General features: G+C 70.4%; 51 protein-coding genes and 1 tRNA gene. 9 read left to right on the forward strand and 43 right to left on the reverse strand.

Annotation, left to right across the window (positions count from 1 at the left end):
- Window positions 1-64 precede the first annotated feature (64 nt).
- Window positions 65-790, forward strand: coding sequence for a sulfite exporter TauE/SafE family protein (locus CSC64_RS08215; RefSeq protein WP_162434839.1), 726 nt, complete (start codon window positions 65-67; stop codon window positions 788-790).
- Window positions 791-829: 39 nt separating this feature from the next.
- Here CSC64_RS08215 and CSC64_RS08220 read toward each other — a convergent pair whose 3' ends face one another.
- The 5 genes from CSC64_RS08220 to rplM all read right to left on the reverse strand — a co-directional run bounded on the left by CSC64_RS08220 (window position 830) and on the right by rplM (window position 3042).
- Entirely contained in the window at window positions 830-1252 is a 423-nt protein-coding gene (locus tag CSC64_RS08220) for a GGDEF domain-containing protein (RefSeq protein ID WP_238389850.1), read from the reverse strand.
- Window positions 1198-1869: an MASE2 domain-containing protein gene (locus tag CSC64_RS13950; RefSeq protein WP_238389852.1), complete on the reverse strand. Its 672-nt coding sequence runs from the start codon at window positions 1867-1869 to the stop codon at window positions 1198-1200. The genes CSC64_RS08220 and CSC64_RS13950 overlap by 55 nt, the downstream gene beginning before the upstream one ends.
- A 127-nt stretch (window positions 1870-1996) precedes the next feature.
- Window positions 1997-2071, reverse strand: a tRNA-Gln gene (locus CSC64_RS08230).
- Between the two features lie 140 nt (window positions 2072-2211).
- Window positions 2212-2604 (reverse strand): 30S ribosomal protein S9, encoded by a 393-nt coding sequence (gene rpsI / locus CSC64_RS08235; protein WP_162434841.1) that lies wholly within the window; start codon window positions 2602-2604, stop codon window positions 2212-2214.
- A 9-nt stretch (window positions 2605-2613) separates the two neighbouring features.
- Entirely contained in the window at window positions 2614-3042 is a 429-nt protein-coding gene (gene rplM / locus CSC64_RS08240) for a 50S ribosomal protein L13 (RefSeq protein WP_162434842.1), read from the reverse strand.
- Window positions 3043-3423: 381 nt separating this feature from the next.
- Between rplM and coq7 the strand changes: the two genes are divergently transcribed.
- The gene (gene coq7, locus CSC64_RS08245) at window positions 3424-4068 is read left to right on the forward strand and encodes a 2-polyprenyl-3-methyl-6-methoxy-1,4-benzoquinone monooxygenase (RefSeq protein WP_162434843.1); all 645 of its coding nucleotides are present in this window, start codon (window positions 3424-3426) and stop codon (window positions 4066-4068) included.
- A gap of 19 nt (window positions 4069-4087) precedes the next feature.
- On the opposite strand, the gene sugE is transcribed toward coq7, so the two are convergent.
- Window positions 4088-4408, reverse strand: coding sequence for a quaternary ammonium compound efflux SMR transporter SugE (gene sugE / locus CSC64_RS08250; RefSeq protein ID WP_162434844.1), 321 nt, complete (start codon window positions 4406-4408; stop codon window positions 4088-4090).
- Window positions 4409-4605: 197 nt separating this feature from the next.
- Window positions 4606-5400, reverse strand: coding sequence for an adenosylmethionine decarboxylase (gene speD / locus CSC64_RS08255; RefSeq protein ID WP_162434884.1), 795 nt, complete (start codon window positions 5398-5400; stop codon window positions 4606-4608).
- 159 nt (window positions 5401-5559) lie between these two features.
- On the opposite strand from speD, the gene crp reads away from it, so the two are divergent.
- On the forward strand, window positions 5560-6216 hold the full coding sequence (gene crp / locus CSC64_RS08260; protein ID WP_425501696.1) for a cAMP-activated global transcriptional regulator CRP: 657 nt from the start codon (window positions 5560-5562) through the stop codon (window positions 6214-6216).
- Window positions 6217-6242: 26 nt separating this feature from the next.
- Here the strand turns inward: crp and CSC64_RS08265 are convergent, their stop codons facing one another.
- The 16 genes from CSC64_RS08265 to CSC64_RS08340 all read right to left on the reverse strand — a co-directional run bounded on the left by CSC64_RS08265 (window position 6243) and on the right by CSC64_RS08340 (window position 21965).
- Entirely contained in the window at window positions 6243-6992 is a 750-nt protein-coding gene (locus tag CSC64_RS08265; RefSeq protein ID WP_162434846.1) for a haloacid dehalogenase-like hydrolase, read from the reverse strand.
- A complete protein-coding gene (trpC, locus tag CSC64_RS08270; protein ID WP_162434847.1) occupies window positions 6989-7783 on the reverse strand; it encodes an indole-3-glycerol phosphate synthase TrpC in 795 nt (264 codons plus the stop codon). The genes CSC64_RS08265 and trpC overlap by 4 nt, the downstream gene beginning before the upstream one ends.
- 68 nt (window positions 7784-7851) lie before the next feature.
- A complete protein-coding gene (gene trpD / locus CSC64_RS08275) occupies window positions 7852-8892 on the reverse strand; it encodes an anthranilate phosphoribosyltransferase (RefSeq protein WP_162434848.1) in 1041 nt (346 codons plus the stop codon).
- Between the two features lie 113 nt (window positions 8893-9005).
- Entirely contained in the window at window positions 9006-9431 is a 426-nt protein-coding gene (locus CSC64_RS08280) for a F0F1 ATP synthase subunit epsilon (RefSeq protein ID WP_162434849.1), read from the reverse strand.
- Window positions 9432-9546: 115 nt separating this feature from the next.
- Window positions 9547-10944 (reverse strand): F0F1 ATP synthase subunit beta, encoded by a 1398-nt coding sequence (atpD, locus tag CSC64_RS08285; protein ID WP_162434850.1) that lies wholly within the window; start codon window positions 10942-10944, stop codon window positions 9547-9549.
- Between the two features lie 102 nt (window positions 10945-11046).
- Window positions 11047-11910, reverse strand: a complete 864-nt coding sequence (atpG, locus tag CSC64_RS08290; protein ID WP_162434851.1) for a F0F1 ATP synthase subunit gamma — start codon at window positions 11908-11910, stop codon at window positions 11047-11049.
- 13 nt (window positions 11911-11923) lie between these two features.
- Window positions 11924-13471: a F0F1 ATP synthase subunit alpha gene (gene atpA / locus CSC64_RS08295; RefSeq protein WP_162434852.1), complete on the reverse strand. Its 1548-nt coding sequence runs from the start codon at window positions 13469-13471 to the stop codon at window positions 11924-11926.
- 72 nt (window positions 13472-13543) lie between these two features.
- Window positions 13544-14071: a F0F1 ATP synthase subunit delta gene (locus CSC64_RS08300; protein ID WP_162434853.1), complete on the reverse strand. Its 528-nt coding sequence runs from the start codon at window positions 14069-14071 to the stop codon at window positions 13544-13546.
- A 13-nt stretch (window positions 14072-14084) separates the two neighbouring features.
- Window positions 14085-14555 (reverse strand): F0F1 ATP synthase subunit B, encoded by a 471-nt coding sequence (locus CSC64_RS08305; RefSeq protein WP_162434854.1) that lies wholly within the window; start codon window positions 14553-14555, stop codon window positions 14085-14087.
- A 121-nt stretch (window positions 14556-14676) separates the two neighbouring features.
- Window positions 14677-14958, reverse strand: a complete 282-nt coding sequence (gene atpE / locus CSC64_RS08310; protein WP_013534007.1) for a F0F1 ATP synthase subunit C — start codon at window positions 14956-14958, stop codon at window positions 14677-14679.
- Between the two features lie 76 nt (window positions 14959-15034).
- Complete coding sequence (gene atpB / locus CSC64_RS08315) at window positions 15035-15832, reverse strand: F0F1 ATP synthase subunit A (RefSeq protein WP_162434855.1); 798 nt, start codon at window positions 15830-15832, stop codon at window positions 15035-15037.
- 57 nt (window positions 15833-15889) lie between these two features.
- The gene (locus CSC64_RS08320) at window positions 15890-16195 is read right to left on the reverse strand and encodes a hypothetical protein (RefSeq protein WP_238389853.1); all 306 of its coding nucleotides are present in this window, start codon (window positions 16193-16195) and stop codon (window positions 15890-15892) included.
- A 437-nt stretch (window positions 16196-16632) separates the two neighbouring features.
- Window positions 16633-18456, reverse strand: a complete 1824-nt coding sequence (lpdA, locus tag CSC64_RS08325; RefSeq protein WP_162434857.1) for a dihydrolipoyl dehydrogenase — start codon at window positions 18454-18456, stop codon at window positions 16633-16635.
- A gap of 13 nt (window positions 18457-18469) precedes the next feature.
- Window positions 18470-20017 carry a dihydrolipoyllysine-residue acetyltransferase gene (aceF, locus tag CSC64_RS08330; protein WP_425501697.1) on the reverse strand — a complete coding sequence of 516 codons (1548 nt, stop codon included), beginning with the start codon at window positions 20015-20017 and terminating at the stop codon, window positions 18470-18472.
- A gap of 96 nt (window positions 20018-20113) precedes the next feature.
- The gene (locus CSC64_RS08335) at window positions 20114-20860 is read right to left on the reverse strand and encodes a YiiX/YebB-like N1pC/P60 family cysteine hydrolase (RefSeq protein WP_162434859.1); all 747 of its coding nucleotides are present in this window, start codon (window positions 20858-20860) and stop codon (window positions 20114-20116) included.
- 205 nt (window positions 20861-21065) lie between these two features.
- On the reverse strand, window positions 21066-21965 hold the full coding sequence (locus CSC64_RS08340; protein WP_162434860.1) for a DMT family transporter: 900 nt from the start codon (window positions 21963-21965) through the stop codon (window positions 21066-21068).
- 137 nt (window positions 21966-22102) lie between these two features.
- On the opposite strand from CSC64_RS08340, the gene CSC64_RS08345 reads away from it, so the two are divergent.
- Together CSC64_RS08345 and CSC64_RS08350 are read left to right on the forward strand one after the other, a co-directional pair.
- Window positions 22103-22585 (forward strand): YajQ family cyclic di-GMP-binding protein, encoded by a 483-nt coding sequence (locus CSC64_RS08345; protein WP_162434861.1) that lies wholly within the window; start codon window positions 22103-22105, stop codon window positions 22583-22585.
- 10 nt (window positions 22586-22595) lie between these two features.
- A complete protein-coding gene (locus CSC64_RS08350; protein WP_162434862.1) occupies window positions 22596-23159 on the forward strand; it encodes a DUF1415 domain-containing protein in 564 nt (187 codons plus the stop codon).
- Between the two features lie 158 nt (window positions 23160-23317).
- On the opposite strand, the gene CSC64_RS08355 is transcribed toward CSC64_RS08350, so the two are convergent.
- Genes CSC64_RS08355 through CSC64_RS08365 form a run of 3 tightly spaced genes read right to left on the reverse strand, consistent with a single transcriptional unit; the run spans window position 23318 to window position 25781 of the window.
- Window positions 23318-24016 carry an HAD family hydrolase gene (locus CSC64_RS08355; protein WP_162434863.1) on the reverse strand — a complete coding sequence of 233 codons (699 nt, stop codon included), beginning with the start codon at window positions 24014-24016 and terminating at the stop codon, window positions 23318-23320.
- Window positions 24013-24723 (reverse strand): pseudouridine synthase, encoded by a 711-nt coding sequence (locus CSC64_RS08360; RefSeq protein WP_162434885.1) that lies wholly within the window; start codon window positions 24721-24723, stop codon window positions 24013-24015. The genes CSC64_RS08355 and CSC64_RS08360 overlap by 4 nt, the downstream gene beginning before the upstream one ends.
- Window positions 24724-24737: 14 nt before the next feature.
- Window positions 24738-25781, reverse strand: coding sequence for a class I SAM-dependent methyltransferase (locus tag CSC64_RS08365; RefSeq protein ID WP_238389861.1), 1044 nt, complete (start codon window positions 25779-25781; stop codon window positions 24738-24740).
- 171 nt (window positions 25782-25952) lie between these two features.
- Between CSC64_RS08365 and CSC64_RS08370 the strand changes: the two genes are divergently transcribed.
- Window positions 25953-26180: a DUF6522 family protein gene (locus CSC64_RS08370; protein ID WP_162434865.1), complete on the forward strand. Its 228-nt coding sequence runs from the start codon at window positions 25953-25955 to the stop codon at window positions 26178-26180.
- 58 nt (window positions 26181-26238) lie between these two features.
- Window positions 26239-27018, forward strand: coding sequence for a molybdate ABC transporter substrate-binding protein (modA, locus tag CSC64_RS08375; RefSeq protein ID WP_162434866.1), 780 nt, complete (start codon window positions 26239-26241; stop codon window positions 27016-27018).
- Window positions 27019-27069: 51 nt separating this feature from the next.
- Here modA and alr read toward each other — a convergent pair whose 3' ends face one another.
- Together alr and CSC64_RS08385 are read right to left on the reverse strand one after the other, a co-directional pair.
- Window positions 27070-28158: an alanine racemase gene (gene alr / locus CSC64_RS08380; protein ID WP_162434867.1), complete on the reverse strand. Its 1089-nt coding sequence runs from the start codon at window positions 28156-28158 to the stop codon at window positions 27070-27072.
- 84 nt (window positions 28159-28242) lie between these two features.
- Window positions 28243-29553 carry a D-amino acid dehydrogenase gene (locus CSC64_RS08385; protein ID WP_162434868.1) on the reverse strand — a complete coding sequence of 437 codons (1311 nt, stop codon included), beginning with the start codon at window positions 29551-29553 and terminating at the stop codon, window positions 28243-28245.
- 156 nt (window positions 29554-29709) lie between these two features.
- Between CSC64_RS08385 and CSC64_RS08390 the strand changes: the two genes are divergently transcribed.
- The gene (locus CSC64_RS08390) at window positions 29710-30213 is read left to right on the forward strand and encodes a winged helix-turn-helix transcriptional regulator (protein WP_162434869.1); all 504 of its coding nucleotides are present in this window, start codon (window positions 29710-29712) and stop codon (window positions 30211-30213) included.
- 72 nt (window positions 30214-30285) lie between these two features.
- On the opposite strand, the gene CSC64_RS08395 is transcribed toward CSC64_RS08390, so the two are convergent.
- The 12 genes from CSC64_RS08395 to CSC64_RS08450 all read right to left on the reverse strand — a co-directional run bounded on the left by CSC64_RS08395 (window position 30286) and on the right by CSC64_RS08450 (window position 45062).
- The gene (locus tag CSC64_RS08395) at window positions 30286-32472 is read right to left on the reverse strand and encodes a carboxy terminal-processing peptidase (protein WP_162434870.1); all 2187 of its coding nucleotides are present in this window, start codon (window positions 32470-32472) and stop codon (window positions 30286-30288) included.
- A gap of 171 nt (window positions 32473-32643) precedes the next feature.
- Window positions 32644-33657, reverse strand: a complete 1014-nt coding sequence (lipA, locus tag CSC64_RS08400) for a lipoyl synthase (RefSeq protein ID WP_162434871.1) — start codon at window positions 33655-33657, stop codon at window positions 32644-32646.
- Between the two features lie 237 nt (window positions 33658-33894).
- On the reverse strand, window positions 33895-34596 hold the full coding sequence (gene lipB, locus CSC64_RS08405) for a lipoyl(octanoyl) transferase LipB (protein ID WP_202922337.1): 702 nt from the start codon (window positions 34594-34596) through the stop codon (window positions 33895-33897).
- Window positions 34593-34871, reverse strand: coding sequence for a DUF493 family protein (locus CSC64_RS08410; protein WP_162434873.1), 279 nt, complete (start codon window positions 34869-34871; stop codon window positions 34593-34595). The genes lipB and CSC64_RS08410 overlap by 4 nt, the downstream gene beginning before the upstream one ends.
- A 6-nt stretch (window positions 34872-34877) precedes the next feature.
- Window positions 34878-36077, reverse strand: a complete 1200-nt coding sequence (locus tag CSC64_RS08415) for a D-alanyl-D-alanine carboxypeptidase family protein (protein WP_162434874.1) — start codon at window positions 36075-36077, stop codon at window positions 34878-34880.
- Between the two features lie 127 nt (window positions 36078-36204).
- Window positions 36205-37521 carry a septal ring lytic transglycosylase RlpA family protein gene (locus CSC64_RS08420; protein WP_162434875.1) on the reverse strand — a complete coding sequence of 439 codons (1317 nt, stop codon included), beginning with the start codon at window positions 37519-37521 and terminating at the stop codon, window positions 36205-36207.
- Window positions 37518-38648: a lytic murein transglycosylase B gene (gene mltB / locus CSC64_RS08425; RefSeq protein WP_162434876.1), complete on the reverse strand. Its 1131-nt coding sequence runs from the start codon at window positions 38646-38648 to the stop codon at window positions 37518-37520. The genes CSC64_RS08420 and mltB overlap by 4 nt, the downstream gene beginning before the upstream one ends.
- A gap of 449 nt (window positions 38649-39097) precedes the next feature.
- Window positions 39098-40219: a rod shape-determining protein RodA gene (gene rodA / locus CSC64_RS08430; RefSeq protein WP_162434877.1), complete on the reverse strand. Its 1122-nt coding sequence runs from the start codon at window positions 40217-40219 to the stop codon at window positions 39098-39100.
- Complete coding sequence (mrdA, locus tag CSC64_RS08435) at window positions 40216-42504, reverse strand: penicillin-binding protein 2 (protein WP_162434878.1); 2289 nt, start codon at window positions 42502-42504, stop codon at window positions 40216-40218. The genes rodA and mrdA overlap by 4 nt, the downstream gene beginning before the upstream one ends.
- Before the next feature lie 12 nt (window positions 42505-42516).
- Window positions 42517-43002: a rod shape-determining protein MreD gene (mreD, locus tag CSC64_RS08440; protein ID WP_162434879.1), complete on the reverse strand. Its 486-nt coding sequence runs from the start codon at window positions 43000-43002 to the stop codon at window positions 42517-42519.
- Complete coding sequence (gene mreC / locus CSC64_RS08445; protein ID WP_162434880.1) at window positions 42999-43919, reverse strand: rod shape-determining protein MreC; 921 nt, start codon at window positions 43917-43919, stop codon at window positions 42999-43001. The genes mreD and mreC overlap by 4 nt, the downstream gene beginning before the upstream one ends.
- 96 nt (window positions 43920-44015) lie before the next feature.
- The gene (locus tag CSC64_RS08450) at window positions 44016-45062 is read right to left on the reverse strand and encodes a rod shape-determining protein (protein ID WP_162434881.1); all 1047 of its coding nucleotides are present in this window, start codon (window positions 45060-45062) and stop codon (window positions 44016-44018) included.
- 321 nt (window positions 45063-45383) lie between these two features.
- Between CSC64_RS08450 and CSC64_RS08455 the strand changes: the two genes are divergently transcribed.
- Complete coding sequence (locus CSC64_RS08455; RefSeq protein ID WP_162434882.1) at window positions 45384-46319, forward strand: carbohydrate kinase family protein; 936 nt, start codon at window positions 45384-45386, stop codon at window positions 46317-46319.
- A gap of 18 nt (window positions 46320-46337) precedes the next feature.
- On the opposite strand, the gene CSC64_RS08460 is transcribed toward CSC64_RS08455, so the two are convergent.
- The 3 genes from CSC64_RS08460 to CSC64_RS08470 all read right to left on the reverse strand — a co-directional run bounded on the left by CSC64_RS08460 (window position 46338) and on the right by CSC64_RS08470 (window position 49447).
- A complete protein-coding gene (locus CSC64_RS08460; protein WP_202922338.1) occupies window positions 46338-46577 on the reverse strand; it encodes a hypothetical protein in 240 nt (79 codons plus the stop codon).
- 22 nt (window positions 46578-46599) lie between these two features.
- Window positions 46600-47331 carry a hypothetical protein gene (locus tag CSC64_RS08465; RefSeq protein WP_162434887.1) on the reverse strand — a complete coding sequence of 244 codons (732 nt, stop codon included), beginning with the start codon at window positions 47329-47331 and terminating at the stop codon, window positions 46600-46602.
- Window positions 47332-47443: 112 nt separating this feature from the next.
- The gene (locus tag CSC64_RS08470) at window positions 47444-49447 is read right to left on the reverse strand and encodes a M1 family metallopeptidase (protein ID WP_162434883.1); all 2004 of its coding nucleotides are present in this window, start codon (window positions 49445-49447) and stop codon (window positions 47444-47446) included.
- Between the last annotated feature and the right edge of the window lie 62 nt (window positions 49448-49509).

Raw genomic sequence — 49509 nt, forward strand, 5'->3', positions numbered from 1 at the left:
GCCCCGCCCCGCGCACCCTCGGCACCGCCGACCACCCGCGGCCCGCACCCGCCGGACGCCTGAGATGCCGGTCGACCTGCCCACCCTGTTCGCCGCCGCCCTCGCCGGCCTGCTCGGCGGCGTGCATTGCGCGGTGATGTGCGGCGGCATCGCCGCCAGCTTCCCGGCGATGGCGCCGGGCCGCCCGCTGCGGGTGGCCTGGCAGGCCAACCTCGGCCGGATCGGCGGCTACGTGCTCGCCGGCGCGGGGGCCGGCGGGGTCGGTGGCGGCCTGCTGCGGCTGCTGCGGGTGGATGCGTTCGCGATCGGCCTGCGCATGGCCGCCGGCCTTGCCCTGGTCCTGGTCGCGCTGCGCCTGCTCGACCGCGGCGGCCGCTTCGACGCGCTGGCCCGCCCCGGCGTGCGCGCCTGGCGCTGGCTGCAGCCGCTGCACCGGCACCTGCTGCCGGCGACCAGCGCCTGGCGGCGGATCGCGCTGGGTGCACTGTGGGGCTGGATGCCCTGCGGCCTGAGCCTGGGCCTGCTCACCGTGGCCTGGCTGCAGGCCAGCGCCGCCGCCGGCGCGCTGGTGATGGCCGCGTTCGGCCTGGGCACGCTGCCGGTGATGCTGCCGCTGACCTGGTCGGGCGCGCGCATGCATGGCTGGCTGCAGCGGCCGGCATTGCGCAATGCGCTGGGCGGCGTGGTCCTCGGTGCCGGCCTGCTGACCCTGGCCGCACCCTGGCTGATGCAGGTGCCTGCGCTGCACGGCGCACTCGCGGCGATGGGCTGCCGCAGCCTCGCCGGCTGAGCACTCTTCTGTCGCGCGTGCACGCAGCGAACGTTCGCGTCAGAAACTGACGCGATTGCGCCCGGCGGCCTTGGCCCGGTACAGCGCCTCGTCGGCGGCAGCGGTCCAGTCCTCGGGGGTGAACATCCCGTCCTCGATCTCGGCCACGCCGATGCTTACCGTGACCGGGATCCCCGCGGCGGCGACCTGCGCGGCCACGCGCTGGCGCAGCCGCTCGGCCACTTCCTGCGCGGCCTGGCGCTCGGTGCCGGGCAGCAGCACGCCGAATTCGTCGCCGCCATAGCGGCCGGCGGCATCGGCGCTGCGCAAGCCCGCCAGCAGCTGCGCCGAGACCTCGCGGATCACCTGGTCGCCGGCGACATGGCCCTGGCTGTCGTTGACCCGCTTGAACCCGTCGATGTCGATCATCAGCAGCGAAGACGCCGCGCCATAGCGCTCGAAACGGCGCATCTGCCCGGCCACCAGCGCCAGCCACTGCTGGCGGGTGGCCAGGCCGGTCTCCGCGTCGATCGCACCACCTTCTCCAGTACCCGCTTCTGCGCGCGGATCTTGTCGGAGAACGTCCGCGCCGACACGCCGATCGCCAGCAGGTACAGCACCAGGAACGGCATGCACCAGAGCATGGTGGTGAATTCGGTGTGCGGCTCGAAGGCGAAGCCGTTCAGCGCCGCCACGACCAGGCACACCGCCGCCATCACTCCCATCGAACGGCGTGCCAGCGGCCAGCCGCCGGCCACGGTGCGGTCCATCGCCATCACCGAGGCCAGCAGCACCGAAGGCAGCAGGTCGAAGCGCATGATGGCGATCCAGAACCCGGCCACGCCGGCGTCGATCACCAGGTTGCGGAATTCGGCAGTCACCGGCGCGATGCTGTGGCGGGAAATGCGCCAGGCCAGCCACGGCCAGCCCAGCCCGGTGAATACCAGCAGCGGCCACCACCAGTGCGACGCGCCATGCGCATGCAGCGAAGCGCCCACGCCCATCGTGCTGGTGGCAGTGCCCAGCAGGCGCATGACGCAGGTATAGCGGACGAAGCGGGACCCGCCGGAGTCGGCAGGCTGCTGGAGGTACGGCGGCATCGGGGGTACGGCGTGAAGAAGATGCCGGAAAGTCGCAAGAGCCATGCCATGCCCGTACGTACGGTTGTGATGGTGCGCACGGAAACGAAAAAGCCCGGCCTTGCGGCCGGGCTTTTCTTTTCGAAGATGGCAGCCCCGGAAGGATTCGAACCTCCGAATGCCTGAGTCAGAGTCAGGTGCCTTACCGCTTGGCGACGGGGCTGTAGGCAGACCGGGATTATAGACCCGGCGGCCGGTGCTTGCATCCCGGAAGGACGCGGCGCCGGCACGGCCGGACCAGGCCAGCCAGGCCTGGTCCGCTCTGGCCACCTCCCGCGAACGGAAGGCGGCCGTCCAGGCGCATCAGCGCTTGGAGAACTGCGAAGCGCGGCGAGCCTTGTGCAGGCCGACCTTCTTGCGCTCGACCTCGCGCGCGTCGCGGGTCATGAACCCGGCCTTGCGCAGGTCGCTCTTCAGCGACTCGTCGTACTCGACCAGCGCGCGGGCGATGCCCAGGCGGATCGCACCGGCCTGGCCGGTGGTGCCGCCGCCGATGGCGGTGACGACGACGTCGAACTTCTCGGTGCTCTGGGTCAGTTCCAGCGGCTGGCGCACGATCATGCGCGCGGTCTCGCGGCCGAAGAACTCGTCCAGCGGACGGCCGTTGACGGTGATGTTGCCGCTGCCCTTGCGCAGGAACACGCGGGCGGTGGAGGACTTGCGACGGCCGGTGCCGTAATTCTGAGTGGTAGCCATCGTTGTGCCTTAGATGTCCAGCGGCTGCGGCTGCTGCGCCGCGTGCGGGTGTTCGGAACCGGAGTAGACCTTGAGCTTGCGGTACATCGCGCGGCCCAGCGGACCCTTCGGCAGCATGCCCTTGACCGCGATCTCGAGGACGCGCTCGGGGTGGCGCTCCAGCGCCTGGCCCAGGGTCTCGCTCTTGAGGTTGCCGATGTAGCCGGTGAAGCGGTGGTACATCTTGTCCTGCAGCTTCTTGCCGGTCACCGCGATCTTCTCGGCGTTGACCACGACGAGGTAGTCGCCGGTATCGACGTGCGGGGTGTAGACGGGCTTGTGCTTGCCGCGGAGGCGGTGGGCAAGTTCGGCGGCCAGGCGGCCGAGGGTCTTGCCGGAGGCGTCGACGAGGTACCAGTCGCGCTGGACGGTCTCGGACTTGGCGATGAAAGTCTTCATGGGAACTCGGGTCGTTGGTCGGGCTGGTTCCGGTCCGGGTTGCCCGGGTGGAACTTCGCCGCGCGTTGTGAAGGGTGCCGCAAAGAAGCGGAATGATAGCCCGGGGGAGGAGTCCGGCGCAACCACCCCCCTTCCGGCGACTCCACCAGAGCCTACCGGGGGGGGGCGGTGACAGGGCGTCGCGGCGCCCCGGCGCGATGCCTGCTGCCGCTCATGTCCCCCGGCATCGGCCGGTGGCCGATGCCTCCTCCTTGACTTCCCGTCAGCAGGCATCGCACCAGGTCGCTCCTGGCGTAGCTGGCCCGCCCTGGCGGAAGCGTCTGGCAAATCACGACCCGGCGGCCGACAATCCTGGCACCCCGCCCACCACGGTCCACCTGAATGTCCACCGTCGCCCGCCGCCTGTCCCCGCTCGACCGGGTCCTGGTCGAGGCCCAGCGTGCGCTGGAGACGACCCTGGGCGACCCGCCGGCATCCCGGCCCTATCCGGCCACGGCGGCCGATCCGCTGCTGCCGAAGCCGGCGCGCCGGCATGCGGCGGGGCTGATGCGGATCAACCATGTCGGCGAGGTCTGCGCGCAGGGGCTGTACTTCGGCCAGGCGGCGGTGGCCCGCGACCCGGCGACCCGCGAACACCTGCTCGAGGCGGCGCAGGAGGAGACCGACCACCTGGCCTGGTGCGCGCGGCGCCTGCGCGAGCTGGACAGCCGCCCGAGCCTGTTCAACCCGCTCTGGTACGCCGGCAGCTACGCCATCGGCACCCTGGCCGGGCTGCGCGGCGACGGCTGGAACCTGGGCTTCGTGGTCGAGACCGAACGCCAGGTCGAGGCGCACCTGGACGAACACCTGGAGTCGCTGCCAGCCGCCGACGCGCGCAGCCGCGAGATCATCCGGGTGATGAAGGACGACGAGGCCCGCCACGCCGACCACGCCGAGGAGGCCGGCGCGCGCGTGCTGCCGCCGCCGATCCCGCAGGCGATGGCCGCCGCGTCGAAGCTGATGAAGCTGGTCGCCTACCGGATCTGACCGCGCCGCGTGCCACGCCCTACGCCGGCGAGACCAGCTTCAGGCCGACCACCCCGGCCACGATCAGGCCAATGCAGGCCAGCCGTGCCGGCGAGGCGCTCTCGCCCAGCAGCAACACGCCCAACAGGGCGACGCCGACCGCACCGATCCCGGTCCATACCGCATAGGCGGTGCCGACCGGGATGCTGCGCAGGGCCAGGGTCAGCAGATACAGGCTGGCCGCCGCGGCCGCCGCGGTACCGAGGCTGGGCCACAGCCGGGTGAAGCCGTCGGTGTGCTTCAGGCCCAGGGCGAAGCCGATCTCGAACAGGCCGGCCAGCAGCAGGTAGGTCCACGCCATCGTCTTGCTCCTTCGTGCAGTCCACGCCGCGCGGCAGCAGGCGCGCGGCAAAAAAAAAACGGCCCGGAGCTTCTGGCTCCGGACCGCCGTCGGTCTTCGTCCGCGGCTTCCGCCGCGCGCGGGCCGTCCCGCGCATTTCGCCCCGCATCCTGCCCTTGCGCGACTGGATCGCCGCGCACCCGCAGGACGCCGGAGGGTCACTCCACCAGGTTGCGCCCGTGGAACAGCTCCTCGATCTCGCGCTTGAGCAGCGCCTCGATGCGCATGCGCTCCTTGAACGAGAGGTTGCGCGCCTTCTCCTCGAACAGGTAGGTGTCCAGGTCGAATTCCTTCAGGTGCATCTTCGTGTGGAAGATGTTTTCCTGGTAGACGTTGACGTCGATCATCTCGTAGCGCGAACGGATGTTCTTGGCCAGGTAGTCCTGGATCGAATTGATCTTGTGGTCGATGTAGTGCTTCTTGCCCTTGATGTCGCGGGTGAAGCCGCGCACGCGGTAATCCATCACCACGATGTCGGACTCGAAGCTCTCGATCAGGTAGTTCAGCGCCTTCAGCGGCGAGATCACCCCGCAGGTGGCCACGTCGATGTCCGCGCGGAAGGTGGCGATGCCGTTCTGCGGGTGCGTCTCCGGGTAGGTATGGACGGTGATGTGGCTCTTGTCCATGTGCGCGACCACCGCCTCGGAGATGACCTCCTTGCCGGCCTGCTTCTTGTCGATCACCGGTTCCTCGGAGATGAGGATGGTCACCGAGGCACCCTGCGGGTCGTAGTCCTGGCGGGCCACGTTCAGGATGTTGGCGCCGATGATCTGGGCCACGTCGGTCAGGATCTGGGTCAGGCGGTCGGCGTTGTACGCCTCATCGATGTACTCGATGTAGCGCTGGCGCTCGTCCTCGGAGACCGCGTAGCAGACGTCGTAGATGTTGAAGCTCAGCGCCTTGGTCAGGTTGTTGAAGCCTTGCAGCCTCAGGCGCGGCAGGGGTTTGACCACGGCGGTCATGCCTCTGGGGGTGGGAAAGCGCGGCATTATGGGGCAAAGCCGGTGACCGCGGTATGTACGGATGCCGCCGGGGTTTGCCGGGTGCCGCCGCTCGGGCTATCTTCGGACGCCGCTTCCCCCAATAGACCCAGGATCCCCGCCGTGACTCCCCTGCGTTTCACCAGCAGTCCGCTTACGCTGGACCAGGCCGCCGTCGAGCGTTTCCTGTCCCACTGCCAGCGCCGCCGCTACCCCAACCGCACCGACGTGTTCCGCCCGGGCGACCCCGCCGGAACGCTCTACTACGTGGTCAGCGGCTCGGTCAGCATCATCGCCGAGGAGGAGGACGGCAGGGAGCTGGTCCTGGGCTACTACGGTGCCGGCGAGTTCGTCGGCGAGATGGGCCTGTTCATCGAGTCGGACAGCCGCGAGGTCATCCTGCGCACCCGCGCGCCCTGCGAACTGGCCGAGATCAGCTACGACCGCCTGCAGCAGCTGATGCTGGGGCCGCTGGCCGGGGACGCCCCGCGCCTGCTCTATTCCATCGGCGTGCAGCTCTCGCGCCGCCTCCTGACCACCAGCCGCAAGGCCAGCCGCCTGGCCTTCCTCGACGTCACCGACCGGATCGTGCGCACCCTGCACGACCTGGCCAGGGAGCCGGAGTCGATGAGCCACCCGCAGGGCACCCAGATGCGGGTCTCGCGCCAGGAACTGGCGCGCCTGGTCGGCTGTTCGCGGGAGATGGCCGGCCGGGTGCTGAAGAAGCTGCAGGCCGACGGCCAGCTGCACGCGCGCGGCAAGACCGTGGTCCTCTACGGCACCCGCTGAGGGCTGCGGACGGGGCAAGCCCCGCCCTACGGGGCGTGGCGCGCCTGTGCCATGGCGTCGACGGGATCGCCGGCGCGGTCGCCGCAGCCCCAGTTGAGGATCGGCGTGCCCGGCGGCAGCACCCGGCGGAACATCTCCACCCGGCCCGGCTTGGGGTTGACCACCACCGGCCGGCGCGCGGCGAGCAGCAGCGGCAGGTCGGCCGAGGAATCCGAGTAGGCCACCTCGATGTCGCCGTAGCCGCGCTCGCGCAGCATCCGCATCTTTTCTTCGTTGTGGCAGTGGCGGGTGGCCACCACCGCACCCAGTCGCGGCCCCACCGCGGTGCCGACCACGGGCAGGTCGTCGTGGCCGACGAAGCCCAGGATCGCCCGTGCCAGTTCCGGCGGCGCACCGGTGGCCACGACCACCCGGTCGCCGCGCGCCCGGTGTCCGGCGAACACCTCCAGCGCCACCGGCAGCAGCCGCTCGGCGATCCCCTCGCGGTGGCTGGCCACGTAGCGGTCGATCACCCGGTCGAACTCGCGTACCCGGTGCACGCCGAAGCTGCCGATCCAGACGTAGCCGGAAATGCCCCAGCGCCGGGTCGGCAGGAACGCCACCATCGGCCCCAGCAGCGGCGTGGCCAGCAGCGCGGCCAGCACGCGCAGGGGATTGCGCCGGATCATCCAGGCGAACAGGTGGCTGCCGGAGTCGCCGTCGTAGAGGGTGTGGTCGAAATCGAACACGACCAGCGGCGCGTCCTCGCGCGGCGGCGGATACGGTCCGCCGTTCATGGCTCGAAGAACAGCCGCCGCAGTGCCTCGCCCGGTTCCTCGGCGCGCATGAAAGCCTCGCCGACCAGGAAGGCGTGCACGCCGGCGGCGCGCATCTTCGCCACGTCCTCGTGGACGAGGATCCCGCTTTCGGTCACCAGCACGCGGTCGCGCGGCACCGCATCCTTCATCGACAGGGTCACGTCCAGCGAGACCTCGAAGGTGCGCAGGTTGCGGTTGTTGATCCCGACCAGCGGCACCGGCACCTGGATCGCACGCTCGAGCTCGTCGATGTCGTGGACCTCGACCAGCACGTCCATGCCCAGCTCCAGCGCCAGCCCGGACAGTTCGGCCAGCTGGCCGTCGTCGAGCGCGGAAACGATCAGCAGGATGCAGTCGGCGCCGAGCATGCGCGCCTCGTGCACCTGCCAGGGGTCGATGGTGAAGTCCTTGCGCAGCACCGGCAGGGTGCAGGCGGCGCGCGCCTGCTGCAGGAACGCGTCGCTGCCCTGGAAGAAGTCGACGTCGGTGAGCACCGACAGGCAGGCCGCGCCCCCGAATTCGTAGCTCACTGCGATCTCGGCCGGGTGGAAGTCCGGGCGGATCACGCCCCTGGACGGGCTGGCCCTCTTCACCTCGGCGATCACCGCCGGGTCGCCATGGGCGATCGCTGTTTGCAGCGCGGCGGCGAAGCCGCGCACGGGTCCGGCATCGCGGGCGCGGGCGGCGACTTCGGCCAGCGGCAGGCGGGCGCTGCGCTCGGCGATCTCTTCGGCCTTGCGGGCGAGGATGGTCTGGAGGACGTCGTTCATCGGGTGTCGCGGACCGGTACGCGGCGGATGCTGCATTGTCGCATGGGGTAGGTGCGCGGCAGGCACGCTCACGGGCCGGACGCGGCCAGGGCCTGTGTCGTTTCGACGAAGCGCGACAGGGCCTGGCGCGCGGCGCCGCTGTCGATCGCCTGGCGGGCGCGGACGAGGCCGTCGTCGATGTCCGTGGCCACGCCGGCCACGTACAGCGCGGCGGCGGCGTTGAGGGCGACGATCTCGCGCGCGGGACCGGTGGCGCCTTCGAGCACGCCCAGCAGCATGGCGCGCGATTCGGCCGGGTCGGCCACCTTGAGGTTGCGGCTGGCGGACATGGGGATGCCGAAGTCCTCGGGATGGACTTCGTACTCGCGGACTTCGCCGTCGCGCAGTTCGCCGACCATGGTGGCGGCGCCGAGCGAGAGTTCGTCCATGCCATCGCGACCCCAGACCACCAGCGCGCGCTCGGCGCCCAGCTCCTGCAGCACGCGCGCCTGGATGCCGACCAGGTCGGGGTGGAAAACGCCCATCAGGATGTTCGGTGCGCCGGCCGGGTTGGTCAGCGGGCCGAGGATGTTGAAGATGGTGCGCACGCCCATTTCGCGGCGCACCGGCGCGACCACCTTCATCGCGGGGTGGTGAATCGGGGAGAACATGAAGCCCATGCCGCAGCGGTCGATCGACTCGGCGACCTGCTCCGGCTGCAGTTCGATGCTGGCGCCCAGCGCCTCGAGCGCGTCGGCGCTGCCGGACTTCGACGACACGCTGCGGTTGCCGTGCTTGGCCACCCGCGCGCCGGCGGCGGCGACCACGAACATCGAGCAGGTGGAGATGTTGAAGGTGTGCGAACCATCGCCGCCGGTGCCGACGATGTCGACCAGGTGGGTACGGTCGGCCACTTCCACGGTGCGCGAAAACTCGCGCATGACCTCGGCGGCGCCGGCGATCTCGCCGACGGTTTCCTTCTTCACCCGCAGGCCGGTGAGGATCGCCGCGGTCATCACCGGGGAGACGTCGCCACGCATGATCTGGCGCATAAGGCCGACCATCTCGTCGTGGAAGATTTCGCGGTGTTCGATGGTGCGCTGGAGCGCTTCCTGGGGGGTGATGGTCATGCTGGCGCCGATGAACAGGGGAACCCCGCGAGTCTAGGCTTTTTTGAACGCGAAACGCCGGCCATGGGGCCGGCGTTCGTGGAGCTGGCGCGCGGCCCGGGGCCGGCGCAGGCTCAGTGCTTGAGGTTGCGGCGCAGGCGTTCGAGCGCCTGCAGCTGGGCGGAGACTTCGGCCAGGCGCTTCTGCGCCTCGGCCACTTCCAGCGCTTCGCCGCGGTTGGCCAGCACGCGCTCGGCTTCTTCCTTGGCCTTGCGCACCGCGGCCTCGTCGATGTCCTGGGCGCGGATCGCGGTGTCGGCCAGCACGGTCACCACCTGCGGCTGCACTTCGAGGATGCCGCCGGAGATGGCGAAGTCCAGCTGGGTGCCGTCGGGCAGGGTCACCACGACCTTGCCGGGCTTGAGCCGGGTGATCAGCGGCGCGTGGCGCGGCGCGATACCCAGCTCGCCCAGTTCGCCGGTGGCCACGACCAGGGTGGCTTCGCCGTGGAAGATCTCCTGCTCGGCGCTGACGATGTCGCAACGGATGGTGGTGGTCATGCTCTGCTTCTCTTCCGTGTCGCCTGCGGCCGCTCGGGCCGGGGCTGGGGATGCGAAGCGGGCGCCCTGGCCCGCTTCGTGGCGCCTCCCCGCGGGCGGGGAGGCGCGGCGGCCATCAGGCGATCTTCTTCGCCTTCTCGACCGCTTCCTCGATGGTGCCAACCATGTAGAACGCCTGCTCCGGCAGGTGGTCGTACTCGCCATCCACAATACCCTTGAAGCCGCGGATGGTGTCCTTCAGCGACACGTACTTGCCCGGCGAGCCGGTGAACACCTCGGCCACGTGGAACGGCTGGCTGAAGAAGCGCTCGATCTTGCGCGCGCGCGACACGGCCAGCTTGTCTTCTTCCGACAGCTCGTCCATGCCCAGGATCGCGATGATGTCCTTCAGTTCCTTGTACTTCTGCAGCGTGGACTGGACGCGGCGGGCGGTGTCGTAGTGCTCGTGGCCGATCACGTTCGGGTCGAGCTGGCGGCTGGTCGAGTCCAGCGGATCGACCGCCGGGTAGATGCCCAGCGCGGCGATGTTTCGCGACAGCACGACGGTGGCGTCGAGGTGGGCGAAGGTGGTCGCCGGCGACGGGTCGGTCAGGTCGTCCGCGGGCACGTACACGGCCTGGATCGAGGTGATCGAACCGGTCTTGGTCGAGGTGATGCGCTCCTGCAGCACGCCCATTTCCTCGGCCAGGGTCGGCTGGTAGCCCACCGCCGACGGCATGCGGCCCAGCAGCGCCGACACTTCGGTGCCGGCCAGGGTGTAGCGGTAGATGTTGTCGACGAACAGCAGCACGTCCTTGCCCTTGCCCGACGCATCCTTCTCGTCGCGGAAGTACTCGGCCATGGTCAGGCCGGTCAGCGCGACGCGCAGGCGGTTGCCCGGCGGCTCGTTCATCTGGCCGTAGACCATCGCCACCTTGTCGAGGACGTTGGAGTCCTTCATCTCGTGGTAGAAGTCGTTGCCCTCGCGGGTACGCTCGCCCACGCCGGCGAACACGGACAGGCCCGAGTGCGCCTTGGCGATGTTGTTGATCAGTTCCATCATGTTGACGGTCTTGCCGACGCCGGCGCCGCCGAACAGGCCGACCTTGCCACCCTTGGCGAACGGGCACATCAGGTCGATGACCTTGATGCCGGTCTCGAGCAGCTCGTTGGCCGAGGACTGGTCCTCGTAGGACGGCGCGGCGCGGTGGATTTCCCAATGGTCGGAGGCCTGCACGTCGCCGGCCTCGTCGATCGGGCGGCCGAGCACGTCCATGATCCGGCCCAGGGTGCCGGCGCCGACCGGCACCGAGATCGCCTTGCCGGTATTGGTCGCGACCAGGTTGCGCTTGAGGCCATCGGTGGAACCCAGCGCGATGGTGCGCACGATGCCGTCGCCCAGCTGCTGCTGGACCTCGAGGGTGATGGCGGTGTTGTCGACCTTCAGCGCGTCGTACACCTTCGGCACTTCGGCGCGCGGGAACTCGACGTCGACGACGGCGCCGATGATCTGAACGATCTTGCCCTGACTCATGGTTCTTTCCTCAGACTCTTGAAATTTCTGCGCGACCGGGTCGCCGATGGTTTTCTTGGACAGTCCGCACGGGGGTGTGCGGGCTTTTGCGAGGGACTCGCATCAAACCGCCGCAGCACCGCCGACGATTTCCGAAATTTCCTGCGTGATCGCCGCCTGGCGGGCCTTGTTGTAGACCAGGTTCAGCGTGCCGATCAGCTTGGTCGCGTTGTCGCTGGCGGACTTCATCGCCACCATGCGCGCGGCGTGCTCGGAGGCCACGTTTTCCAGCAGCGCCTGGTACACCAGCGACTCCAGGTAGCGGATCAGCACGTGGTCCAGCACGGTCGGCGCGTCCGGCTCGTAGATGTAGTCCCAGTCGTGGCTCGGTACCCCGGCCTTCACCGGCGGCAGCGGCAGCAGCTGGTCGAAGGTGGCCTTCTGGCTCATCGTGTTGACGAAGTGGTTGTAGACCAGGAACACCCGGTCCACCTCGCCGTCGATGTACGACTGCAGCAGGATCTTGACCACGCCGCGCAGGTCGTCCAGGCGCGGCACGTCGCCCAGGTGGGAGACGGATCCGACCATGTTCACCTTGATCCGGCGGAAGAAGGCCTGCGCCTTCTGCCCAACGGTGACCATGTCCACTTCCACGCCCTGTTCGTTGAGCTGGCGGATCTCGCCCAGCAGCTTGCGGAACAGGTTGTTGTTCAGGCCGCCGGCCAGGCCGCGGTCCGACGACACCACGATGTAGCCGACCCGCTTGACCTGCTCGCGCTCGACCAGGAACGGGTGCTGGTAATCGGTGTTGGCCTGGGCCAGGTGGCCGATCACCTGCCGCATCGCGCTGGTGTAGGGGCGCGAGGTGCGCATCCGCTCCTGTGCCTTGCGGATCTTGGAGGCCGAGACCATCTCCAGCGCGCGGGTCACCTTGCGGGTGTTCTGCACGCTCTTGATCTTGGTTTTGATTTCGCGTCCGCCAGCCATGATCGTCCTGCCCTTACCAGGTGCCGGTCTGCTTGAACTCGGCGATGCCGTTCTTGAACGCCGCCTCGATCTCGTCGTTCCAGCCGCCGGTGTTGTTGATCTGCTCGACCAGCGCGCCCTGGGTGTTGGCGAAGTGGGCGTGCAGGCCTTCCTCGAAGGCGCCGATCTTGGCCACCGGCACGTCGTCCAGGTAGCCCTCGTTGACCGCGTAGATCGACAGCGCCTGGAAGGCGATCGACATCGGCTGGTACTGCTTCTGCTTCATCAGCTCGGTGACGCGCTGGCCGCGCTCGAGCTGCTTGCGGGTGGCTTCGTCCAGGTCCGAGGCGAACTGTGCGAACGCGGCCAGCTCGCGGTACTGCGCCAGGGCGATGCGGATGCCACCGGAGAGCTTCTTGATGATCTTGGTCTGGGCGGCGCCACCGACGCGCGACACCGAGATGCCGGCGTTCACGGCCGGGCGGATGCCGGCGTTGAACAGGTCGGTTTCCAGGAAGATCTGGCCGTCGGTGATCGAGATCACGTTGGTCGGCACGAACGCGGACACGTCGCCGGCCTGGGTCTCGATGATCGGCAGCGCGGTCAGCGAACCGGTCTTGCCGGTCACCTTGCCCTCGGTGAACTTCTCGACGTACTCCTCGGACACGCGCGCGGCGCGCTCGAGCAGGCGCGAATGCAGGTAGAACACGTCGCCCGGGTAGGCTTCGCGGCCCGGCGGGCGGCGCAGCAGCAGCGAGATCTGGCGATAGGCCACGGCCTGCTTGGACAGGTCGTCGTAGACGATCAGCGCGTCTTCGCCGCGGTCCATGAAGTACTCGCCCATGGTGCAGCCGGAGTAGGCGCTGATGTACTGCATCGCGGCCGATTCGGAGGCGGTGGCGGCCACGACGATCGTGTGGGCCAGCGCGCCGTTCTCTTCCAGCTTGCGCACGATGTTGGCGACGGTCGAGGCCTTCTGGCCGATCGCCACGTACACGCACTTGATGCCGGTGTTCTTCTGGTTGATCACCGCGTCGATGGCCAGCGCGGTCTTGCCGGTCTGGCGGTCGCCGATGACCAGCTCGCGCTGGCCGCGGCCGATCGGGATCATCGCGTCGACGGTCTTGTAGCCGGTCTGCACCGGCTGGTCGACCGACTTGCGCCAGATCACGCCCGGGGCCACGCGCTCGACCGGAGCGGTCAGCTCGGCGGCGATCGGGCCCTTGCCGTCGATCGGCTCGCCCAGCGCGTTGACCACGCGGCCGAGCAGCTGCGGGCCGACCGGCACTTCGAGGATGCGGCCGGTGGTCTTGGCCACGTCGCCCTCGCGCAGGTGCTCGTAGTCGCCCAGGACCACGGCGCCGACCGAGTCGCGCTCCAGGTTCAGCGCCAGCGCGAACGTATTGTTCGGCAGCTCGATCATTTCGCCCTGCATCACGTCGGCCAGGCCGAAGATGCGCACGATGCCGTCGGACACCGAGGTCACGGTGCCTTCGTTGCGGGCTTCAGCGGAGAGCTTGACCTGCTCGATGCGGGTCTTGATCAGGTCGCTGATTTCGGAGGGGTTGAGCGTGGTAGCCATTCTGGTTTCCTTGGAGTCGCTGGCCCGGGTGAAAGATCCGGTGTTCGCGACCTGAAAAGTGAACTGTGTGGATCAGCCCGCCAGCGCCGTCTGCAGGCGCGCGAGCTTGCCCTTGAGCGAACCGTCGATCACCACGTCGCCGGCGTCGATCACCGCGCCGCCGATCAGGCTGGCGTCCACGGCGGTCTCCAGCTCGACCTCGCGGCCGAAACGGCGCTTCAGCGCGCCGCGCAGCTTCTCGACCTCATCGGCCGACAGCGCGGTGGCGGAGGTGACCGTGGCGCGGACCAGCTGCTGCCCCTCGGCGCGCAGTTGCTCGAACAGCCCGGCGACCTCGGCCAGCAACTGCAGGCGCCCGGCATCGGCGAGCAGGCCGAGGAAGCGGCTGAACGACGCCTCCGCGTCCTGCGGCGCCAGCAGCGCGATCGCCTGTTCGCGGGTCAGCTCCGGGTTGAGCAGCAGGCCGGCCACGCGCGGGTCGGAGGCGACCTGGGCGGCGAAGCCCAGCGCCTGCGACCATGCGTCGAGGCGGCCTTCGTCGCGCGCGGCGGCGAACGCGGCACGGGCGTAGGGACGGGCGAGAGTAAGGGCCTGGCTCATTCAGATCGCTCCGTCAAAGCTGCGCGGCCAGCTCGTCCAGCAACGCCTTGTGCGCGTTGGCGTCGATCTCGCGATGCAGGAGCTTCTCGGCGCCGCCCACGGCCAGCGCGGACACCTGCTTGCGCAGGTCCTCGCGGGCGCGGTTGGCGGAGGCGTCGATCTCGGCCTGCGCGATCGTCTTCTGGCGGCCGGCCTCGGCGAGGGCCTCCTCGCGGGCAGCGTCGACGATCTGGTTGGCGCGCGTGTGGGCCTGGTCGATGATCTCGTTGGCCTTGCCGCGGGCTTCCTTCAGCAGGTCGTTGACCTTGTCCTGGGCCTGCGCGAGGTCCTTCTGGCTGCGGTCGGCCGCGGCCAGGCCCTCGGCGATCTTCTGCTGGCGCTCCTCGATGGCCTTGAGCAGCGGCGGCCAGATGAAGGCGGCGATCAGCCAGATCAGTGCGGCAAAAGCCAGCGCCTGGGCGATAAGGGTCAGATTGATGCTCATGGGTGCGCTCTGCCTGTGCTCGGGGCACCTGCGGCCATATGGCCGGCAGGTTGCCCGCTGGCTGCCGCCGTCCGCTCAGCGGATCGACGGCAGGTCCGAATGTCGGTCCGGGGACCGGCGATTACGGGGCCAGGCCGCCGACCAGGAACGGGCTGGCGAAGGCGAACAGCAGGCCGACGGCGACGCTGATGATGAACGCGGCGTCGATCAGGCCGGCGGTGATGAACATGCGGACCTGCAGCACCGGGATCAGTTCCGGCTGGCGGGCGGCCGATTCCAGGAACTTGCCGGCCATGATGGCCAGGCCCAGGCCGGCGCCCAGCGCGGCCAGGCCGATCATGATGCCGATGGCCAGAACGGTCGAAGCCTGGACGGAAGCGAGGGCGGTCAGTGCGGTTTCCATGGTTTTCTCCGGAGCGATTGCTTTGAGGTTGGAGCGAAGGGTGAAGGGGTGGAGCTGAAACGGAAAGCGGAACGTATCAGTGGCTGTCTTCGGACAGGCTCAGGTACACGATCGACAGCATCATGAAGATGAATGCCTGCAGCGGGACCACCAGCAGGTGGAAGATCATCCAGCCGAAGCCGAAGGCCGCGCCGGCGAACATGCCGGCGATGCCGGCGCCGCCGAGCACCCAGATCAGCAGGAACACGATCTCGCCGCCGAACATGTTGCCGAACAGTCGCATCGCCAGCGAGATCGGCTTGCTCACCCACTCGACGACGTTGAGGATCAGGTTGAACGGCAGCATCCACTTGCCGAACGGCTGGGTCAGGAACTCCAGGGTGAAGTGGCCCAGGCCCTTGGCCCGCAGGCCGAAGAACAGCATCAGGAAGAACACGCTGATCGACATGCCCAGGGTGGCGTTCACGTCGGCGGTCGGCACCGGCTTCCAGTAGTGGATGCCGACCCACTCCAGCGGCTTGGCGATGAAATCGGCCGGGATCATCTTGATGAGGTTCATCATCAGGATCCAGAAGAACAGGGTGATCGCGATCGGCGTCACCAGCTTGCTGGTCCCGTGGTAGGTATCGCGCGCCTGGCGGTCGACGAACTCCAGGCAGATCTCGACGAACGCCTGCCACTTGCCCGGCACGCCGGAGGTGGCCTTGCGCGTGGCCATCCAGAACATGAAGACCATCAGGAAACCCATCAGCAGCGCGGTCACGAAGGTGTCCACGTTCAGCGTCCAGAAGCTGCCCTCGCCCACCTGGGTGGTGAGGTTCTTCAGGTGGTGCTGGATGTAGCTGGTTGGGGTCAGTTCCGCCTCAGCCGCCATGGTTCCGGGTTTCCTGTTGTAACGACTTGTTGATCTGAATCAGTTGTCCAGCACGATCTACTTGCCCAGCGCCAGCGCGACCAGCTGCGCCAGCAGGACCGTCACCGCCGCGACCAGCATCGGCAGGGGCGGCAACCCGAAGGCCAGCACGCCCGCCACCAGCACCGCGGCCAGCACCAGCCACTTGGCCACTACCGCCGCCACCAGCCGGGCCAGCGCCGGGAGCGCGGCATCGATGCCGCCACCCAGCGCGATCCGCGCCGACAGCCACCCCGCCAGGACCACCGCACCGCCGCCGACCAGCGCCGCTGCCGCTGCGCGCGGCCCCTGCCAGAGGCAGGCCAGCGCGACCAGCAACGTCACTGCTACCTGCCAGGCAATCGCGCGACCGGCCTGTCGCCGGCCTGCGGCAACGGAGTTCAGCACGTGAGGTTTACCTGCGGGAGTCAGCGGAGGTGGGCAAAAACTCGCCCTGCCGAGCCGCAGAAGTATAGCAGCGGGGCATTTTCGGGGACAACCGCCGGAGGTCCCCCCTCCGGCCTTTGGAACTTCCCCGGCGGGGCCCGGTCCGATCCTGTGCCGGGACGGAGAACCTCGTCGGTCCAGTCCGGGCGCCAGGGCCCCGGCATGCCGGGGCCTTTTTTGTGCGAAGTGGGGCGTTGGGCGACGTTTGCGGGGGAATCGGCGGGGTTTCAGGGATTCCGCGAGTGGGCGATATCCCGGGGCGCGGATGAACGTCGGGTTTCGGGCGTGGTCGGGTCGCCCACTGAAGTGGGCTCCTACAGGGGGGCGGCGGCGGGCTACTTCTTTTTGGGGATGTAGAGGTCGGTGATGGTGCCTTCGTAGACCTCGGCGGCCATGGCCACGGTCTCGCCCAGGGTGGGATGGGGGTGCACGGTGTGGCCGATGTCGGCGGCCTCGGCGCCCATCTCGATCGCCAGCGCCAGTTCGGAGATCAGGTCGCCGGCGTGCACGCCGACGATGCCCGCGCCGATGATGCGGTGGGTGGCTTCGTCGAAGATCAGTTTGGTCGAACCCTCGGTGCGGCCGATGCCGATGGCGCGGCCGCTGGCCGCCCACGGGAACTTGCCGACGCCGACCTTCAGGCCCTTGGCCTTGGCCTCGGTTTCGGTGACGCCGACCCAGGCGATTTCCGGGCTGGTGTAGGCCACCGACGGGATCACCCGTGCGATCCATTCCTTCTTTTCGCCGGCGGCCACTTCGGCGGCCAGCTTGCCTTCGTGCGTGGCCTTGTGCGCCAGCATCGGGTTACCGACGATGTCGCCGATGGCGAAGATGTGCGGCACGCTGGTGCGCATCTGCCGGTCGACCGGGATGAAGCCGCGGTCGCTCACCTGCACGCCGGCCTTTTCGGCGTCGATCTTCTTCCCGTTCGGCGCGCGGCCGACGGCGACCAGCACGCGGTCCCAGGTGCCCGATTCCAGCGCCGGCTTTTCGCCTTCGGTCGCCGATTCGAAGCTCACCGTGATGCCCTTCTTCTCGGCCTTCACCCCGGCCGCCTTGGTCTTCAGGTGCACCTCGATGCCCTGCTTCTTCAGGCGGTCGGCCAGCGGCTTGACCAGGTCCTTGTCGGCGCCCGGCATCAGCTGGTCCATGAACTCGACCACGGTGACCTTCGCGCCCAGTGCGCTGTACACGGTGGCCATTTCCAGGCCGATGATGCCGCCGCCGACGACCAGCAGGCTCTTCGGCACTTCGGCCAGCTCGAGCGCGTCGGTGGAGTCCATCACCCGCTTGTCGTCCCACGGGAAGTTCGGCAGCTTCACCGCCTGCGAACCGGCGGCGATGATGCACTGCTCGAAGCGCAGCAGCAGGGTCTTGCCGTCGTCGCCGCGGATCTCCAGCTCATGCGCGGAGACGAACTTCGCCACGCCCTGCACGGTGCGCACCTTGCGCTGCTTGGCCATGCCGGCCAGGCCCTTGGTCAGCTGGCCGACGACCTTTTCCTTGTACGCGCGCAGCTTGTCGAGGTGGATCTTCGGCGCGGCGAACTCGATGCCGCATTCGCCGGCGTGCGCGGCTTCCTCGATCACCGCGGCCGAATGCAGCAGCGCCTTGGACGGGATGCAGCCGACGTTGAGGCAGACGCCGCCGAGGCTGGCGTAACGCTCGACCAGCACCGTGTCCAGGCCCAGGTCGGCGGCGCGGAACGCGGCGGTGTAGCCGCCGGGGCCGGAGCCGAGCACGACGATGCGGCATTCGATGTCGGCCGGCTTGCCGGTGCCCAGCGCCGGCTTCGGCGCCGGCGGCTCGGCCGGGGCGCGGTGCGAGGGCGAGACCGGCGGCTTGCTCGCCGGGGCCGGTGCAGCGGCCGCTGCGGCGGCGGCAGACGCACCCGCACTGGCCGCGCCACCACCCGCGGCGCCCGCGCTTTCCAGCACCGCGACCACGGCGCCCTCGGAGAGCTTGTCGCCGAGCTTGACCCTGAGTTCCCGGACCACACCATCGGCCGTCGACGGCACTTCCAGCGTCGCCTTGTCCGACTCCAGCGTGACCAGGCCCTGGTCCTTCTTCACCGTGTCGCCGACGGCGACCAGCACTTCGATCACCGGGACGTCGGAGTAGTCGCCGATGTCCGGAACCTTCACCTCGATGTTCGCCATGTCCGCGCCTCCGTTACAGCAGCACGCGGCGCATGTCCGCGAGGACCTGGGCCAGGTAGCTGGTGAAGCGCGCGGCGGCGGCGCCGTCGATCACGCGGTGGTCGTAGCTCAGCGACAGCGGCAGGGTCAGGCGCGGCACGAACTGCTTGCCGTCCCACACCGGCTGCTGGCTGGACCGGGACACGCCCAGGATCGCCACTTCCGGTGCATTGATGATCGGCGTGAACGCGGTGCCGCCGATGCCGCCCAGCGAGCTGATCGAGAAGCAGCCGCCGGACATGTCGGCCGGGCCGAGCTTGCCGTCGCGCGCCTTCTTCGCCAGCTCGCCCATTTCCTGCGCGATCTGCAGCACGCCCTTTTTGTCGACATCGCGGATCACCGGCACGACCAGCCCGTTGGGCGTGTCGGCGGCGAAGCCGATGTGGCAGTACTTCTTCAGGGTCAGGTTCTCGCCGGTCGCGTCGAGCGAGGCGTTGAAATCCGGGAACTGCTTCAGCGCCGCGGCGCTGGCCTTGAGCAGGAACGCAAGCATGGTCAGCTTGATGCCGGACTTGGCCTTCTCCTGCTCCTTGTTGAGCTGCACGCGCAGCTCTTCCAGCTCGGTGATGTCGGCCTGGTCGAACTGGGTGACGTGCGGGATCATCGCCCAGTTGCGCGCCAGGTTGGCGCCGGAGATCTTCTTGATCCGCGACAGCGGCTGGGTCTCGACTTCGCCGAACTTGCCGAAGTCGACCTTCGGCCACGGCAGCAGGTTGAGGCCGCCGCCGGCCGCGGATGCGCCGGCCGCCGCCGGCACGCCGCCGGACAGCGCCGCCTTGACGTAACGCTGCACGTCTTCCTTCGAAATGCGACCGCCGCGCTCGCTGCCCTTGACCTGGGCCAGGTCGACGCCGAGCTCGCGCGCGAACAGGCGCACGGCCGGGCTCGCGTACGGCACCTGGTCGGGCAGCACGCTGGCCGCGCCGAATTCGACCGGCGGAGTACGCGGCGACTTGGCTTCCGCATCGCTGCCACCCTTGCCGGCCGGTGCGGCCTCCGCCTGCGCGATCTCGCGCCGGGCGATGCCGTCGGGTTCGGCGGCGACCGCCACCGGCTCGACCTTGGCGCCGGTCTCGGCCGCCTTCACCGGTGCCGGTGCGGACTCCGCCTTGGCCGGGGCAGGCGTGGCGGCCACGGCCGCGGCATCGCCGGCGACCTCGATCAGCGCGACCACGCTGCCTTCGGACAAGGTGTCGCCGAGCTTGACCTTGAGCTCCTTCACCACGCCGGCGAAGGGTGCCGGCACTTCCAGCGTGGCCTTGTCCGACTCCAGCGTGACCAGGCCCTGGTCCTTGGCCACGGTGTCGCCGGCGGCGACCAGGACTTCGATGACGGGGACGTCGCTGTAATCCCCGATGTCGGGGACGCGCGCTTCCTTGATTTCGGCCATGCCTGGACTCCGGCGGGGGATGCGGGGAAAGACCCCTATTGTGTCCGCCTGCGCCGCACCCGCCAACCTCCGTGGCCGCGACGGCGATGTCTCGCGGATTTGTCCCGGGACTGGTTTCAGAAGAGACCGAATCGGCTGGAAAGGCGCCCTTCAGTACGCGGGCGGATGTTGCTGTGCCCATTCGGTCACGGCCATCCCGGCGCATTCACCGCCCGGAATGCCGCGGGCCTACCCCGCCGACCCGCCCCACACCAGCCGCCGGAAATCGAAGCCCGCCTCGATCCGCGGCTTGACCACCTGGAAGAACGGCGAGACGTCGAAGTCGCGCGGCGTGTACAGGCTGTAGTGGCGGATGTGCAGGATTTCCTCGCGGGTGCGGCGTCCGGCGGCGGTGCCGATGTCGAGCAGTTCGATTTCCGGCAGGATCGGGTAGCGGATCGATTCGAACGCCTGCGCCAGCAGGGTCGAGCAGATCGCGCGGGTCGGCTCGCCGCTGCCCAGGGCGAGCATGCGCCGCTTCAGCGGATCGGGCACCGGCGGTTGCCACAGCAGGTAGCGCGCCAGGTCGAACCCGTTCTTCAGGTCATAGCGGTCGCCGACCCGGGCCAGCATGTAGCCGGCCACCCTGCCGATCTCCTCCGGCGCCAGGCCCACCGGGCGGCAGATCCGCGCGTGCAGCCCGGCGAATTCGCTGAGCGGCACCGTGCGCACGCCGGTGTGGATGTCGGCGTCCACGAACATCGGTTCGCCGCCGTCCTGCTCCACGCCCAGGCACAGCGCCGCGTGCGACCAGGTGGACTGGGTCAGGTACTTGATCGCGCTGGCGAAGCGGCTGGTGCCTTCGACCAGCAACACGTCGCCTCGGCGCAGGGTCGCGGCCAGCAGTTCCGGGCGGCTGCTGGGGCCGCGCGCGTAGCCTTCGCGCGGTTGCGCGAGGAAGCGCGCCAACCGCCCGCCGAGCATCGCCAACGCCATCGCGCTCCTCCGCCTCCGGCCCGGCGACAGGCTAACCGATGCCGCCCTGCCGCCCCCCCTGTAGGAGCCCACTTCAGGGGGCGACCCGACGGCCTGTCCGAAGCCTGCGCTGGACGCGGCCACTCCGGATGCGGCGCGTTGAACATGGCGTCACCGGGCGCCGTCGGGTCGCCCCCTGAAGTGGGCTCCTACAGGAGGCGCGCGGTCAGGAGTGGTCCAGCGGCGGCGCGCGCTCCGCGCCGACCACGCGTTCGCGGCGCAGCAGGTACAGCCCGCTGGCCACGATGATCGCCGCGCCGGTCCAGGTGGCCGCGTCGGGCAGCGTGCGCCACAGCAGCCAGTCCCAGCCGATCACCCAGACCAGGCCGGTGTATTCCAGCGGCGCGATCAGCGACGCGTCGCCGCGCATGAAAGCACTGGTCAGCGCGATCTGGCCGAATGCCCCGGCCAGGCCCATGCCCAGGATCAGCACTGCATGCTCCCAGCGCAGCGGCACCCAGCCCGGGATCGCCGCCAGGCCCGCGCCCACCGCCATGATCAGCAGGAACCACACCACCATCGACTGCGGCGTGTCGGTGCGGGTGAGCAGGCTCACCGTCACCGCGGCGATGGCGTAGGCGGTGGCTGCCAGCAGCACCATCAACCCCGGCAGCGAAATGAGCCCGTCCACGCCCGGCCGCAGCACCACGATCACCCCGACCAGCCCGATCGCGATCGCCGTCCAGCGCCGCGGCCCGACCTTCTCGCCCAGCAGCGGCACCGACAGCGCCGCCACCAGCAGCGGGGCGACGAAGTAGATGGTGTAGGCGGTGGACAGCGGCATCCGCTTCAGCGCGAACACGAAGCAGCCGATCATCGCCATGCCCAGCACGCCACGCAGCAGGTGCAGGCTCCAACGCACCGGCACGATCGAGCGCGGCCCGGCGGTGGCCAGCACCCACACCAGCACGAACGGCAGCGACGCCGCGCCGCGCAGCATCGTCACCTGCAGCGGCGGATAGTGCGCGGCCAGCAGCTTCATGCCCGCGTCCATCACCGTGAAGCTGGCGACGGCGGCGAGCATCCAGCCGGCGGCGGCCAGGGGGGAGCGCGAAGGCGGGGACATGCCGGCATTATCGCTTGGCGGCGATGGCCCCGGCAGCGGCGGCACGGCACGTGCGGCGCCGCGCGGGTGGCCTTTCCCCGCAGGCGGGCCATGGGCCGGGGTAAAATACGCGGCCCGTGCCCCACCGGAACCTGCCCATGCCCTCCTTCGATGTCGTCTCCGAAGTCGACACCCACGAACTGACCAACGCGGTCGACCAGGCCAGCCGCGAGCTGACCACCCGCTTCGACTTCAAGGGCGTGGACGCGAAGTTCGCGCTGGAAGACAGCGTGGTCAGCCAGTCCGCGCCCAGCGACTTCCAGCTCAAGCAGATGACCGACATCCTCAAGCAGCGGCTGACCGCCCGCGGGATCGACATCCGCTGCCTGGAATTCGGCGAGGTGGAAACCAACCTGGCCGGCGCGCGGCAGAAGGTCACGATCAAGCAGGGCATCGAGCGCGAGACGGCGAAGAAGATCCAGGCCTCGCTCAAGGACGCCAAGCTCAAGGTCGACAGCCAGATCAACGGCGACAAGCTGCGGGTGAACGGCAAGAAGCGCGACGACCTGCAGGAGGCGATCGCGCTGCTGCGCAAGGCCGACTTCGGCATCCCGCTGCAGTTCGAGAACTTCCGCGACTGAGCCGCCAACGATGAACGACGACGCCCCCTCCGGGCCCGGCGAAGAAGAAGCCATCGCCGCCACCCGCCGCTGGCTGGAGAAGGCGGTGATCGGGCTGAACCTGTGCCCGTTCGCCAAGGCGGTGTACGTGAAGGAGCAGGTGCGCCTGGTGTTCAGCGACGCGACCACGCCGGAACAGCTGGTCGAGCAGCTGGGCGAGGAACTGCTGCTGCTGCGCGACACCCCGGCCACCGAGGTCGACACCACCCTGCTGGTGCACCCGTACGTGCTGCAGGACTTCCTCGACTACAACGACTTCCTCGACCAGGCCGACACCCTGGTCGAGGTGCTGGAACTGGACGGAGTGCTGCAGGTGGCCAGCTTCCACCCCGACTACCAGTTCGCCGACAGCCGCCCGGACGACATCGAGAACTTCAGCAACCGCTCGCCCTTCCCCACCCTGCACCTGCTGCGCGAGGACAGCGTCAGCCGCGCGGTGGAGGTATACCCCGACGCGGACTCGATCGTGGAACGCAACTACGCCACGCTGCGCGAACTGGGCCCCGAAGGCTGGCGCAAACTGTTCGCCGACTGAAGAACGCCCGCTCCGCGCACGCTACACCGCCCCCCTGTAGGAGCCCACTTCAGGGGGCGACCCGACGCCGCACCCGAAGCGACATCCAACGCGGCTCCTGACAACGGCTGCGGCACACCGCTCCTCCCCACGCCACCGGGTCGCGGCTGAAGCCGCTCCTACAAAAGGCCCGCCAGCCGCGCTTCGAGCAGGCTCCTCGCCTCCCCCAGCGAAACGACGATGCGATGCCCCAGCGCGCGCACCGACTCGTCCGGCTCCAGCATGTCCGGCACCTGGATCGGGGTCATGCCTGCGGCCAGCGCCGCGCGCACGCCGGTGGGCGAATCCTCCAGCACCAGGCAGCGCGCAGGCACCACGCCCAGGGTCGAGGCGGCGAGCAGGTACACGTCCGGCGCCGGCTTGGGCCGCGGCACGTCGCTGCTGGTGCAGATCGCGTCGAAGTACGGCAGCAGGTTGGCCGCGGCCAGCTTGCGCATCGCCAGCGCCCTGCGGGTGGAGGTGGCCACCGCGCGCGGGATGCTTCGCGCGACCAGCAGTTCGAGCAGGTCGACGATCCCGGGGCGGTGGTCGATGCCGGCATCGGCGATCACGTCGTACTCCCGCTCCGAGCGCTGCAGCAGCTCGTCCGCCGCAGGCTCGCCGATCCGCTCCGCCAGCAGGCGCCGGCACTTGCCCTCGCCGCCGCCGATCATCTGCAGCCACAGCGCTTCGGGCAGGTCGTGGCCGAGTTCGCGCGCGACCCGCGCCATGCAGTCGTTGATCGCGCGCTCGCTGTCGAGCATCAGCCCGTCCATGTCGAAGATCACCGCCTCGGGCAGGAACGGCAGCGGTGCGGGCGTAGCGGTGGCCGGACTCATGCGGTCTCCGTGGAGAACAGGCGATCCAGGTCGGCGGCATCCAGCGCGCGCCACTGGCCCTCGGCCAGGTCGCCCAGGTCCAGTCCACCGACGCGCGGGCGATGCAGCGCCTCGACGTGGTTGCCGGTGGCGGCGAACATGCGCCGCACCTGGTGGTAGCGGCCCTCGTGCAGGGTCAGCCGCGCCTGGCGCGGACCGGGTACTTCCATCTGCGCCGGCAGCAGCGGCGTGTTTTCCGATTCCAGCAGCAGGGTGCCGCTGGCGAACAGCGCGGCCTCGTCGCCGCGCAGGTCGTGGGCGAGCGTGGCCTCGTAGACCTTGGGCAGCTTCGCTTTCGGCGAAACGATCCGGTGCAGCAGCATGCCGTCGTCGGTCAGCAGCAGCAGGCCGGTGGTGTCGCGGTCCAGCCGGCCGACCGTGGACAGCGCCGGATCGCGCAGGCGGAAGCGCGGCGGCAGCAGGTCGTAGACCACGCGCCCGCGGTCCTTGCTCGAACAGGTGCAACCGGCCGGCTTGTTGAGCACCAGCACCAGCCCCTGCGGCGGATCCAGCGGCTCGCCGTCCACGCGCACGTTGTCGTGCTCCAGCGGATCGTCGGCGTACAACACCTCGCCGGCGGCGTCGGTGACGCGGCCCTCGCGGAACATCCAGGCCACTTCCTTGCGGCTGCCGTAGCCCAGGTTGGCCAGGTGCTTCACCAGCTTCATCGACTTGGCCATGCTCAGCTCCTCACCGCTTCGATCACCTTGAACCCGCCGCCTTCGGCCAGCACGCGCTGCGTGGCGAACGCCGCCGCCAGGGTCGCCTCGTACGGCAGGTGGCGGTTGGCCACCAGCAGCAGGCGACCACCGCGGCGCAGCGACTGCGCCGCCACTTCGATGAAACGCTGGCCCAGCTCGGGGCGGTCGCCACGGTCGTGGGCGTGGAACGGCGGATTGCTGACGATGAAGTCGTAGCCGCCTTCGGGCAGGCCGGTGGTGACGTCGTGCCAGTGGAAGCCCAGCGCCACGCGCGATGCGTGCGGCGCCAGGTTGGCGCGCGCCAGTTCCAGCGCGCGCGCCTCGGCTTCGTACAGGTCCAGCGCCTGCACGCGCGGCGCGCGCGCGAGCACTTCGTCGGCCAGGTAGCCCCAGCCGGCACCGAGGTCGGCGCCACGCCCGGCAAGGTCGGCCGGCAGCTGCGCGGCCAACAGCGCCGAGGCGGCGTCGATGCGATCCCAGGCGAACACGCCCGGGCGGCTGCTGTAGCGCCCGCCGAGGATCGGCCGCGGCGCGTCGGCCGCGCGCCAGCGCTGCAGCAGCGCCGCGTCGTGGCTGCCGTCCAGCGGCGGCGTCCAGAACACCCGGCAGTGGAACTTGGTGGCGCTGCCGGCCAGGCCGGCCAGCTGCTGCAGGTCGCGCTCGCGCGATTTCGCGCCTTCGTCGTTGGCCACCGCGGCGACCACGCGCGCGCCGGGCGCGGCCAGTTCGACCGCGCGCGCCAGCAGCGCCTGCGCCTCGTCGCGCTGGCGCGGCGGCAGCACCAGCACCAGCGATGCATCGCCGCTGCCATCCAGTTCCGGTTCCACCTCCAGCCCGGCCGCGCGCAGGCCGTCGGCCAGCGGCTTGAAGCCCTGTTCGCAGCGCAGGCCGTGCAGCGGGTGCTGGCGCAGCGGCCAGCCGTCGCGCGCGCGCAGGAAGGCGATCGTGCCCTGGGCCGGCCATGGCAGGGTGCCGCCATCGAATGGCAGCAGCAGCGCCTTCAGGGGAGCGTCGTCGTGGCTCACGGGGGAAAAACCGCGGGAAAGGACCGGCATTATCCGCCATCGCGGCGGGCAAGGCCCCGCGGGCAGGCGGGCCACCGCGCGGCCGCGCCGATCCGGCCGCGGCCTGACCCAGGTCAAGGTGGCGACGCGCCGGTTGCTTGATCGTGCAGCCATCCCCACATCGGTCCATGCATGGATGGCAACCTGCCAGCGCTGGAAATCGACGGTGCCATGGTCGCCCGCGAACTCGGCCTGGACGTGGACGGGTTCCGCCGGCTGATGGACGACGGCAAGGTCAGCGTGCTGTGCGAGCGCGGCACCGGCGAGGACGCCGGACTGTACCGGGCCTCGTTCTATTACCGCGGACGGCGCGCGCGCTTCGTGGTCGACGCCGGCGGCAGGCTGGTCGACGCGTCCTGACGCCCGCCCACGCAGCCGCGGGTATGCTTGCCCCGCACCGTCCATGCCCGCGGACCCCATGACCCGCCATCTGCTGAAAGCCCTGCTCGCCCTTTCCCTGTGGCTGCCCGCGTGCGTATCCGCGGCCGCGCGGGAGGCCGCGCCGATCACGGTCTACGCTGCCGCCAGCCTGAAGGAATCGCTCGACGAATCGGTGGCGGCCTGGCGCAAGGCCGGCGGCCAGCCGGTGGTGGTGTCGTACGCAGGCAGCTCCGCGCTGGCGCGCCAGATCGAACAGGGCGCGCCGGCCGACGTGTTCTTCGCTGCCGACACCGACTGGATGGACTACCTGCAACAGCGCGGCCTGGTCGATGCCAGCACGCGCCGCAACCTGCTGCACAACACCCTGGTGCTGGTGGCGCCGGCCGGCAGCACGATCGCGCCGGTGGCGCTGAAGCCGGGCGTGGACATCCCCGCGCTGCTCGGCGGCGGCCGCATCGCGCTGGGAATGACCTCCAGCGTGCCGGCCGGCAAGTACGCGCGCGCGGCGTTCACCTCGCTCGGCGTCTGGGACCAGGTCGCGCCACGCGTGGCCGAAAGCGAGAACGTGCGCGCGGCGGTGATGTTCGTGGCGCGTGGCGAAACGCCGCTGGGCGTTGTCTACGGCACCGATGCGAAGGCCGAGCCGCGCGTGCGCGTGGTCGGTACATTCCCGGCAGGCAGCCATCCGGAGATCGTGTATCCGGTCGCGCGGCTGAAGGACAGCACGCATCCCGGCGCCAAAGCGTTCGTGGAATGGCTGGCCGGTCCGCAGGCGTCGGCGATCTTCAAGGCGCGTGGCTTCACCACGGCCGACTGAAACCCGGCACCGGCGGCGGGTCGATCCTCCGCCCCGGCGTCGCCCATCGGCTCAGCCGCGGTATTCCAGCGGCACCCGCTTCCCCGCGCACAGCAGGCGGTAGCTGCTGGTCTGGCTGTGGGCCACCACCTGCGCGGCCGGCACCTGCTTGCCCCACAGTTCCACGCGGCTGCCGACGCCCGCTTGCGGGTGCGCGGTCAGGTCCACGGTGAGCATGTCCATCGACACCCTTCCCACCAGGTGGCCGGGGCGGCCGTCGATCGCCACCGGCGTGCCGTTGACCGCGAACTGCGGGTAGCCGTCGGCGTAGCCCATCGCGACCACGCCGATCCGGGTCGGCGCGTCGGTGACGAAACGCGCGCCATAGCCGACCGGCTCGCCAGCGGGCAGCTCGCGCACGGCGATCACTTTCGATTCCAGGGTCATCACCGGGCGCAGCTGCGCGGCGGACGGATGCGCCGGATCGGCGAACGGCGACACGCCGTAGAGCATCAGCCCCGGGCGCGCCCATCCGGCGCGCGCCTGCGGCCAGCCGAGCAGCGCCGGCGAATTGCACAGGCTGCTTTCGCCGGGCAGGCCGGCGGTGGCGGCGGCGAAGGCGTCGAGCTGTTCGGTGGTGCGCGTGCAGTCCGGTTCGTCGGCGCGGGCGAAGTGGCTCATCTTCACCAGCGCGCCCACGTGCGGCAGGGCGCGCAGGCGCTGCCAGGCATCGCGGTAGTCGCGCGGCTCCAGGCCGACGCGGTGCATGCCCGAATCCAGCTTCAGCCACACGTCGACCGGCTTCGGCAGCGGCGTGCGCTCCAGCGCCTCGACCTGCCAGGGCGCATGGACCACGGTCCACAGGTCGTGGTGGACGATGAGCGCCAGTTCGTCGGCGTCGAAGAAACCTTCCAGCAGCAGGATCGGCTTGCCGATGCCGGCTTCGCGCAACGCCAGCGCTTCCTCGATGCAGGCCACGGCAAAACCGTCGGCCTCGGCCTCGAGCGCGGCGGCGCAACGCAGCGCGCCGTGGCCGTAGGCGTCGGCCTTGACCACCGCCAGCGCGCGGCCACCGCCATCATCCCCGCCACAAAGCCGGCGTGCCAGGCGGTAGTTGTGGCGCAGGGCGTCGAGGTCGATGAGGGCGCGGGCGGGGCGCATCAGGGCTGCGGATCCGGTAACGGGCTGTGATGAAGCGTTTCGCGGCGACGACAGGAGGACTGGCCGTCGCCGCGGCCGCCGGTATCAGCCGATTGTCGCCGGAACCGGCCCGGAGCGGTCGGCGGACGCGCTAGCGCCGCGGCCGTAGCGCGAGATGTCCAGGCCTTCGCGGCGGATGCCGGTGGGGCGGTGGGCGATCACATCGGCCAGGTAGCGGCCCGAGCCGCAGGCCATGGTCCAGCCCAGGGTGCCGTGGCCGGTGTTGAGGAACAGGTTGCGCAGCGCGGTGGCACCGACCACCGGGGTGCCGTCGGGCGTGGCCGGGCGCAGGCCGGTCCAGAACTCGGCGCGGGCCAGGTCGCCGCCGCGCGGATACAGGTCGTTGACCACCTTCTCAAGGGTGGCGCGCCGGCGCGGGTCCAGCGACAGGTCGTAGCCGGAGACCTCGGCCATGCCGCCGACGCGGATGCGGCGGTCGAAGCGGGTGATCGCGATCTTGTAGCTCTCGTCGAGCACGGTGGAGGTCGGCGCCATCGCCGCGTCCACGATCGGGATGGTCAGCGAATAGCCCTTCAGCGGGTACACCGGCAGGCGGATGCCCAGCGGCGCGAGCAGCTTCGGCGACCAGCTGCCCAGCGCCAGCACGTAGCGGTCGGCGGTTTCCAGCCGGCCATCGATGCGCACGCCGGTGACGCGCTCGCCGTCGGCCTCGATCGCCTCGATGTGGGCGCCGTAGCGGAACTCCACGCCCTTCAGCTTCGCCAGCGCGGCCAGGCGCTCGCAGAACAGCTGGCAGTCGCCGGTCTGGTCGCCGGGCAGGCGCAGGCCGCCGACCAGGGTGTCGCCGGCCGCGGCCAGCGCCGGTTCGACCCGGGCGATGCCGTGGCGGTCGAGCACCTCGTACGGCACGCCGGCCTCCTCGAGCACGGCGATGTCGCGCGCGGCGGCGTCGAGCTGGGCCTGGGTGCGGAACAGCTGGGTCGTGCCCAGGCGGCGGCCTTCCCAGCCCAGCCCGGTCTCCATCCGCAACTCGTCCAGGCAGTCGCGGCTGTACTCGGCCAGGCGGACCATGCGCTCCTTGTTCACCGCATAGCGCGAGGCGGTGCAGTTGCGCAGCATCTGCGCCAGCCACAGGTACTGCCCGGGATCGAGCGTGGGCCTGATCGCCAGCGGCGCGTGCTTCTGGAACAGCCACTTGATCGCCTTCAGCGGGATGCCCGGGGCCGCCCACGGCGAGGCGTAGCCCGGCGAGATCTGACCGGCGTTGGCATAGCTGGCCGCGCGCGCCGGACCCGGCTCGCGGTCGACCACGGTCACTTCGAACCCGGCGTTGGCCAGGTACCACGCGCTGGTCACGCCGATCACGCCACTGCCCAGAACCAGAACCCGCTGCATCGCCCTACCCTCGGTTTAGGGGCTTCCACTGCCTGAACAGGGTGGCCGCCGACAAGGTGCGCAGTATATGGACGAATATGTGGTTGTTTTTTCTGTTTTATCATCATGTTAAGGTGGATTCACCTTAACAACCCGGCACGTCACGGAGGTTTTCCCATGGCCGACCGCGCCGCCCGCCCGCAGCCCGCCCGCCACCGCGACCTGGACCGGATCGACCGCCACATCCTGCGCATCCTGCAGCAGGAAGGACGGATCTCGTTCACCGAACTGGGCGAGCGCGTCGGGCTGTCGACCACGCCCTGCACCGAGCGCGTGCGCCGGCTGGAACGCGACGGGGTGATCGAGGGTTACTACGCGCGGCTCAATCCGCAGGCGCTCAAGGCCGGGCTGCTGGTGTTCGTGGAAATCAGCCTGGCGTACAAGTCCGGCGACATCTTCGAGGAGTTCCGCCGCGCGGCGCTGAAACTGCCCAACGTGCTGGAGTGCCACCTGATGTCGGGCGACTTCGACTACCTGATCAAGGCGCGCATCTCGGAGATGGCCTCGTACCGCAAGCTGCTGGGCAGCAGCCTGCTGACCCTGCCGCACGTGCGCGAGTCCAAGAGCTACATCGTGATGGAAGAGGTCAAGGAGACGCTGGCGCTGGCGGTTCCGGACTGAGCGAAAAAAGGGGACGGAGGCAATTAAGCGCTGTGCGCTTAATTGCCTCCGTCCCCTTTTTTGTCCCCTTTTTTACTCGGCCCAGCGCGTCGCCGAGGCCGTCTTCGGCAGCACCTGCGCCGACATCGGGCGGTCGTGTTCGAGCAGGCCGATGGCGTCGGCCAGGATCGCGGCGGCTTCGCGCTGCAGCGGGTCCGGGCGCTTCTCGGCGGCCTTCTCGCGGGCAGCGTCGCGAACCACGTCGCGCTCGTTGGCGGTGAGGCCGTCGTCGGTTTCTTCGGCCAGCGGGTCCAGGTCCAGGCCCTTCTCCTTGCGGATCGCCTGGCGCTCCTTGCGCTGGGCTTCCTGGCGCTCGCGCTCGGCGCGGCGCTCGGCCTCGTTCAGCGAGAGGTACTTCTTCGCCGCCTCGGCGCGGTAGTGGGCCACGTCCTCGCTCCACCACTGGAACTCCAGGTCGTCGGCGATGCGCGTGGCATGCATCTGCTGCAGCTGCGGCAGCATCGGCGCGAAGTTGCCGTAGCGCGCGTGCGGCACGCCGGTGATCCGGGTCCACGGCAGGGCGTTGTCGTAGGTGCTCTCGCCGAACTCGTTGGCGTCCACGCTCAGCGGGTAAGCGATGTCCGGGACCACGCCCTTGTGCTGGGTGCTGCCACCGTCAGCGCGGAAGAACTGGGCGATGGTCAGCTTCACCTGGCCGTAGCGCGGGCCTTCGTTGGCCGCCGGCCAGCGGTCCAGGTCGAGCAGGTTCTGCACCGTGCCCTTGCCGAAGGTGGTCTCGCCGATGATCAGCGCGCGGCCGTAATCCTGCATCGCGCCGGCGAAGATCTCCGAGGCCGAGGCCGAACCACGGTTGACCAGCACCGCCAGCGGGCCCTCCCAGGCCACGCCGGCCTGGCGGTCGCTGTACACCTGCACGCGGCCACCGGATTCGCGCTGCTGCACCACCGGGCCCTGGTCGATGAACAGGCCGGTGAGCTGCACCGCCTCGTCCAGTGAACCGCCGCCGTTGTTGCGCAGGTCCAGGACCACGCCATCCACGCCCTTCTGCTTGAACTCGCCCAGCAGGCGCGCCACGTCGCGGGTAGCGGAGGTGTAGTCGTCGCCGTTGCGGCGACGGCCTTCGAAGTCCTGGTAGAAGGTCGGCAGCTCGATCACGCCGATCACCCGCGCGGGCATGCCGTCCTGCGCCGGGATCGTGTAGGTCTTGCTCTTGGCGGCCTGCTCCGCCAGTTCCACCCGCTGGCGGACCAGGGTCACGGTGCGGTGTTCGCCGTCGATGCCGCCCTCGGCCGGGATGTATTCGAGCTTGACCGGGGTGCCCTTGGAGCCGCGGATCTTTGCGACCACGTCGTCGATGCGCCAGCCGATCACGTCCTCCAGCGCGCCGTTGCGGCCCTGGCCGACGCCGACGATGCGGTCGCCCGCCTTCAGCGTGCCGTCCAGCGCGGCCGGCCCGCCGGGGATGATCTCGCGGATGATGATGAAATCGTCCTGGCGCTGCAGCTGCGCACCGATGCCTTCCAGCGACAGCGACATGGCCTGGTTGAAGTTCTCGGCGCTGCGCGGGTTGAAGTAGTCGGTGTGCGGGTCCACCGAGGCGGTATATGCGTTGAGGAACAGCGAGAACACATCCTCGCTCTTCAACTCGTCCACCGAACGGGCGATCTGCTGGTAGCGCTTGTCCAGGGTCTTGCGGATCTCCGCCGGCTCCTTGCCGGCGAGCTTGAGCCGCAGCCAGTCGTTCATCACCGACTTGCGCCATATCGCGTCAAGCCCGGCGGTGTCGGCGGCCCACGCCGCGTCCTCGCGGTCGTATTCCCAGCGCTTGTCGCCGGTGAAGTCGAAGTCCTCCCCGAGCAGCTTGCGCGCGTGGGCCACGCGCTGGGCCACGCGCTCGCGGTAGACGGCGAACATCGCGTAGGCCGAGGAAGGATCGCCCTCGCGCACGGCGTCGGCCATGCGGTCTTCGTAGGGCTGGAAGCGGGCGATGTCGGCGGCGGTGAAGAACTGCTTGTTGCCGTCCAGCGCCTCGAGGTAGCGGCGGAAGATGTCCTCCGACAGCGCGTGGTCGGCCGGGCGCGGGCGATAGGCCAGGCGGCTGTCGGACAGCGCGCCGTAGACCATCCTGGACACAGTAGCCTGGTCGGCGGTGGGCGCGATCGCCACCGGCTCGCCGTCGGCGCGCGCCAGCAGCGCGAGCGGGACGGCCAGCAGGAGGGCGGCAAACAGGGACAGCGTGCGGGCGGATCGGCGGGTCATGTAGGGGCTCGTGGCCGGCGCGGCGCCGGTCGGATCAGGCTGGTCGGGGGCTGTGACCGCCGCCAGTGCCGGAAGTTGCAGGCACGTGGGCGTACGGTCAGCTTCAGGCTAGCGGTGGCGGCGTAGGGAAAAGTGAACACCGCGCCGCGATGCGATGCCGCGCGGCGCGGATCAGGCGCCGACGCCGGCACCGGCCGCCTGGCGGTCGGCGTGGTACGACGAACGGACCATCGGCCCGGAGGCGACGTGGCTGAAGCCCAGGGCGTAGCCGTAGTCCTCCAGCGCCTTGTATTCCTCCGGCGTCCAGTAGCGCATCACCGGGTGGTGGTGTGCGGTCGGCTGCAGGTACTGGCCGATGGTGATCATTTCCACATCGTGCGCACGCAGGTCGCGCAGGGTGGCCTGGACCTGCTCCATGGTCTCGCCCAGGCCGAGCATGATCCCGGACTTGGTCGGGATCGACGGGTGCTGCGCCTTGAACTTCTGCAGCAGGGTCAGCGACCACTGGTAGTCGGCGCCCGGGCGCACGTTCGGATACAGGTCCGGTACCGTCTCGATGTTGTGGTTGAACACGTCCGGCGGATTGACCGCAAGGATCTCCAGCGCACGGTCCATGCGGCCCTTGCCGCGGAAGTCCGGGGTCAGGATCTCGATCCGGGTGCCCGGGGCGCGTTCGCGGATGGCCGCGATGCAGTCGACGAAATGCTGGGCGCCGCCGTCGCGCAGGTCGTCGCGGTCGACGCTGGTGACCACCACGTAGCGCAGGCCCATGTCGGCCACGGTGTTGCCCAGGTTCGCCGGCTCGCTGGCATCCGGCGGCTTCGGCCGGCCATGGGCGACGTCGCAGAACGAGCAGCGGCGGGGGCAGACCTCGCCCAGGGTCATGAAGGGGGCGGGGCCGTGGCCGAAGCATTCGTGGATGTTCGGGCAGCTGGCCTCCTCGCACACGGTGACCAGGCGGTTCTCGCGCAGCTTGGCCTTGAGGTTGGCCACCGCGTTGCCGGACGGGATCCGCACCCGGATCCACGACGGCTTGCGCAGCACCGGCGCATCGGCGAACTGCACCGGCGAACGGCCGATCTTGTCGCCACCCAGCTGCTTGGCCCCGGCCTGCAGCGGTGCCGGCGCGGCGTCGGTTTCGGACAGGACCTGGAGCGGGATGGTGCGGGGGGCGGGGGCAGTCATGGCGCCTATTGTAGAGCGGGGCCCGACCCGCTGCCCGGCCCTGGCGGATCCACGGGCGCAACGCTGGCGGCGGCGGGTGGAACGGCGCCGCAACCCGGCGCGGCGCTCTTCACTGTAGGAGCCCGCATGAGGGCGACCCGATGGCGCCTCCGGAGACGGTGTTCAACGCAGCGGATCCAGGCTGTCGCGTTGAGCGCCGCCCCAGCAGGTGCCACCGGGTCGCCCTCATGCGGGCTCCTACAACAGGGCTGCGGGAAGACCAGGCTGGGGGTGCAGGTCCAGGCCGAACTGGCGGGCGATCTGCGCCAGCAGCACCGGCTTTACCGCGTCCATCCCCGAGGGTCCGCCCAGGTCCTGCAGCGAGGTCACCTGCAGGCCCTGGTAGCCGCAGGGGTTGATCCGGTGGAACGGTTCCAGGTCCATGCCGATGTTGAAGGCCAGGCCGTGGAAGGTGCAGCCGCGGCGCACGCGGATGCCCAGCGCGGCGACCTTGGCCGCGCCCACGTACACGCCCGGCGCGCCTTCGCGGCGCTCGGCGCCGATGTTCCACTCACCGAGGGTGTCGATGATCGCCTGCTCGATCCGGCACACGTACTCGCGCACGCCGATGCCGAGCCGGCGCAGGTCCAGCAGCGGGTACAGCACGATCTGGCCGGGGCCGTGGTAGGTCACCTGGCCGCCGCGGTCCACGTGCAGCACCGGGATGTCGCCGGGGGCGAGCACGTGCTCGGGCTTGCCGGCCTGCCCCAGGGTGAACACCGGCTCGTGCTCGACCAGCCACAGTTCGTCGACGCTGTCCTCGCCGCGCGCATCGGTGAAGCGTTGCATCGCCCGCCACACCGGCTCGTAGGCCTGGCGGCCGAGGTCGAAGCAGCGCGCGGGCAGCGGCGCACGCTCCGGCACCGCACCGGAAGTGCAGGCCGGCGCGGTGGCGCTCACAGCGTCCACTTCACCTCGGGGTGGTCGCGCAGGGCCGCGTGCGCGGCGTCGTACTGCTCGCGGCTCAGCGCGCGGAAGCCGATGCGCACGGACACGTACTTGCCGTTGGAGGAATGCTTCCACTGGATGCTTTCCTCCAGCACCTCCACGCCGGCCTGGAGCAGCAGCCGGGGCAGTTCGCTCTCCAGGCCGATGCCGGCCGCGCCCATCGCGCTGAGCTCGAAGGTGCCGGGGAACTGGAAGCCGTGCTCGGGGTTGTCGGACTTGATTTCCATGGGCCGTCAGTCCGCTTCCCACCACATCCAGAACGCATCCCACAGGCGCTTGAAGAAGCCGGCTTCCTCGACCGCGCTGGCCGCCACCAGCGGCGCCTGCGCCACGACCTGGCCGTCCAGCGACACCTTCACCGTGCCGATCTCCTGGCCGGCGGCGATCGGGGCGACCAGCGACTTCGGCACTTCCATCGCCGGCTTCAGGTCCGGGTAGCGGCCGCGCGGGACGCTCACCAGCAGCGGCTGCGCAACGCCCAGCTGGACCTGGTCGGCCTTGCCCTTCCACACCTTCAGCTGCGCCACCGGCTTGCCCGGCTCGTACAGCTTGTGGGTCTCGTAGAAGCGGAAGCCCCAGTTGAGCAGGGCCAGGCTGTCGTCGGCGCGCTGGCGCTCGGAGCTGGAGCCCATCACCACCGCGACCAGGCGCTGGTCGTCGCGCTTGGCCGAGCTCATCAGGCAGTAGCCGGCGCCGGAATGGTGGCCGGTCTTGATCCCGTCCACGCTCGGGTCGCGCCACAGCAGCAGGTTGCGGTTCGGCTGATTGATGCCGTTGACGGTGAATTCCTTGACGCTGTTGAACGCGTAGGTCTCCGGGTAGTCGCGGATGAAGGCGCGGCCCAGCAGGGCCAGGTCGTGGGCGGTGCTGTAGTGCTCCGGCGCCGACAGGCCGTGGGCGTTGACGAAGTGGCTGTTGTTCATGCCGATCTTCGCCGCGTAGCTGTTCATCAGGTCGGCGAACGCCTCCTGGGTGCCGGCGACGTGCTCGGCCAGGGCGATGGCGGCGTCGTTGCCGGACTGCACGGCCATGCCCTTTTCCATGTCGCGCAACGGCGCGCGCTGGTTGACCGGGAAGCCGCTGAAGCTGCCGTCGGTACGGGCGCCGCCCTCGCGCCAGGCGCGCTCGCTCATCAGCACCTGGTCGTCGGGCGAGACCTTGCCGGCGGCGATCTCGGCAGCGACCACGTAGGCGGTCATCACCTTGGTGATGCTGGCCGGCTCGACCCGGACGTCGGCGTTCTCGCCGGCCAGCACCTGGCCGGTGGCGTAGTCCATCACCAGCCAGGCGCTGGACCGGGCGGGCCTCGGCGCTTCGGGGATGGAGACGGTGGCGGGCGTGGCGGCTGCCGCTTGCGGGGCCGGTGCCTGGGCAAGGGCCAGGCCGATCGAGAAGGTGGTGGCCAGCGCGGCGGCGGCGAGGCGGAACTTCATGCGGGTGGGAACTCCTGCGGGAACGGCGGCGCAGCCACCGGCGATGGGAACGGATGCGCCGGACACCGGCGCCACACGCGGGACATTGTACGGGGCGGCCTCCGGCGCGGGCCGCCGGACGGCGGCGTCATTCACGGACCAGTTGCGGCGTCCCGAATCCCAGACCGGCGATGCGGCTGGCAAGTTCCATCGCATCGCCACCTTCCGGCGCCACCCGCAGCCGCCAGAACGTGCGGCCGCCGGCGACCACGTCGTCGAGGCGGGCGCCGGCGATGCCGGCCGCGAGCAGCCGCTCCAGCGCGCGGCGGGCGTTGTCCAGGTTGCTGAAGCTGGCCACCTGCAGCTCCGCGCCGCCGTCACCGGCGGAGGGGCTGACCGTGCGGCTGGCCGCCGCCGGACCCGCGGTGGCCGGTGCCGCCGGGCCGTAGCTGCCGGACTGCGCCACGCCCACCGCGACCTGCGTGGGCATGCCGCCCGCTGCGCCGCCGCCGCCAGCCATGGCCACGGCCGGGGTGGAAGCCGCAGCCATGGCGATGCCCGGTCGTGCCGGTTCATCGGCGGCAACTACGCCCTGCGACGGGACCGGCGGCGTCGACGCGGCCGACGCGGCCGGCGGCAAGGCCTGCACCAGGTTGTCCAGCCCGGTGGGCGGTAGCGCCACCGTGTCCGGTGCGGCCGAAGCGACCGATGCGGCGGCGGCACGTGTTGGCGATGCGGGCGTGGAAGCGGACGCGACGCGCGGCGCATCGGCATCGCCCGGGGCCAGCGCGCGCACTTCGACCCAGCCGGTGCCGCGGGCGACGATGCCCAGCTTCACCGCCGCCGCGTAGCTGAGGTCGATCACCCGGCCCTCGTGGAACGGCCCGCGGTCGTTGACCCGCACCACCACCGACTGGCCGTTGTCCAGGTTGGTGACCCGGGCGAAGCTGGGCAGCGGCAGGGTCTTGTGCGCGGCGGTGAAGGCGTACATGTCGTACACCTCCTGGTTGGAGGTGCGGCGGCCGTGGAACTTGGCGCCGTAGTACGAAGCGGTGCCCTTCTCGCTGTAGCCGCGGGTGCGGTCCATCACGTGGTACTGCTTGCCCAGCACCGTGTACGGCGAGCGGTTGCCCACCGGCGAGCGCGGTTCGTCGGTGACCACCGGCTCGGGGATGCAGGCCACGTTGGGCACGTAACTGGGCGTGGTGTCCTTCACCCCGGGCTTGTACAGGCCTCCGGCGGTGTAGTGGCCGCGGGTCGAAGGATCCTCCTGCGCGGCCGCGTAGGGCGAGGTGCCGTTGCAGCCGGCCTGCGCCGTGCCCGCGGCCTGCCCCGCCTGCTTGCCGGCGACCGGCTTTCCGTCCGCCTTGTCCTGCTTCTTCGGCGTGCTGCCGCAGGCGGCCAGCGCCAGCACCGCCAGCAGCACCGCCCCGGCCCGCAGCGTGCGCGGCAGGGCGGCGTTCATGCCGGCGGGATGTCGCGGCCGGCGATGGCCTGCGAGAGCTGGAACACGGCCATCGCGTACATCTTCGAGATGTTGTAGCGGGTGATGGCGTAGTAGTTCTGGAAGCCGAGCCAGTACTGCGGGCCGGCGCTGCCTTCCAGCGACACCGGCGTGGCGGCCAGGCCGGCGGGCACCGCCTGCTGCGGCGCGTAGCCGCGCGCGGCCAGGTCGGCCAGGCTGTGGGTCGGGGTCCAGTCCTCGGGATTGAACGGCTCGCGGCCGGCGGCCAGCGTGGCCGGCACCGCGACCGGGCCACCGGGCACCCAGCCGCCCCGCTCCAGGAAATAGTTGGCGACCGAAGCGAACACGTCGTCGAGGCTGTTGAACAGGTCGCGGCGGCCGTCGCCATCGCCGTCCACCGCGAACTGGCGGTAGCTCGACGGCATGAACTGGCCCAGGCCCATCGCCCCGGCGTAGCTGCCCTTGAGCGTGGCGATGTCCAGCTTCTCCTCGCGGCCCAGCGCGAACAGCTGCGCCAGTTCGTCGCGGAAGAACAGTTCGCGCCGCACTTCGCGTTCGAGCTTGGCCGGGTCGCCGCTGCGCGGGTAGCGGAACGCCAGCGTGTACAGCGCGTCGAGCACCGAGTAGCGGCCGGTGTTGCCGCCGTAGCTGGTCTCCACGCCGATGATCGCCACGATCAGCTCGGCCGGGACGCCGGTGTTCGCCTGCACCTTCTCCAGTGCGGCGCGGTTCTGCGCCATGAACGCGCGGCCGCCGTCGATGCGCGCCTGGGTGATGAACATCGGCCGGTATTCGTGCCACGGCTTGACCCGCTCGGCCGGGCGCGACATCGCCGCGACCACCGAGTCGAGGAACTGCGCGCGGGCCAGGGTCGCTTCGATTTCCGCGGCGGGGATGCCGAAGCGCCTGGAGGTGTCGCGGACGAAGTTGGCGCGCGCGGTCTCGAACGGGACCGGGGTGAGGTCCACCGCCGGGGCGGCGGTCTTCTCCGGCGCGGCTTCGGCCGGCACCGCGGCGTCCTGCTTGGCAGTCACGGCATTCGAAGGAGGAGAGGCCACCTTGGCCTCCTTCGGCACGCAGCCGAGGAGGACGAGGGCAAGCAGGCCGGTCAGTGCGGGCTTCGTCATTGGCGGCAGGTTAGCACCGTGCGCAAACCCGCGGAACCGGCGGTTTTTTGCAGTCGGCGCGTTGTCGATGGCGTCGCCTATGCGGGCGCGGTGGCGATCGCGCGCGCGGGGCGCGGTGGCGCGTGGGGCGCGCGGGGTACTCGCGCGTTGGGGGCGCGGGGCGCCGGTCGTGGAGGCCTCCGCAGGCGAATGTCCCCCGGCGACGGCCTGCGGTCGCCGCCTCCTCCTTGAATTCGCCCGCGGAGGCCTCCACGCCCGTCGTTCCAACGTATGCGGCGGCTCTTCTGTAGGAGCCCACTTCAGGGGGCGACCCGATGAGGGTGGAGGTGCGGTGTCCAACGCGACCTCATCCGGAAACTTCGCGTTGAAAACGGCGTGTTCCAGCGGCGTCGGGTCGCCCCCTGAAGTGGGCTCCTACAGTGGCTTGGCAGGCGAACTGCGGGCCGTTGCTAGCGGTAGCCGTGCACCGGGCGGTGGCTGCGCACGGCCATCACCAGGCCCAGGCCGGCGAGCAGGGATACCGCCGAGGTGCCGCCGTAGCTGAGCAGCGGCATCGGCACGCCCACCACCGGCAGCAGGCCGGAGACCATGCCGCCGTTGACCAGCACGTAGACGAAGAACGCCAGGCCCAGCGAGCCGGCGAGCAGGCGCGAATAGGTGTCGCGCGCTTCCATCGCGATCCACAGGCAGCGGCCGACCACGAACAGGTACAGCGCCAGCACCGTGGCGACCCCCAGCCAGCCGAACTCCTCGCTGAGCACGGCGAAGATGAAGTCGGTGGTCTGCTCGGGAATGAAGTTCAGGTGCGACTGGCTGCCCTCGCCCCAGCCCTTGCCGGTGAGCCCGCCCGAGCCGATCGCGATCTTGGACTGGATGATGTTCCAGCCGGTGCCCAGCGGATCGCGCTCCGGTTCGAGGAAGGTGAGGATGCGGTCCTTCTGGTACGGCCGCAGCAGCCAGATCCAGGCCACCGGGGCGACCGCGGCCACGCCGCCCACCGCCACCCCGACCCACCACCACGGCAATCCGGCCAGCAGCAGCGCGAACACGCCGCTGGCGGCGATCAGCATCGCGGTGCCGAAGTCCGGCTGCAGCAGGATCAGCCCGGTCGGCACCGCGATCAGCACGCCGGCGGCCAGCACCGTGCCGATACGCGGCGGCAGCGGCTGCATGTGCAGGTACCAGGCGACCATCATCGGCAGGGTGATCTTCAGCAGCTCCGACGGCTGCAGGTAGAACACGCCCAGGTCGAGCCAGTGGCGGCCATGCTTGCCGGTGCCCACCAGCAGCACCGCGACCAGCGGCAGCAGCGCCAGCGCATAGATCGCCGGCGACCAGGCGCGCAGGCGGATTACCGAGACCCGCGACAGCGCCCACATCGCCAGCAGGCCGACCGCGAAGCGCGCGCCCTGGGCCTTGATCAGCGCCGGGCCGGCACTGGCGCCACCGGCGCTGTACAGCACCGCCAGGCCGAAGCCCATCAGTGCGGCCAGGGCCAGCAGCAGCGGCCAGTCCAGCGTGCGCGTCGCACGCCCGGCCAGGTCCAGCAGCCAGCGCAGGAAATCCCTCACTGCCCGTCCCCTTCGTCGTCATCGCGAGGCGGCGCGGAGGATGCCGGTGGCGTCGCGCCGGCAGGCGGAGTGGCGGCAGGCCGGCCATCGCTTCGCGGCGGCGCCGGTACCGCCGGCGCGGTGGGTGCATGGAGCCGCCCCCAGGCAGCAAAGCTGTTCGCGGCCGGGTTGCGGTCGGATTCGACGATCGGCGTGCGCTGCGGGCCGGTGGCCACGGCGACCTGCGTGATGTCGGCGGATGCGGGGGCTTCGCCGGTCGCCGGCACCGCGGGGGCCTGGCCCGGCGCCTGTGCGGGCGACGCCACGTCGGTGCCCGACGGCGCAGCGGATAGCGCCGCCGCGTCCGCTTCCGGATGCACGCCCTGCAGCGCCGCCTGCACGCAGGCGACGTCGCCTTCGGCGCAGTCGACCTTCACCACCACGCCATCGATCGGCTCCAGCCCCTCCGGCAGCTTGCCCAGCAGCCACGCATCGAAGATCGCGCGTGCGATCGGCGCGGCGGTGCTGCCACCGTAGCCGCCGCCCTCCACCGCCACCGCCACCGCGATCTGCGGATCGTCGGCGGGCGCGTAGCCGATGAACAGCGCGCGGTGGCGCAGGTGCATCGGCAGGCTGCGCGGGTTGACCGCGGCGGTGCCGCGGCGGCTGACCACCTGCGCAGTGCCGGTCTTGCCGGCGATCCGGTATGGAATGCCCACGCCGATCGCGCGCGCGGTGCCGCCGGGGCCGTGCACGGTGGCGACCATGCCCTCGCGCACCACCTGCAGGTTGGCGGCGCTGCCGATCGCGGTGGGCTCCGGCTGCGGCAGCGGCGACCACGGCGCGTCGAAGCTTTCGCGGCGCGCCTCCACCAGGTGCGGCCGGCGCAGGTTGCCGGCGTCGGCCAGTGCGCCGGTGCCGCGCACCATCTGCAGCGGGGTCACCTTCCAGTCGCCCTGGCCGATGCTCATGTTGACCGTGTCGCCGGGGTACCAGCGCTCCTTGCGCGTCTTCTGCTTCCACGCCGGGTTGGGCAGGATGCCGCCGGCCTCGCCGGCCAGGTCCACGCCGCTGGGCTTGCCGAAGCCGTAGCGCGACAGGTACTCGTCCATCTTCGCCACGCCCATGTCCAGGGCGAGCTTGTAGTAGTAGGTGTTGACCGAATCGGCGATCGACTTGCGCGCATCGGTCCAGCCGTGGCCGCCGCGATGCGAGTCGCCCCAGCCGCGGCTGGTGCCCGGCAGGTGGAACATGCCGGTGGACAGGGTCCTGTCGTCCGGCCGGCGCGTGCCACTGTCCAGGCCGGCCAGGGCCAGGAACGGCTTGAGCGTGGAACCCGGCGCCACGCCGCCGAGCACGGCGCGGTTGAACTGCGGCCGCGACGGGTTCTCGGTCAGCGCCTGGTAGTCGACGTGGGAAATGCCGTTGACGAACAGGTTCGCGTCGTAGCTGGGCAGGCTCACCAGCGCCAGGATCTCGCCGCTGCGCGGGTCCATCGCCACCGCGGTGCCTTCCAGTTCGCCGAACGCGGCGACCGTGGCCCGCTGCAGCTCGGCGTCGATCGACAGGCGCAGGTCCTGGCCCGGCCGCGCCGGCACCCGGCCCACGGTGCGCAGCGCGCGGCCCTGCACGTTGGTCTCGATCTGCTCGTAGCCGACCTGGCCGCGCAGCAGATCCTCGTAGGAACGCTCGATCCCGGTCTTGCCGGTGTGGGTCAGCGCCGCGCCGGCGTCGCCCAGCTTTTCCAGGTCGGCCTCGTCGATCCGGCCGACGTAGCCGACGACGTGCGCGAGCAGGTCGCCATAGGGATAGTGGCGGGTCAGGTACGGCTGCAGTTCCACGCCGGGGAAACGCCAGCGGTTGACCGCGAAGGCGGCCATCTCCTCGTCGCTCAGGCGCAGCTTCAGGGTGATCGGCAGGAAGCCGCGGCCGGACTTCCGCTCGCGCTTGAAGTGCGCGATCTCGTCCTCGCCCAGCGGGATCACCTGGCCCAGTTCGGCCAGCATCGCGTCCAGGTCGCCGGCCTTGTCGGGGGTGACGTCGAGGCGGAACGCCGGCAGGTTCTCGGCCAGCAGCCGGCCCTGGCGGTCGTAGATCATGCCGCGCGCCGGCACCACCGGCCGCGGGCGGATACGGTTGGCCTCCGAACGGGTGGCGAAGTCGGCGTGCTGCACCACCTGCAGGCGGAAATACCACGCCGCCAGCCCGGCCAGGGCGAGGGCCACGACGATGAAACCCAGCGCGGCGCGGCGGCGGAACTGCTCGGCTTCCGCGTGCGGGCTCTTGACCGGGCGACGGCTGCTCATCATCGCCGGCGCTCAGTCGCCGCGCCGGCCCAGGCGCAGCGCATCCAGCAGCAGGAACAGCGGCGGCCACAGCAGCACGCCCAGCGCCGGCGCCCACCAGTAGTGCCACGGCAGCGTCGGCTGGCCCAGGGCCAGGTGCAGCGCGGCATCGACGATGCGGTCGTTGAGCAACAGCGCGCCGATCGCCAGCGCCTGCTGCGACAGCGGGAAGAAGCGCAGCCGCGCACGGAAACGCTGCAGGATGAAGGCCATGATCACCAGCCGCAGCGCCTGCTCGCCGAGCAGGCCGCCGTAGACCAGGTCGGCGACCAGGCCTACGCAGAACGCCAGGCCCAGGCCGGCGCGCGAAGGCGCCTCGATCACCCAGTAGGCCAGCACCAGCGCCAGCCAGTACGGGCGCAGCGGCTGCAGCGCGTCGGGCAACGGAAGCAGGCCCAGCAGCAGGGCCACGACCAGGCTGGCCGGCAGCACCCAGCCGCCGTCGCGCAGGCGGCTCATCGCTGCGGCTCCTGCGGCGGCTGCGCGGGGGCCGGTGCTGGCGGCGTGGCCGCGGGTGGCGGCGTGGCCGGCAGCGGTGTCGCCGACGCACCGGATCGCAGCAGCAGCACGTCGCGGCCGCGATCCAGCTGCGCCGCCGGGGCCAGCTCGCCGACCAGGAACGCCTGGCTCTCGTCGGGCCGCAGCGCGGTGATCGTGGCCACCGGGAACCCGGCCGGGAAGCGCCCACCCAGGCCGGAGGTGACCAGCACGTCGCCGACCTGCACGTCGCGGTTCATCGGCACGTCGCGCAGTTCCAGGCGGTCGCCGCGGCCGTAGGCGATCAGGCGCACGCCATTGCGCGCGATCAGCACCGGCACCGCATGGTCCGGGTCGGTGAGCAGCAGCACGGTGGACTGCATCGGGGTGACGTCGATCACCTGGCCGAGCAGGCCGCCGGCATCGATCACCGCCTGGCCGCGGACCACGCCGTCGCCGCTGCCGGCGGCCAGCACCAGCCGCTGCCGCGAGGGCTCCAGGTCGATGTCCAGGATCGGCGCCAGCTGCACGTCCAGGCCGCCGCGCTCGACCACGCCGAGCAGGTCGCGCAGCTGGGCGTTGTCGATGGCCGCGTTGCGCAGCCGGGTCAGGCGGGCGTTGGCCAGCAGCAGGTCGTTGCGCAGCTGGCGGTTCTCCTCCAGCAGCGCCGAACGCGAGGCGAAGCCGTCCTTCAGCCCGCTGCCGAGGCGGCCGGGCAGGCCGGCCAGCGCCCACACCGGCTGCACCGCCAGGCCGGCCTGGCTGCGCAGCTGGCGCAGCCAGCCGCCGCGGTGGTCCAGCACCAGCAGGGTGATGGCCAGCGCCAGGTAGGCCAGCAGTCGCAGGGTCCCGGCGGTGTCACCGGGACGGGTGGCGGTAGGACCGGGATACGACGACACGAAGATTAGTCAGGGCGCGGCGGACGATGGGCAAGTATGGCGGTGGACGCGGCGCGTGCGTGCGGCCACGCCACCGCGGCCGGCGCGTGCGGCGGCTCAGTCCGGCGCGAAGAACTCGTTGCCGTGCATGTCGACCAGCTCCAGCGCGCGGCCGCCACCGCGGGCCACGCAGGTCAGCGGGTCGTCGGCGACCTGCACGTGCAGCCCGGTCTCCTCGCTCACCAGCTTGTCCAGGTCGCGCAGCAGGGCGCCGCCGCCGGTGAGCACGATGCCGCGCTCGGCCACGTCCGCGCCCAGTTCCGGCGGGGTCTGCTCCAGCGCCAGCTTGACCGCCGAGACGATCCCGGCCAGCGGCTCGTGCAGCGCCTCGAGCACTTCGTGGGAGTTGATCCTGATCATCTTCGGCACGCCCTCGGCGAGGTTGCGGCCGGTGATCTCCAGCTCCCGGTTCTCGGTCTGCGGCCAGGCGCAGCCCAGTTCGACCTTGATCCGCTCGGCGGTGACCTCGCCGATCAGCATGCCGTGGTTGCGGCGCACGTAGTTGGTGATGGACTCGTCGAAGCGGTCGCCACCGATGCGGACCGAGGCCGAATAGACGATGCCATTGAGCGAGATCACCGCCACCTCGGTGGTGCCGCCGCCGATGTCGATGACCATCGAGCCGCGCGCCTCGGAGACCGGCATGCCGGCGCCGATCGCCGCGGCCATCGGCTCCTCGATCAGGTACACGTCGCGCGCGCCGGCTTCTTCCGCCGATTCCTTGATCGCGCGGCGCTCGACCTGGGTCGAACCGGCCGGCACGCAGACCAGCACGCGCGGGCTCGGGCGCAGGAAGCGCGACTTGTGCACCTTCTTGATGAAGTGCTTGAGCATCGCCTCGGTGTAGGTGAAGTCGGCGATCACGCCGTCCTTCATCGGGCGGATGGTGGTGATGTTGCCGGGGGTGCGGCCGAGCATCTGCTTGGCCTCCGCGCCCACCGCCGCCACCGTGCGGGTGCCGCCGATCGCCCGGTCCTGGCGCACCGCGACCACCGACGGCTCGTTCAGCACGATGCCCTGCCCGCGCACGTAGATCAGGGTGTTGGCCGTGCCCAGGTCGATGGACAGGTCGTTGGAGAACATGCCGCGGAGCTTCTTGAACATCGGGGGATGCGGTCCTGGAGGGTCTGGCAGGGAGGGCGACGGAGCGGCCCGGCGACCGGCGCCCGGGGGCGCGCCGATGGCGAAAATTTGGGCAGGCAGGGTAAAAAAAGCGGCCCGCTAGCCTAGCAACGGGACCGGGCGCGGGCAAGGAAATTCCGGGCTAAAACCGCGGGTTTGGCCACAGTCCGCGCGTCCGGCCGCGGTTCCGGCCGCGGCCCTCGGGCTGGCCGCGCCGGGACGCAGCCGGTAACCTTTGCGCCGCGGCGCAGGCCGCCCCGCCGTGCCCCTCGCCCGCCACCGGGCCTCCCGAGCAGCCAGCCGATGTCCACCCTGATCTGTGGTTCCCTTGCCTACGACACCATCATGGTGTTCCCGGACCAGTTCAAGAACCACATCCTGCCGGACAAGGTCCACATCCTGAACGTGTCGTTCCTGGTGCCGCGGATGCGCCGCGAGTTCGGCGGCTGCGCCGGCAACATCGCCTACAACCTGCACCTGCTGGGCGGCAACCCGGTGCCGATGGGCACCGTGGGCTCGGACTTCGGCCCGTACCGCGAGCACTTCCAGGCGCTGGGCATCGACCTGTCGCGGGTCAAGGTGATCGACGAGTTGTTCACCCCGCAGGCGTTCATCACCACCGACCACGACAACAACCAGATCACCGCCTTCCATCCCGGCGCGATGATGCGTTCCTACGAGAACCACGTGCGCGACGTGCCGGGCGTGACCCTGGGCCTGGTCGGCCCGGACGGGCGCGAGGGCATGCTGCAGAACGCGGTCGAGTTCAAGGAGATGGGCGTGCCGTTCATCTTCGACCCCGGCCAGGCCATGCCGCTGTTCAACGGCCAGGAACTGCGCGAGTTCATCGAGCAGGCCGACTACGTGGTCGTGAACGACTACGAGTCCAACCTGCTGCAGGAGCGCACCGGCTGGACCGACCGCGAGATCGTCTCGCGGGTGAAGGCCTACATCACCACCCAGGGTCCGAAGGGCGCGCTGGTGCATACCCGGGAGCAGACCTGGGACGTGCCGCCGGCGCACGAGCGCCGCGTGGTCGACCCGACCGGCTGCGGCGACGCGTTCCGCGCGGGCCTGATCTTCGGCATCGACAAGGGCTACGACTGGCTGACCATCGGCCGCATGGGCAACCTGATGGGCGCGCTGAAGGTCGAGCATCCCGGCACCCAGAACCAGCGCTTCGACTTCGACGAGTTCAACGACCAGTTCAAGCAGCAGTTCGGCTACACGCTCTCGTAGAACGGGGCTTGCCCCGCTCTACGGGTCGCTACCGGCGGCGGCCTGTCGCAACCAGGCCGCCAGGTCGCGGCGGCGTACACGCTCGCGGCGGGCCTGGGCCAGCTTCTCCAGCATCCACGCACGCCGCGCCGGGTCATCGCCGGCCATCGACAGCGCCAGGTCGCGGTCCATCCAGCGCCGGAACAGCACGAACAGGACCACGTGCAGCGCGATGGCCAGGATGCTGACCACGCCGACGACCAGGTAGTCGATATTCATCGTCGCGGGCCGGCGCGCGCGCCTAGTCCCAGCCGGGCATCTGGGCGCCGTCCAGGCCGCCGACTTCGAACACCGCGGTGCGGGTGCCGCCGGCCTTGCCCGCCCCGCCCTTGACCGGGAACTCGATGGCGATGCGCTGCGACTTGCGCATCTGCTTCCACAGGCCGCGGTAGTCCTCGATGAACATCGCGATGGCCTCGTCGGTCTTCGGCCGCCAGGCGGAGGCCGGTTTCGCCGCCGCGTCGTCGAACGTCAGCTTGACCTTGCAGCCGCCATAGCAGTCGAAATCGCCGCCCTGCAGCACCAGGTAGGCGCTGCGCTTCCATTCCGGGTGGTCGCGGATCACCAGCTGCACGGTAGCCGGAGCCGTGCCGCCGGTGTCCACCGCTTCGGTGCTGAGGATCGCCGCCGAGCGCTGTTCGCCCTTGCCGGCGGCTACGCGCGCGTAGTTCCACAGCGCGGCCAGGCGGCGCTGTTCGCGTGCGGCGTCGGCCCGGGCGGTGACGTCGGCCAGCGCCGGCTCGACCGCCTCGGCGGCCGGGGGGTCCGGGTACTGCGCCAGCAGTGCGGCACCATGGATGCGCGCCAGTTCCCAGTTGTTCGCGGCCACTGCGGCGTCGTATTCGCGCTGCAGTTGCGCGGCGGCGCGTTCCTTCGCCTGCGCCTCGGCGGCGGCCTGGGCCTGGCGCTGGGCTTCGCGGTCGGTGCAGGCGGTGGTGGCGAGCACCGCGGCGGTCAGCAGCATTGCGGCCAGGCGGGAGTTGATCATGTCCATCGCGGCGCTCTTGGGGACAGAAAACCTGATGAGGGCTGGATACCACCGCCCGTCATCCCCGCGCAGGCGGGAACGACGGCATGTGCGCCCGTTACGGCTGTTCGGGCTGCGCGGGTTGTTCCGGCTGCTGCGGCTGCGCCGGAGCCTCGACAACGGCCGGAGCCGGAGCCGCTGCCGACGCCGCCGCGCCCGCCTTCGCCAGCAGCGCCTCCACCGACGCGGTGGTGATCGGGTGGTAGCCCGGACGCGCGCGCTCGAACACCTCGCGGGCGAACGCCAGTCCGTCCGGCGTCTTCACCAGTTCCTGGTAGATCGGCATCACCAGCTTGCGCCGGCCGACGCGCTCGATGAACTCGCCCGCCGCCGGGCGCGCCTCCAGGTAACCGCTGCGCAGCGCCAGCGGGTACCAGCGCATCGCGATCTCGCCATTCGGCGTGCCGGTGAACTTGTAGGCTGCGTCCAGCTGCGCCAGCTGCTCGGGCCTGAGCGTCTCGCCCATGCCTTCCAGGAAGTGCACCCAGGCCTGGGTGCCCCAGTCGCCGGTGATCTGCGGGTTGGGCAGCTGCGCGCTGCCGCGCCAGGCGATCCGCGCGGTGTCGACGTTGGAGAACGTGCGCGACTTGGCCGGGGTGGCGAAGGCCGGGATGCCCGGCTGGTTCAGCCACGCGTCCAGTTCCTCCGGGCGCAGCGCGTTGGGGTTCTTCGGCAGCAGGTTCTGCTTCAGGTATTCGACGAACTGGTCGGTGTCGGCGCTCTGGAAGGCGTGGTCGTCGAACCAGGCGCGCAGGAACGGATCGAACACCTCGCGGCCGAAGCGCTGCTCGAGGAACTGCAGGAACCACGCACCCTTGACGTAGGCCACCTCGCTCAGCGCCTCGTCCGGATCGTGCTCGGCCAGCGGCGGCAGCGCCAGCGCCTGCTGCGCCTGGTCCATGCCGGCCAGGTCCTTCTTCAGCCCGGACTGGTCGATCTGGCGCTCCATGTCGGCCATTTCCACGCCGTAGAGCGCCTCGGTGATGCGGCCCTGCACGTAGGTGGTGAAGCCCTCGTTGAGCCAGATGTCCTTCCAGCTGGCGTTGGTCACCAGGTTGCCCGACCAGCTGTGCGCCAGCTCATGGGCGATCAGCGAGACCAGCGACTTGTCACCGGTGATCACGGTGGGGGTGATGAAGCTCAGGCGCGGGTTCTCCATGCCGCCGAACGGGAACGACGGCGGCAGCACCAGCATGTCGTAGCGCTCCCAGCGGTAGGGGCCGTACAGCTGCTCGGTGGTGGCGATCATCTGCTCGGTGTCTTCGAACTCCTTGACCGCGCGATCGACCATCGCCGGCTCGGCCCACACGCCGCTGCGCCCGGAGATCGGCTTGAACACCAGGTCGCCAGCAGCAATAGCCAGCAGGTACGAAGGGATCGGCTGCGGCATCTTGAACGTGTAGTCGCCGTCGCGCGGCGCGGCCGGGTCGTTGTCGGCGCTCATCAGCACCATCACGTCCGGGCGCGAGGTGACGTGCGCGCTATAGGTGAAGCGCACGCTCGGGGTGTCCTGCAGCGGCACCCAGCTGCGCGCGTGGATCGCCTGCGACTGGCTGAACATGAAGGGCAGCTGCTTGCCCTCGGTCATCGCCGGCTCCAGCCACTGCAGGCCCGAGGCGGTCGGCGCGGTGTGGTAGGTGATGCGCACGCGCGCATTGCGCTGCGGCGACTCGATGGTGAGCTTGCTGCCGAACACCGGATCGGCGTCGGCCAGGACGAACTGCAGCGGCGACCAGGCGCCGTCGGCCTCGCCTTCGACCTTCTGGATGGTGAGGTTGCGGGTGTCGAGCACCAGCTGGCTGGCCTTGGGGTCGAGCCATTCGAGCTGGTAGGTGGCGGTGCCGGCGAGCTGCTTCTGGTCGAAGTCCAGCGCCAGGTCCAGCGCCAGGTCGGCGATCCGGACCTTGTCGGGCTGGGCGAACGAACTCTCGTCGTGGCGGCGGTCGGACACCGCGGCCTCCTTGGCCGGCGTGGCGGCGGGCTGGGCATCGGGCGCCTTGTCGCCGGAACAACCGGCGCTGGCGACCATGGCGAGGGAGAACAGCAGGGCGGAGAAGCGCATGCGGGCACGGCCTGTATCGGGGACGCGCAGTTTACCCCCTGCCCCGCCCCCGCTCCCGGCTG

The organism is Pseudoxanthomonas koreensis (assembly GCF_010093225.1).
GTDB classification, from domain to species: domain Bacteria; phylum Pseudomonadota; class Gammaproteobacteria; order Xanthomonadales; family Xanthomonadaceae; genus Pseudoxanthomonas; species Pseudoxanthomonas koreensis.

Coding starts and splice junctions, on each gene's coding strand:
- CSC64_RS08215 (WP_162434839.1), top strand. CDS start 65: ATGCCGGTCGACCTGCCCACCCTGTTCGCCGCCGCCCTCGCCGGCCTG.
- CSC64_RS13950 (WP_238389852.1), bottom strand. CDS start 1,869: ATGCCGCCGTACCTCCAGCAGCCTGCCGACTCCGGCGGGTCCCGCTTC.
- rpsI (WP_162434841.1), bottom strand. CDS start 2,604: ATGGCTACCACTCAGAATTACGGCACCGGCCGTCGCAAGTCCTCCACC.
- rplM (WP_162434842.1), bottom strand. CDS start 3,042: ATGAAGACTTTCATCGCCAAGTCCGAGACCGTCCAGCGCGACTGGTAC.
- coq7 (WP_162434843.1), top strand. CDS start 3,424: ATGTCCACCGTCGCCCGCCGCCTGTCCCCGCTCGACCGGGTCCTGGTC.
- sugE (WP_162434844.1), bottom strand. CDS start 4,408: ATGGCGTGGACCTACCTGCTGCTGGCCGGCCTGTTCGAGATCGGCTTC.
- CSC64_RS08265 (WP_162434846.1), bottom strand. CDS start 6,992: ATGAACGGCGGACCGTATCCGCCGCCGCGCGAGGACGCGCCGCTGGTC.
- trpC (WP_162434847.1), bottom strand. CDS start 7,783: ATGAACGACGTCCTCCAGACCATCCTCGCCCGCAAGGCCGAAGAGATC.
- trpD (WP_162434848.1), bottom strand. CDS start 8,892: ATGACCATCACCCCCCAGGAAGCGCTCCAGCGCACCATCGAACACCGC.
- CSC64_RS08280 (WP_162434849.1), bottom strand. CDS start 9,431: ATGACCACCACCATCCGTTGCGACATCGTCAGCGCCGAGCAGGAGATC.
- atpD (WP_162434850.1), bottom strand. CDS start 10,944: ATGAGTCAGGGCAAGATCGTTCAGATCATCGGCGCCGTCGTCGACGTC.
- atpG (WP_162434851.1), bottom strand. CDS start 11,910: ATGGCTGGCGGACGCGAAATCAAAACCAAGATCAAGAGCGTGCAGAAC.
- atpA (WP_162434852.1), bottom strand. CDS start 13,471: ATGGCTACCACGCTCAACCCCTCCGAAATCAGCGACCTGATCAAGACC.
- CSC64_RS08300 (WP_162434853.1), bottom strand. CDS start 14,071: ATGAGCCAGGCCCTTACTCTCGCCCGTCCCTACGCCCGTGCCGCGTTC.
- CSC64_RS08305 (WP_162434854.1), bottom strand. CDS start 14,555: ATGAGCATCAATCTGACCCTTATCGCCCAGGCGCTGGCTTTTGCCGCA.
- atpE (WP_013534007.1), bottom strand. CDS start 14,958: ATGGAAACCGCACTGACCGCCCTCGCTTCCGTCCAGGCTTCGACCGTT.
- atpB (WP_162434855.1), bottom strand. CDS start 15,832: ATGGCGGCTGAGGCGGAACTGACCCCAACCAGCTACATCCAGCACCAC.
- lpdA (WP_162434857.1), bottom strand. CDS start 18,456: ATGGCGAACATCGAGGTGAAGGTTCCGGACATCGGCGACTACTCCGAC.
- CSC64_RS08335 (WP_162434859.1), bottom strand. CDS start 20,860: ATGGCGTTGGCGATGCTCGGCGGGCGGTTGGCGCGCTTCCTCGCGCAA.
- CSC64_RS08340 (WP_162434860.1), bottom strand. CDS start 21,965: ATGTCCCCGCCTTCGCGCTCCCCCCTGGCCGCCGCCGGCTGGATGCTC.
- CSC64_RS08345 (WP_162434861.1), top strand. CDS start 22,103: ATGCCCTCCTTCGATGTCGTCTCCGAAGTCGACACCCACGAACTGACC.
- CSC64_RS08350 (WP_162434862.1), top strand. CDS start 22,596: ATGAACGACGACGCCCCCTCCGGGCCCGGCGAAGAAGAAGCCATCGCC.
- CSC64_RS08355 (WP_162434863.1), bottom strand. CDS start 24,016: ATGAGTCCGGCCACCGCTACGCCCGCACCGCTGCCGTTCCTGCCCGAG.
- CSC64_RS08360 (WP_162434885.1), bottom strand. CDS start 24,723: ATGAAGCTGGTGAAGCACCTGGCCAACCTGGGCTACGGCAGCCGCAAG.
- CSC64_RS08370 (WP_162434865.1), top strand. CDS start 25,953: ATGGATGGCAACCTGCCAGCGCTGGAAATCGACGGTGCCATGGTCGCC.
- modA (WP_162434866.1), top strand. CDS start 26,239: ATGACCCGCCATCTGCTGAAAGCCCTGCTCGCCCTTTCCCTGTGGCTG.
- alr (WP_162434867.1), bottom strand. CDS start 28,158: ATGCGCCCCGCCCGCGCCCTCATCGACCTCGACGCCCTGCGCCACAAC.
- CSC64_RS08385 (WP_162434868.1), bottom strand. CDS start 29,553: ATGCAGCGGGTTCTGGTTCTGGGCAGTGGCGTGATCGGCGTGACCAGC.
- CSC64_RS08390 (WP_162434869.1), top strand. CDS start 29,710: ATGGCCGACCGCGCCGCCCGCCCGCAGCCCGCCCGCCACCGCGACCTG.
- CSC64_RS08395 (WP_162434870.1), bottom strand. CDS start 32,472: ATGACCCGCCGATCCGCCCGCACGCTGTCCCTGTTTGCCGCCCTCCTG.
- lipA (WP_162434871.1), bottom strand. CDS start 33,657: ATGACTGCCCCCGCCCCCCGCACCATCCCGCTCCAGGTCCTGTCCGAA.
- CSC64_RS08410 (WP_162434873.1), bottom strand. CDS start 34,871: ATGGAAATCAAGTCCGACAACCCCGAGCACGGCTTCCAGTTCCCCGGC.
- CSC64_RS08415 (WP_162434874.1), bottom strand. CDS start 36,077: ATGAAGTTCCGCCTCGCCGCCGCCGCGCTGGCCACCACCTTCTCGATC.
- CSC64_RS08420 (WP_162434875.1), bottom strand. CDS start 37,521: ATGAACGCCGCCCTGCCGCGCACGCTGCGGGCCGGGGCGGTGCTGCTG.
- mltB (WP_162434876.1), bottom strand. CDS start 38,648: ATGACGAAGCCCGCACTGACCGGCCTGCTTGCCCTCGTCCTCCTCGGC.
- mrdA (WP_162434878.1), bottom strand. CDS start 42,504: ATGAGCAGCCGTCGCCCGGTCAAGAGCCCGCACGCGGAAGCCGAGCAG.
- mreD (WP_162434879.1), bottom strand. CDS start 43,002: ATGAGCCGCCTGCGCGACGGCGGCTGGGTGCTGCCGGCCAGCCTGGTC.
- CSC64_RS08450 (WP_162434881.1), bottom strand. CDS start 45,062: ATGTTCAAGAAGCTCCGCGGCATGTTCTCCAACGACCTGTCCATCGAC.
- CSC64_RS08455 (WP_162434882.1), top strand. CDS start 45,384: ATGTCCACCCTGATCTGTGGTTCCCTTGCCTACGACACCATCATGGTG.
- CSC64_RS08460 (WP_202922338.1), bottom strand. CDS start 46,577: ATGAATATCGACTACCTGGTCGTCGGCGTGGTCAGCATCCTGGCCATC.
- CSC64_RS08470 (WP_162434883.1), bottom strand. CDS start 49,447: ATGCGCTTCTCCGCCCTGCTGTTCTCCCTCGCCATGGTCGCCAGCGCC.